Raw genomic sequence first — 55000 nt, forward strand, 5'->3', positions numbered from 1 at the left:
CCGCGACCGAAGGGAGCGGACGAGGTGCGCGATTGGAGCGTACAATGCAGTACAGAGCCACCACGCGCTCCGCGCGTGCGATTAGTCCTCGCTCGGATTAGTTTGGAAAAAAGTTCGGATTTTGTTCAGGAGACACAGCCAGTTTGAAACAGGCTCAGATTTTAATAAGAATATGGCAACACCCCTTATAATTTTAGGAGCAGGAGCGTCTCACGATTTTACCCATCCTTCCCATCTTGGAGTTTCGAGTCACAGGGAACGTGTTACGTTTCCGATCACAAATGATTTGGTTAGTCTGGTAGATACAGAAATAGAAGCTCGTTACAGTGGATTTAAAACGATGCGATCGCTTATTACATCATCTATTCTTTCTGGAAGGAAATCTTTTGAAGAATGTGTTGAAAATTGGGGTGATTATGAACAACGCATTGCGTTATTACTGTATCTGGGAGATTATTTTTATAAAAAATCTAACGACAAGCAAATAGAAGGACTTCCTAATAATTTTTTGGCTCTTATTGATCTTATAAGAAAAAGTACAGCTAAAGAGGTAAATTTTGTGACATTCAATTACGATTTGCTTTTAGAGAAGGCTATTGATCCCACTCTTCAGAAATTTTTTAACCTCCCTGATTATATAAGTGATCAAATTCGTATTATAAAGATCCATGGTTCATGCGATTGGTATTCTTTGATGTCTCAAGTTTCGGATAATATATACTCGGCACTTAAACAGCATTCTGAATTTTTCAGCAAACCGAACAGAGAAATTTTGACAAAGAGATGGTTGAATCAAAAAAATTCTGGGGCAAATCAATATTTTCATGTTCCCGTGATTTCAATACCAACTACATCCACAAAGTCTTATTCTTGCCCCATGGGAGCATATAAAGTTCTTGGAAGATAGTTTGCCAAATACAGAAAAGATTTTAATTATAGGATGGAAAGCGGGCGATTCTTTTATTCTTGAAAAATTAAAAACAGTAAAGAATCCTATAAATTTAACAGTTGTTTCAGGAACTAAAAATGGAACTAAAGAAGTTGCTCGGGTTATTAAAAAGTATGTTGAGGTGAAGAAAGAAGTGGTATTTGAGGGTTTTAGTAATTTTATAGGCAGTGATGAGTGTAATGAATTTTTTAAGTAATTTCTCCTTCCATGGAGAGTGTAATTGGTCATTAATATTCATTGAAATTAATGTTTCAAGTTAAAAACAAAACACGGTGTCCGTGGGTTGGGGAGAATCCCTTATATGTTAAATACCACGACCAAGAATGGGGTGTTCCAGTATGTAAAGATAATAAGATTTTTGAGTTTCTTGTTTTAGAAAGCGCACAGGCGGGTTTAAGTTGGCTAACCATTTTAAAGAAACGCCAAAACTATAAAAAAGCTTTTGCGGGGTTTAATGTAAAAAAAGTTGCCAAATTTAATGCTAAAGATTTTAAGCGTTTGATGGCCGATGCCGGCATTGTTCGCAATAAATTAAAAATTGCGGCTGCTATAAATAATGCTCAAAGGTTTTTAGAAGTTAAAAAAGAATTCGGAACGTTTAGTAAATATATGTGGAGCTTTGTTGAGTCAAAACCGATTAAGCATAAAATAAAAACTTTAAAAGATTATCCTGTTAAAATTAAAGAAGCCGAAGATTGGGCTGGCGATTTAAAAAAGCGTGGTTTTAAGTTTTTGGGTGCTACAATTTGTTATGCACATATGCAGGCGGTGGGTATGGTAAACGACCACGCGGTAAATTGTTTTAAATACGAAAAATGAAAATTCCTAAGCATATAGAAAATATATTAAGCGAACTAGAAAAAAATGGATACCAAGCCTATTTGGTGGGTGGCTGTGTGCGAGACATTTTAATGGATCGCACATCTTTTGATTGGGATATAACCACCAATGCCCAGCCCGAAGAAATTCAAAAAATATTTACAGATAGTGTTTATGAAAACAATTTTGGCACGGTCGGGGTTAAGGTCAGACATTCCGAATCAAATACAGAAATAGTGGAGGTTACGCCGTTTAGAAAAGAAGAATCTTACAGCGATAAAAGACATCCCGACAAGGTTTTGTTTACCTCCGATGTTTCCGAAGATCTTGCTCGCCGCGATTTTACGGTGAATGCAATAGCGTTAAAACTCGACACCAATATACGAATGAACGCGAATGATACGAATAAGAATACAAATATTGTTGATCCATTTGGTGGTGAGAAAGATATTGAAGCTAAATTAATTAGAGCCGTGGGCAAGCCCGAAGATCGTTTTAGCGAAGATGCTTTGCGATTGATGCGGGCAGTGCGTTTTGCATCACAGCTGGGTTTTGATATTGAATCAAACACAAAATCCGCTATCAAGTCGCAGGCCAATAATCTTAAAGCTATTTCGCACGAAAGAATTCGCGATGAACTTACAAAACTTATGGCTTCTGGCGATCCAGAAAAAGGCATAATTTTAATGCAAGAACTTGGCTTACTTAAAATTGTTTTACCGGAGGTTGAGGAAGGCGTGGGTGTGGCTCAAAACAAACATCATATTTATAACGTGTTTGAACATTTGGTAAAATCTTTGGGTTTTGCGGCAAAATATAAATTTAATATTTATGTACGCTTCGCCAGTTTACTGCACGATATGGGCAAGCCTCGCACCAAACAGGGCGAGGGTGCCGAGGCCACTTTTCATGGCCACGAATTTGTGGGCGCTAAAATGACGGCGCGAGCTTTGGAGCGTTTAAAATTTTCTAAAGATTTTATAGAAAAAGTTTATACTTTGGTGCGTTATCATATGTTTTATTACAATGTGGGCGAGGTAACGGAGAGGTCGGTGAGGCGACTAGTTCGAAAAGTAGGGCCAGAAAATATGCAGGAACTTTTGGAGTTGCGTCAGTCGGAACGCAAAGGTTCGGGTGTGCCTAAAGCCGAGCCTTATAGGCTTCGCCATTTAAAGTATATGATAGACAAGGTTTCGCGCGATCCCTTAACTGTGGGCATGTTAAAGGCTAATGGCAATGATGTTATGACCACGCTGGGTATTGCGCCTGGCCCAAAAATAGGGCATATTCTTAATGCTTTGCTGGAGGAAGTTATAGACGATCCAAATCGCAACGAAAAGGAGTATTTAATTGGTCGGATGAGAGAATTAAATAATTTATCTAACGAAGAATTGGTCAAACTGGCTCAAGCAGGGAAAGATAAACTGGAAGAAGAAAGGGAGAAAGAAGACGAGGGGATAAAAGAAAGATACTATGTAAAATAAATATTCGGGCCATCGTATACCGGTAGTACACACGATTCGGGTTCGTGCAGACTGGGTTCGATTCCCAGTGGCCCGACGGGCCCATAGTTAAGTGGTATAACGGCACATTCGCATTGTGCAGGCGTGAGTTCGATTCTCACTGGGTCCACTTTTTAGGTTATAATAACTAGGTAATGTCAAAAAGAAAAAAGATACTTTTAGCCCTGTTAATCGTTTTTATAATAACGGTTATTTTTTATTTTACCCCGCTCTTGCGTGCAAGGGCGGGGTTTAAAGTTATCGGTGATGCTATAGATTCTTGGTCATTTAAGTTGGCTAGAGTAGAAAAACAGATAATGTACTCGGCTCAAACATTTTCACCGGCCAGGCGGGTTTTTGATGTTTCTTTAAAAGTGCCATTCCATAAACAAGAACATTCTCTTTCCTGCGAAGTAGCTACGCTTAAAATGGCTTTAAGTTTTTATAATGTTGCGGTAACCGAAAGCGAGCTTATTCGCGATTTAAAATTTGAAACTACAGAGTCTAGAAATGAATTTAATATTTGGGCCGATCCCGACAAAGGTTTTGTGGGTAACATAGACGGTAAAATTCCTAATGGAGGCTATGGCGTTTATGAACAGCCAATAATAGATTTGGCTTTGCAATACCGTGATGCTAAAAAAATGGAAAACGCCCAACTGGTTGATGTTTTAAAAGAAGTTGAAAGTGGCCACCCCGTTATTGTGTGGGGTTCTATAGGCACAGGTAAAGATATTTCATGGCTAACTCCCGAGGGAAAGTATATCAAAGCCGTTCATGGCGAGCACACTCGTGTGGTTATTGGTTTTAGCGGCACGCCGGAAAATCCAAAATATATTTTACTTATGGATCCAATTTATGGAAAAGTTACGATGTCTAAAGATAGATTTTTAAGCAATTGGGGTTTGTTAGATAACAAAGCAATAGTTATATATTAGCAAGAGTATGGAGTTTTTGAAACGACCTTTAGCCATAACCGATGTAGAAACTACGGGTTTTGACGCCGACATCCACGAAATTATTGAAATCGGTTTAGTTTTAGTAGATCAACAAACTTTAAAAATAAAAGACGAATGGCATATAAAAGTTAAGCCCCGCCGTTTAAGAGTAGCGGCTGAAAAAGCTTTAAAAGTAGCGGGTTATAACAAATTAGATTGGCTAAATGCCGTAACATTAAAAGAAGCAATAGAAATTTATTCTAAAAAAACCAAAAACGCTATTTTCTTGGCGCATAATTCTTTTTTTGATTGGTCGTTTATCTCGCAGGCGTTTAAAGAAACTGGTATAGAAGATAACATCGATTATCACCGTTTGGATTTATTTAGCATAGCTTGGGGACTGTCCCGAAACAAAAAATTAAAAGACCTATCTAAATTTAATCTTTCAGAAATGTGCAAATATTTTGGTATTGACCCCGAACCTTTGCCTCACCGCGCCCTCAACGACGCCAAAAAAGCGTGGGAAGTTTTAAATAAGTTAAAGAATTTATAAATATTAAATTTATAAATGTTTCTGAAATCTTATAAAAAATCTTATAAAATCTTACAGCAATTTTGATAATCTTGTTTTCTAATAAGTAACCATAAAACACGATCGTGTTTTATGGTTACTTATGTGATATTATTTCTTTATATAAATATAATAATCATTTAATAATGGCTAGAGGGCTAGGAGATATTCAAAAAAAGGCTTTGTTACTGCTTTCAGCAGGGCTAGGTTTAAGTTTTTCGCGTTCAGGTAAAGATCATCTCAGAGTTATTAGAGGTACAGTAAAAGAATGGAAAAAAATAAACCAACATTCTTTACGCAAGGCAATTAAAGGTTTGTATGTTTCTAAATTAGTTGGTTGGCGAGAAAAACCCGATGGGGTTGTGGAGCTTGTTATAACAGACAGAGGAAAAAAGAAAATATTAGCCTATGATCCAGATTATCTTAAAATTTCTATACCGAAAAAATGGGATAAAAAATGGAGGATTGTTATATTTGATATCCCCGAGAAACAGCGTGGCGCTAGAGATTCTTTACGTTCTTATCTTAAAAAACTAGATTTTTATGAATTGCAGAAAAGCGTGTTTGTACAGCCGTATCCCTGCGATGACATTTTTGATTTTTTAGTGGAATTTCATAATATTAGAAAATATGTTCGCTTTATATTAGCTGATGATTTAGATAATTCTTTGCACTTAAAAAATATATTCAATTTGTCTTAATTATTTACTAATTGATAAATTGATGATTAGTAACTTTGCTCACGATCGTGTTTTATGGTTACGTTTGACGTGTGTGGGTGTAATGTTATATAGTGGTGAGCAGATCTTTAAATGCTTTTTAAACACTTCTTTTTATGTGTTTTATATAAACCGGCCCGCTGGGGTTCTGCAAAGCGCAGAATAACAAGCGACGCCACAATAACAGGAGGACTTGCTGTATGGCAACCCTTATGACAGGCAAGCAGGGTAAAAAACTGCTTGAGGTTTTTGAGGATACACCCACTGAACAGGTACAAGCTGTTTTGGGGTCTGGATTACTCGCTGTTCTTCGCGATACCAATTTTACCGAGATTGACCGCGACAAGTTTCGGCAGGCGTGTGGTTTAAAACCGCTTGTTTCGCTGACGGTCATAAAAATCGACCGCACCCATCCCTTTAACCCCGCCCAGTTTCTGGGCGAAGGCTGGAGCGTCTGGAAAGGTCCCGCCGACGGCGATGGCCTCTCGGGCAAGGAAGAACAGGATGAGCGTTCTCTGAAGCTTACCGAGCTAGACCTTTCCAATATCCAGCTGATCACCTGTCTCAAAGAAGGCGAGAGTGTCATCAAAGGTGAAGAGAAACTGAATCGTCTCAAAGCCAAAAACCACATCCGCCTGGACGTCAAAGTCTTCCAGACTTTCTGGGAGAACAAGGACATCATTCCCAAGAGCTGGAAAAAGAAAACAAACGGCAACACCACTTTCATCTTCTTTGACGGCACCATCCTTCGCAATCCGCATGGCCTCCGCGGCGTCCTTTGCCTCGGCTGGCGCGGCGGCAAGGAGTGGGACTGGCACTACGGCTGGCTCGAGTATGACTGGGACGACTACGATCCTTCGGCCGTGCTCGCGAGTTAGTCCTTAGAGCTCTAGAACTTTTAGATCCTTTGGATTTTGCACTCTAAATTCCCTACGACATAATGTCGTAGGGAATTTTCTTTTGGAAAATTAAAATCTATATTTCAACAAAGTCCAAATACCTTTGAGTCCGTCGCGGGCGCGGATTTTTTTGCCCTCGTTAAATTTACGCGGGTAGTAGTGAATGGGCACTTCTTTAATTTTATAACCCATTTTTAAGGTTTTAACGGTTAACTCCATTTCTAGTTCAAAGCCCGTACTAGTTATATTTATTTTTTTTATCACTTCTACTGGAAAAAGTTTATAGCAGGTATAAACATCGGTCAGTTTGGTGCCAAAAAATAAATTAACCAAAAAGTCCATAATTTTGGAGCCTATCACATAATGTGAATAACCTCGACGTTCGGGTTTTAAATTGCGCGAACCATATACAACATCTGCGCCCCGATCCAGTTCGTCTAACAGCAACTGGATATCGGCCGGATCGTATTCTAAATCGGCATCTTGGACGATCACGGCATTGCCCGACATAGCCTCAACACCTGTTTTTATAGCCGAACCCTTGCCCATATTGCGGCTATAGGAAATCAGTCGCAAATTTACAATTTTCAATTTACAATTTTCAATGATGTTTTTTGAGTTGTCGGTTGAGCCATCGTCTATTACAATAATCTCCTTATCCCAGCCAAGATAGGTTTGTGCGTTGACCTTATTTATAACTTGCACGATGGTTTTCTCTTCGTTATAAGCTGGAATTAAAATAGATAATTTCATATTTTTAGTTCGCAATTTTTATTTTAAGCGATTGGCCGTATTTTTCAATAATCTTTTTATTAAGCTCGTTATTTTTTAATAAAACCACAACCCGTTTGTCGGCAAACACTATTTTCCATTCGGGATCATTTAATATTCTGGCAAAAAAGGTTTGACCCCACGGGGTATAGTCGCGATACGAAAAAATTATAGCATTAAATTTATAAAGACTATTTTTTTCGTTCCAAACATCCTCGTCTTCTTGCATGGGTATTAATGTTTTTTCAAAAAATTCAGTAGGATAAGCTTCAGGGCGATTATCGGTAAAAACTTTCTTCTTGTCTGGCAAGCCGAAAATTAAATATCCGCCGATGTCGTAATTGTTAAAAATGGGGCCTGTTATGTTATTTTCTTTAAAAAATTCTAAGGCTTGAATATTGCCACTTTCTAAGCCTAAGCCAAGATCTTGGGCTCTGGAGTATATAGTGCGAAATTCTCCCGAAAGAATAATAAGAATAATCAATATTAGTGTGGTAACAGCCGTGTGGCCGAGCCAGCGCACAGTTTCTGGTTTGGGCTTAAATAGGCGGGCTAGGTTACCCGCAATTAAAGGCAAAGCAAAAAGACCGAATATGGCAAAGTTTCTTATGGCCAGCCAGCCGGCCAGGCTAAAACCTAGCGTAAAGATAATATCGGTAGTTAATGTTCGACAGGATCGCAAATGCCATATTCTCGCGATCAGGCTTAAAATTAAAACTAAAAAAACAATTTTAAAAATGAGAAAATTTGGGCTAGGCAGTATGTTTTCTATAAACCAGACTGGCTGGTTTTCGGCTAAACGGTAGCCGAAGTTTTTAAAAATAGTTAGCGGGGCTAAAGTGCTGTTAATGCCAAAAGGGCTTACGGCCGTGGCTATGACGGAAAACAAAAGGGTCAGTGATAACTTTTTTATCAAATGCGACTTTTGAATTAGAGCTTCAATTAAAAAAGTGCCAATTAATATTAATCCCACAAAAAAGTAAATGTGGAGGTTGGTCCAAACAATTTGCAAAACAGGCAAAATGAACAAATATTTTGGGTTTATCTGGCCAGCTTTAATTTTTAAAATAAGCCAAAAAAATATGCCGGCCAGCAAATAGCTAAAAATTTCTGGCCGTATCTCGTTTCGTTCCAAAAGCAGGGGTAATAATGGTATGGCTACCAACGTAGCAATGGCCGGAAAAGATTTTGCGACGGCGATTCTAAAAAATAAAAACAGGGTAGCCAAGCTAGTTAAAATAAAAAATAGGCCTAGCCCTTTAAAACCAACCAGCTGCCACAGGCCGTAAAATATGAGCCCGCTTAACCAGTGATGATTGGTAGCGGGGAAGTCGGGATAAGTATAGGAATAGAAGTTGGTTTTTAAAACTTCAAAATTGCCCTGCCAGATCATCTCGCCGTTTTTAATATGTCGGCCTAAATCGGCGGTAACCAAGTTTATAGGGTGAGCTAGTAACAGGGCGTAGCTAATCAAAAGAGCAAGTAAAGTTATAATTGGCAGGAGTTTTTTCGTCTTTAAGTCTTTAAACATATCTAGATAATAGCAGGTTAGTTTACAGTGTGGAAAACTTTATGTTCTAGTTGGTGTAAAATAAACATATAACTTTATTAAGCATTAAATGTTAAAAGGTCGTTTCTCGATTTGTTTTATTTTATTAGTTTGGTTTGGGTTGCCTGATATTAGGTCGATCAGGTTCTCTTAAAAAAAAGAGATACAAAACCCGCAATAAACAAGAAAAAATAAATGTTTGTACAAACTTGGGGAGATACGATTGTAGCTTCGTTGCAAAATATGTGGGCGTTGATACTTGGTTTTTTGCCAAGCTTATTAGTTGCCCTCGTGGTAGTAATTATTGGCTGGATTGTAGCGTCTGCCGTAGGCAAGGTTATTTGGCAGGTTGTGGCTGCGATTCATGTGGATCAGCTTTTTGAAAGGCTGGGTTTTAAAAAGCCATTGGAACGAGCCGGCTTAAAACTAAATACAGGCAAGTTTTTGGGCGAGTTAGTTAAATGGTTCTTGGTTTTGGTTTTTGTTATGGCTGCTACAGATATTCTTGGTTTGACAGAAGTAACCAGTTTCTTACAGTTGGTTCTTTCTTACATTCCTAATATTATTGTGGCCGTGCTTATTCTTTTGGCGGGCTCGGCTTTCGCTAACTTCTTGCAGAAATTGGTTAAGGCTTCTGCCGAAACAGCCGATTTGTTGCATTCCGGTTTTGTGGGCTCGGTAGCCAAGTGGACTATTTTGATTTTTGCGATGTTTGCTGCTTTGGATCAGTTAGGCGTAGCTAGAACCTTCATAATTACCTTGTTACAAGGTTTTGTGGCGATGTTGGCTATTGCCGGCGGTTTAGCTTTTGGCTTAGGTGGCCAAAACGCAGCCCGTTCGTTCTTAGACAAAGTCCGAGACGAAATGAGCGATCGTTAGCTCGACTTCGCTCGCTACAAGTAGTTTTAGTGACGAAAAAATCCCTCCGTAGTAATACGGTGGGATTTTGATTTTATCGGGCTATTGTTGTATTCTTTCTAAGTATATTTAGGGCAATTAGCTCAGTGGTAGAGCGACTCGTTTACACCGAGTAGGCTGTAGGTTCGAGTCCTGCACCGTCCACATTGTGCAAAATACACCGAGTAGGTCGGAGGTTCAATCCCTTCAGCGCGCACAAAGCATACACTATGTATAAAAATGGCTTAAAAGCTGGGTTTTCTAGCCAGCTATTGACAAAAGACTATTTGATATGATAGTATATAGGCATACAGTAACAGCCAGATCTTTAGGAAACTAACCCCTTTTTAGGAGATATTCCAATGCGTACTATCGCTTGCTTCCTAATCGCAGTTTTTGCCACTTCTGCCTTTGCGGCTGATTCCTGGACGGACAACGTCAACAAGGCCCAGAACGGGAAATGGTGGAAAAAGAATGGAGTTTTCCAGTCCAAGGACAAGACAGTGACGTTCTGTGTCGCCGAGGACAAGTCCCGAATGCTCCAGATGGCCATCGACAAGGCAGTCTGGGAAGCAGCCGATGTGTTGGCCAAGCAGTTCAAGGCCGACATAAAAGAAGTCAAAATAGCGATCGGTCCCGAGATCTCTGAGCGGCACAAGGAAGACGACGGTATCTATACTGCCCGAGTTCTGGTGGCGGTGTATACCGAGACCCTCCAGAATATGGAGAAGAAATAGAAAGGGGAAACGCACAAGGCGCTCCGACCAAAATGGTCGCGAGCGCCTCTTTTTTATATTTTTTAGTGTTGAGGTTGTTTTGTTAGTTCGTATGTTTCAGCTAATAATTCTTTAGCTTTTTCTTCGTCTAACTTGCCCATCCGTGAGAGGTCAATCATCATTTCTTGCAAATCTCGTAGATTTTGTCTTATAAACTGTGTATTATTACGCAAGAAATCAATAGTATCTTTTACCATAACAGGAATTTTTTCTTGAGGTATGACTCCGGATTCAAAGACATCTCTACCGTTTCTAAATGTTAGAAGTTTCATTTGTTCAACTTGTTGACTATAAGGATCTCTTTCTTTGCTTGGTTCAAAAATATCTCTTAATGCTTTGTTTTTTATTTCTACTAACTCTCTTTTCTCTTGAAGTATACTTGTGGAGAGTTCTTGCGACATCCCACGATACTTAAGAGCTTTAACAGCGTAGACAAGTTTACCTTCGTTTAGATCAGGTCTTCTTATCATGCCGTTTAATTCTCTTACAGTTACATTAGCTTGTTCGCTTATTGACCTAGCAAAACTTCGGTCTTGTTTGGCGATTTTATCTAGCAGTTCTTGGGGTATAAATCTCTCATTACTTTTTTTTAACATATCCCAGACCACACCCTTGGCTTTTTCTGTGTCAATTATTTGGGTATCTAGGAGTTTTTCGGTTATTTCAGCGGTTGCCTTAAGATTAGTAAACTCCGGAGTTCCTAAGGTTGATTCTATTGCGGTTTTTTGTTCTGGAGAAAGGTCATTTGGCCCAGTTACTGAACTCAAATCAATTTTTTCGTGGTTAGGTGTATATATAGTATTTTCTCTTTGGTCCGTTTCTTGATTTTTTTGTTGCAAAAACTCTTGAGCGAATTTTTGAGCTTCGCTTTGTTCAGCTTCTATTTTTTGTTCTTCTTGTGGCGGAACATAGCCACCTTCGTGTTCTAGAGACATATTATTTATATATTATTAATAAAATCGGTGGGCGCTCAAGGGATCGAACCCCGAAGTAGAACTAAGGTTCACTACGGGGCAAGCCTTGGACCTATTCGGTTTTCCCGCACATAGTGGACGGTGCAGGACTCGAACCTGCGGCCTACTCGGTGTAAACGAGTCGCTCTGCCGACTGAGCTAACCGTCCACTATGTGCGGGATGCAATTTGACTATTATTTAGAAACAGGACTGATTTCAAAAATATTATGATCCTTCTCAAATTTAATCTTGTGCTTATCAAAAAATCCTGCTTGACCTAACAGTACACCTACATATGGACTGTTTATAAATCCTACGGGAATTTTGATGGGTTTAAGGTGTTTAGGTTTTATTTCGATTTCAACCAAAAACTCTTCACTTTGACCCGTGATTCCAGTTACAACAGATTTCTTACTTTGCGATAGATCAATACCTAAAACCTTCGCTATTTCTATATGGAATAATGATCTATCTGCTCCAGAATCCACCAGCGCCAGTTGTTTGTGGCTACCATTCGGTCCATAAATTTCGACTTCTAACATCGATCTTTTTATGAACTTATTATTTCCCGCTGGAAAATAGGTAGTATATTCGTATTTCATCTGGGACTTAGCGGTGCATAGACTAACGGCATAACCTTGTGAAATATCAGATCTTTTTTGTTGCCCCCAACTTTGGCGACCAGTTCTTGCAGAGTATTGCCGCTTGAAATTATTTTCTTATAATCCGGAGATATAGCTACCCATTTATTTACAAATGGCTTTAGTATTTTAGATAAATTAATAGTTCTTGTTGCATTTTTAGTCATATTTTTATTGAATGCTATGTTAGCATGTTCTCACGTTTGGGTAAAACCGATCAAAACTCCACTCTCTGTTTGCAATTTTTAACTATCTCAAAAGCTTCTTCGGCGGTGTCTACCATTTTGTATAGATTCATATCCTCTTTATCTATAGCTAGGTGTTTTTTAAATACGGTTTTATCTATCCAGGCTAAAAGTTCGGTCCAGTATTCTCGGCCTACAATAACAATGGGAATGTCGGCGCTGACTTTTCTGGTTTGGACCAAAGTGACCAGTTCAAAAAATTCGTCTAGCGTGCCAAAGCCGCCCGGAAAGAAAACATAAGCCCACGAAGAATAAGACAGCATTACTTTTCTGGTAAAGAAATAATGAAAATTTGCGCTGTGCTTTACATAGGGGTTAGTGCGTTGTTCGCTTGGCAACTGAATATTTAAACCCACAGATTCGCCCTTGGCTTCGTAAGCGCCACGGTTGCCAGCTTCCATAATACCAGGCCCGCCACCGGTTATTACGGTAAAACCTTCTTTAGCCAGCAGACCGCCAAGTTTTTGGGCTTCTTTATACCAGTGGTCGGTTTCCTCAAAACGGGCTGAGCCAAAAAAGGTGACTGTTTTTTTGTAATCGTACAGAAATTGAAAACCTTCCACCAGTTCCGCCATTATTCTAAAAACTCGCCAATGAAAACTTTCGCGGAAATCTTTTTTATCGCCGTGTTTGTGTACGGGCAGTTTGGAAGCTGGCAAATTAAATTTAGGTTCTTGAGGGGGCATTTAGTTTTCGCTAATATAGCTAATCAATACAACTGAATTATATCACTAATTAAGTTTATTTTTTACACAATAATAAATGGCGTCGTTTTTGTTCGACGCCATTTAGCCGTTAAGCGGCTTTATTGAGGCAGCAGCTCCCCTTAAAAATTGACTCTGCGCCATTTTCTTTCTCCCCAGAAAGAAGTAGTGATTTTTGAGTTTGTCCAGCCGAAGTTAGTGTGTAAAAGTTGGCTAGACGATGGCCTTCAACTTTGCGCTCGGCTTTGGTGATGAGCCTTTTCGCAGTCAGCTGTTCCAAAGCCGATTGCATATCGGCCCAACTTACGCTTTTGCTTCTAATCTGCGACCAGACCTGTTCGTTTAGATCCATCTCGCGAACACCCAATACCAGCAAGACCTTCTGGCAGGTACACAAAGCTTTCATGTTTATCACCTCCTTTCTTTTGTAGAATTTAAGGAACAAGTTACCACTGGTGCGCGGGAGAGGAGTCGGTCACAACTCTTTTGCTTCGCAAAAGGTCGCGACCCTGCCTCGTCTGTCTCGCTTTGCTCGACATGACTCCGGCTTTCTTATCCTCACGCACGCCAAGTAGTTGGCGTGCTTCCCGTGCTCGCTTACTTCGTTCGCTGTGCGCGGGAGAGGAGTCGAACCTCCATGCCCTTACGGGCGCATCCACCTCAAGGATGTGCGTCTGCCATTTCGCCACCCGCGCATTTGATAAGGGTATTATAGGCAAATCCATGCTTATTTTCAAATCAAAAAGGACCGCCCTTCTTGGAAGGACGGTCCTTAGGTATTTATTCTTTTTCAGATTTAGGAGTTGTATCAAACATCACCCTCTTAGGGGCTCTATGATATTTTTCCCTTAAGTGATAGAGCTTAGCTTTTCTTACCTTTGTTCTAGATACTATTTCTATTTTTTTTAGAGTAGGCGAGTATATAGGATATATTTTTTCTACCGCAATTCCGCCGGATAGTTTTCTTACAGTAAAAGATCCACCCGGTTCGTTGCCGTGTTTTCTGGCAATAACCACACCTTCAAAAACCTGTATTCTCTCTACTGGGCCCTTGTCTCCGCCGCCAGATCTTTCCAAGGCCTTTTTAGCTGTTTTGGAAATATTCTTTTTGGTGGTGGTTATTTCCTTAATAAGCTGGTGGACTTTAATAGTATCGCCAACTTTAAAACCAGCCTTTAAGGCCGCATTTTCCTTTAGACTATCGTATTCCGATTTAATAAATTCTTGGAGTTTATTCATAACCAGCGACACTAATTACGAATGACACACGAATCTACGAATTAGATCTATTCGCGTCATTCGGGTGCATTCGAGTATTGGCGTCAGATTATCTTACCACAAAAGGAATATTGCGCAAGCATTCTTCTAATTCTTGAGGCAAAGGCGTATTAAACGAGAACTTTTCGCCATTTTTTAGCTTAAAGCTTAAGTATTCAGCATGCAGAAACATTCGTCCTAGGTGTTTTGGGTCTTTTTTCTTTTCTCCATATTTTTTGTCTCCAGAAACTGGCAAGCCTATGGCTTTTAGGTGCACCCTTATTTGATGCATTCGGCCTGTTTTTGGTGTGGCTTCAAGTAGAGTGTGGTCTGAGTATCGTTTAACTATGCGCCAGTATGTTAAAGCCGATCTGCCTATATTTTTTGAACTAGAAACATTTTTAGTGGGGTCATGTTTTGAACGGACTATGTTTAGTTCTATTTTGCCTTCTTCTGTTTTGGGTGAGCCGTTAACTAAAACCAAATATCTTTTTGTAACCTGATGCGTTTGAAATTGTTTTTTAAGCCACAAGAAAGTTTGTTGATTTTTAGCTACAACCATTATGCCCGAAGTGTCTTTGTCTAGGCGATGAACAATACCTGGTCTAATATTCCCGTTTTCTAAAAAATCACCCACCGATTTTATATCGGGATGTATAGCCAGTAACCAGTTAACTAAAGTGCCAGCGTGTTCGGTGTGGGATGGATGAGAAGATATGCCCGATGGTTTGTTTATAATAATAAAATCATCGTTGGCAAAAATGATTTTTATTTTTTCGCCTAGGGATTTGTCTGGTTCCAAAGATATTTCTGGCGGTAGTTCTAACTCAAACTCAATTTTATCGGTCGGCTTTAATTTTTTCGCCGATAAGGCTTTTTTATTATTCACTTTAGCATTGCCTTTTTTAATCAGTTTTTGTATCCAGCTTCGCGAGAAATCGGGGTATTTTGAATGCAAAAAAGCGTCTAGTCTTTGGCCGGCATGTTCTTTGGTTACTTTTAATTCCATTATTAAGATTGTCCCAAAAAAGGCGAGAATTGTCACTTTTTTAAAGTAATACACAGCCGATTGTTGCCAAAATGAATTGTGGTGCTATTATGGAGGCAATATTAAAAGTGATTAGGTAGTTAACAAGTTAAACAATAAAAAAAAATGTCAAGAAAAATAGCTTATATCTTAGTTGTATCCGGTTTGATGTTTTCCTTAGCAGGCTTGGCTTTGGCCCAAGATTCAATGCAAGGCAGTGTTCAAAAAGAAAGGTTGCAGGAAAAAAGAAAAGAAATAGAAACAAAAGTCGGCGAAAAGAAAACCGAAGTAAGAAAGAGGTTGGAAACTGCTCGCGCGGGGTTAGTTAGAATGTATGTTAATAGAATGTCTGCGCGTTATGATGCGGCCATTAATCGTTTAGACAATTTGGCGCAGAGAATAGGTACTCGTTTAGAAAAAGTTTCTGCCGATGGTAAAGATATTAAGGCTTACACCAAGGCTTTAACTGAAGCTAAAACAAAAATAGAAACAGCCAAGACAAAGCTGGCCGAAACAAAAACTGCTTTAAATATGGTATCAGATTCCGAACTGCCCAAGACAGATTTTGAAAGTGCTAGAACGAAATTATCCGAAACAAAAGATGCTATAAAAGATGCTCATACAGCTTTGGTGGATGTGGTAAATTCTATTAAAGGTTCTTCAAATAAAAAATAAACAAATAATAAAACACGAAGCACGAAATCCGAAATTCGAAACAAATCTTAAAAATCAAAACCCAAATTCTAAAAGGTTTTAGAAATTAAGGCATTGGGATTTAAATATTGTTTCGGATTTAGATATTCGAATTTCGAATTTAATCAAAATGGACGAAACAACAAACAATTCAAACGGCGAAAATAACCGTTGGGCGTGGATAGTCACAGGTGTGGTGGTTTTGGTAGCCATAATAGGCTTTTATTCCTGGCCTCAAAGCACCAGCGATGAAACAGCCGAAGTTCCAGCTAACAATGTGGTAGAGGAAGATATTTACACAGCCTCTCTTAATAATTTTGGCTCATCGGACGAGCTTGCCGATATCGAAAACGATTTAAACAACACCGACGTTTCTAATTTGGATAAAGAAACTGCCGATGTTGATTCTGCTATAAATAACGAATAGTTTACCGAAAACTGTTGCATAACAGTCCCTACTCGAATTTCGGGTGGGGGTTTTGCTATAATCATTGGAATGAGGATCTTAACCAAAACAGGGGTGATATTCAGCATCGTTTTTGTTGATTTTTTGGGCTTAAGCTTTATATTACCGCTTTATCCGGAATTGGCTAGCCGGTTTGGGTTATCGGCCACTTTAATCACTCTGCTTTCAGCTTCGTATGCCCTGATGCAGTTTATTTTCTCGCCGATCTTGGGCAGACTTTCGGATAGAATTGGCAGAAAACCCGTATTAGTTGTAACTTCGCTGGGTACGGCGGTCTCTTTTTTGCTTTTTGGTTGGGCTAACTCCGTTTGGCTTATTTTTGCTTCTAGAATTTTAAATGGAATTTTTGGCTCCAGCGTGGCGGTGGCTCAAGCCTATATTGCCGATGTTACGGGCAGGCACGAAAGAACAGAGGGTATGGGCACAATTGGCGCGGCTTTGGGGCTGGGTTTAATATTCGGCCCCGCTATGTCGGGTTTCTTGGGACATTTTGGTTTTGGCGCGCCGGCTTATGGCGCGGCAATATTAACATTTTTAAATTCAATTTTTGTTATATTTTTTTTAAAAGAATCTCTCGCCAAAAATTTAAGAGTAAAAAAGAAAATTTTAAATTTAGAAATTCATATTAAAAATATTGCCGAGGTTTTAAAACACCCCTTAATGGGCAGAATAATGCTCACATATTTTTTAGCTATGTTTGCTTTAGCTTCGGTGCAAAATATAGCCACTCTTTTTGCCGAAGAGAGATTTCACTTAACTATAGCTGAAATAGGCATAGTCTTTGCTTTGATTGGGTTGGTTTTGCTTTTAGCTCAAGGATTTTTGGTTGGACGGCTGGTTAAATATACAGGAGAGTCCGTGATTGTTGTTTTGGGAATATTTTTAAGCATGCTCGGTTATTTTATGACTCCTACAATTGAATATATTTGGCTTGTTCTTATTGCTGCTGGATTTATGGCTTTGGGTGTGGGTTTATGTATTCCCGCTTTAAATTCGTTAATTTCTAAAAATGCTTCAGGCAAAGAACAAGGCGAAATTTTTGGCGCGGCTCAATCTTTAATCGGCTTCGCCTTAATTTTTGCGCCAATATTTGGCGGTGGGCTTTATGATCTTTTTGGTAGCGGTTCGCCGTTTTTTGCCGCTGGTTTTATAACTTTAATTGCGCTTTATTTTGCTTTGGTTGTTTTTGGCAAACTTAAAAAAGTTTAATAATCTATTGAAGCCTCACTTCGATAGATTAAGACATATTTTAAAATGAAAGTAAAATCTCAAGAGGTTTATTTGATTTTGCACAATATACGTAGCGCCTACAATGTAGGTGCGATTTTTAGAACGGCCGATGCGGTTGGAGTTTCCAAAATTTACATTGGCGGTTATACGCCCACACCCAAAAATCCAAAAGTTACTAAAACTTCGCTCGGGGCGGAAAAATCAGTGGCTTGGGAAAAATATTTTAATACTTGGAAGCTGGTGGAGGAATTAAAATCAAAACAAATCAAAGTTGTGGCTTTAGAGCAATCAAAAAATAGTCGCGATTATCGCCAATTTAAACCTAAGTTTCCGTTAGCGGTTGTGGTGGGTAACGAAGTTAAAGGTATTTCGCCGAATATTCTTAAACGTTGCGATTCTGTTTGGCACATTCCTATGCGCGGCAAAAAAGAATCGTTAAATGTATCCGTGGCTACCGGTATATTTGTTTACCATTTAGCATGAGTCCTGCTATCGCAGGACTCATGCTAGGCGACTATTGAGGCTTCGCCTCGATAGTCGCCTAGTTACTAATTCCTTACAGGAAACCCCGAACAACTGAAGCGGCGGGTAGAGCCGCCGCGAAGGAAGTTCGGGGATGAATGCGCGTAGCACCGATTAGGTGCTACGCTGTCTTCATGAGAATCCGCAGTTTAAGTCACTGTGTCTATCAACACCAGTATCATATAGTCTGGGGTACCAAGTATCGTAGAAAGTTTCTCAAACATTACACCAAGCACGAATTCATCAAGAGCCTTTATATCACCATCGAGAAATACCCCACACTCTTCCTTCACACGGCTAACGTTTCAGAAGACCATGTTCATATTCAAATAGAAATACCACCAAGCATCTCTGTGGCCGTCGCTGTGCAAAAGTTAAAGCAGGAATCAAGTAGAACTCTAAAGAATAAGTTTAATTTCATCCAAAACATGTATATAGACGGCCACATCTGGAGTGTGGGGTATTTCTCCTCTACCATCGGACTTAACGAGGATACGATAAAGAAATATATAGAATACCAAAACAAGGAAGACCTACCCATACAACCTGAGTGTGGATTCTCATGAGACCAAAGGAAACCCCGCACAGAGTGCGGGGAGGAGGTCATTCAATTGTTAAACATCCAGTGTTTAACAATCTCAATTTGACAGACTTGATAATATGGCGAATACTCTTTAATAAGATGTTCTTTGATTTAAACTTCCACAAAGAGAGAATAGATATGGCAAGCGAGAGAATTCCAGTACCTGTAACTTTGAAAGAAAAACTCCTTCACTATGGAGAGATTCTTGATGACGACGATGAAGACACCATCGAAGCACGCAAATTCATTGAATTGATAAATATACGCAGGGAAAAAGGTTGCACCATCAAAGAAATACAGGATATGAGTTGTTTGATCAGTTCCATAGAAAGGCAAATAAAAGAAGGAGATTTAATCTTTGAATACGCAGAACGACTTAGGCAAAAAGGAATAAGTCCTTTAAGTCGAGAAGCTGATTCCGAGAAAATGTCGATTCTATTGGAGTCTGTTGGGAGTCCAGATCCAGAGATTCTTAGTGACTTCAATAAAACCTTAGATGTGGCCAGACTTTTAATGGAGCTTGGACGAAGGAAAAAACAGGAGGAAGGTAAAAATGAAAAGGCGCAGGGCCAGTCCCGAGGAGATTGACACTAGACTACGTCTCCTTCAAGCAGAGGTTGAAGAAGATAGAGTTGTGGGTGAATTGCTATGCGAGTTTATTGACAGAAGGAATCGGGGCGAGTTTGTTACTTCGGAAGAGATCCTTGCAAAAGCTCCATATCCCGAAGTTAAAAATAAACTTACTGAAGTGATTGCATTCGCCGATATACTTCTTGGCCCGTTTGAAGATGGTGAAGATATATAAAGCTGTCCGGCATTCTGTGTGGCTAGGGTCCCGTTTGGAAACGTAAGTAATGTTTCCAATTCCCCTCTAGCCATGAAATAGCTGGCAGCTAGGCCCGTTCAAAGAAAATCTTGAACGGGTTTTTAATTTCCATCTATATAAATTTTGGAATAAACATTTTGATTGCTATTATATTTAAATGAATCATAGGGTCTATTTAGATTATGCCGCGGCGACGCCATTGGATGTGCGGGTCAAACAATCAATGGATGAGTATCTTAAAAAAGGTGGAGCCCATTCGACATGCTCAGGGCAAGCTAATCCTTCGGGTTTGTATGAAGAAGGCCGAGAATCGCAAAGAGCTTTGAGTGAAGCCAGAAAAACTGTGGCGGGTTTTGTGGTCGCCAAACCGCACGAGATTATTTTTACATCTAGCACCACGGAATCTAACAATATTGCAATTTTGGGTGTGGCTATGGCGAATAAATCCAAGGGTATGCACCTAATTACTACAGAGGTGGAGCATGTTTCGGTTTTAAATCCATTTAAGCGTTTAGAAGAATATGGTTTTGAAGTAACGTATTTGCCGGTAGATGAATTTGGCAGAGTTTCGGCCGATCAAGTCAAAGAAGCTATTAGGCCAGATACTATTTTAGTTTCTGTTATTTTTGCTTCTAATGAGATTGGGACGATAAATCCTATCCGTGAAATTGGTCAAACGATTAAATTAATGAAGTCCTCCTACGCTAAAGCTTCGGAGGATAAAAAAAATGGGCTACCGTATTTTTTTACAGATGCGGCGCAGGCCGTGCCACACATCAAAATCAATACCGATAATTTGGGTATAGATTTAATGTCTTTTAGTTCTAGTAAAATTTATGGTCCGAAAGGTGCTGCGGCTTTATATATAAAATCTGGCACAAAATTAGCACCTATAATGTTGGGTGGTTCGCAAGAAAACAATCTGCGCCCAGGTACGCAAGATGTGGCTGGTATTGTAGGGTTTGCCGAAGCAATTAAAATAACTCAAACAGAAGGGGAAAAGGAAGATGGTCGGTTGGTGAAATGGCGTGATAGAATTATAAAAGAAGTTAAAGATGCTTTGCCCGAGGTTTTGTTAAATGGTTCTCTCCAAGAAAGACTAGCTAATAATATAAGTTTTTCTATTGCAGGTGTTAAAGGAGAAGAACTTGTTATGGCTATGGATGAGGCGGGTTTTGCCTTATCCACCCGCTCGGCTTGCGACACCAAAAATTCTACGCCGCCTCATGTTATTAAAGCTATCGGCCGTACAGATAGCGAAGCCTGGGGTACGGTGCGGATTACGCTCGGACGTTTTACAACAGAAAATGATGTAAACTTGTTTGTAGAGGCTTTTATAAAAGAAGTTAAGAAACTAAAGTCTAGAAGATAGAATGTAGATTCTGGAATGTGGTCCGAAACTACTTTCCACCTTCTATTTTCTAATATCTAAAAAACCATGCATAAACCAACCGAATTTAATTTAGGAGAACTAAATGGCATTTCGGCTAAAACCAATGAGATCCACGAGAAAAAACTGTACGCGGGTTATGTTAATAAAAGAAATGAGGTTGAAGAAAAGTTATCAAAAATAACTTCGGAAGAATTAACTGCGGGTAATCAGACTTATTCTTATTTACGCGGTTTAAAAGAAGGCGAAACATTTGCGGCCAACGGCATGATTTTGCACCAAATGTTTTTTAGTATTTTGGGTGGCAACGGTGATGTCTCAAACACAAAAATTTTAAATGCTATAGAAAAAGAATGGGGCAGTTTTGATAATTTTAAGGCGATGTTTACGGCTTCGGCCATGGCAGCGCGGGGCTGGGCTATTTTATGTTGGGATTTTTCCGATATGAAGCTTCACATCTATACAGCTGATGCCCAAAATCAAGGCGGGGTGTGGAATTGCGCCGTTCTGCTCAACGTAGATGTTTACGAACATGCTTATTTTATAGATCACGGTTTCGACCGCAAAGCTTACTTAGAATCTTTCTTTAAAAATATAAATTGGAGTAAGGTCGATCAGTTGTATGGTCAAGTAGCCAATATAAACCAATGAACATAGAAGTTGGAAAGAAATTACCAAATTTTATTGGCAAAACCCATCTTGGGCAAGATATTAACTTGGCTAAATTTTTTGGGGAAAATAACATTGTTTTATATTTTTATCCCAAAGACGATACGCCGGGTTGTACAGTGGAAGGCATAGAGTTTTCGCAACTTAATAAAGAATTTAAAAAACAAAATACTTTGGTTTTTGGTATGAGCCGCGATAGTTTGGATTCGCATACTAGGTTTTGTAATAAAAACAATATTCACTTGCCATTACTTTCCGATGTTAACGGGGAATATGGCAGAAAGTTGGGGCTATTAAAAGAAAGCGGCAGTTATATCAGAACAACTGCGTTAATAGGCCGCGATGGCAAAATAAAACATATTTGGGAGAATGTTAAAGCGAATGACCATGCTGCCGAAGTTTTAAGCAAGGTAAAGGAACTAGAACACAATGCTCAAAAGAAAATATCTTTAGGTAAAGATCTAGGTTCAACTCGCCGAAGTTATACTAAACCCGCCCAGAAATCTGCTTCGAAATCTAGATTTAAATAAGTTGTGTTATAATATAGTTAATTAAAACTTTTTATAAATATAAATAAAATGACCAAGAATTTCTTTGTTACTCTCACAGCCATCGCTGTTATGGCTACAGTCGGTTACGCCTCTTATACCAACGGCTCAATTACCGACTTAAGCCAAGTCATTAACAGTAAAGTCGAAAATCTAACATCTTCAGGCAGTAATTACTTGAGTGCTCTTGTAACTACTAAAGTAAAAGTGGTTGGCACTGCAGAACGTAAAACTAAGAACGAAGGTCCTAGTTTGAGCGTGTCTGTGGGCTCAACTCCCAAGGCTCAGACTATTCTAGCTGCAAGTAAGAATGTTTTGTTGGCTAATTATGTTTTAGATACGGGTAAATCGAATAAAGATTTGGTTGTGGAGTCAATGAAATTAACTCTTAGCTTTTCCAAAAATGCAAATCCAGATGACTTAATCAATTGTCGTTTGGGTGGGATTTCGGTTGAAGGTTTATTGTTGGGCTCAACTAGTAAGGAATTTGTTGTTCGTAATCTTGTTTTAACAAAAGGAATAAAATCGAGCCTGCCTTTAAATTGTGATATTGTTATAAACCCGAAATCTGTTCCTGGTTCTACTTTTGCTTGGGGCATAAAGGGCAAGGCGGATAGCGTGGTAGTGAAAGACGATTCAGGGACTGTATTTACGGCAAAAGTAGCTAACGCAAAAAATCATAATGCCACTATCCGTAATTCTGGCGAACTTAAAGTAATTTTAAACCCTGTTGCTTCTAAAGCCAGAAACATAAGTTGTGGATCCAGTATGCCTATGTCGGGCCTAAAACTTTCTGCAAAGTACGAAGATATTAACGTAAAGAGTCTTAGCTTTAAATTTAGTGGGTCTACCAGTGTAGATGTTGTTAAAAAAATTACTATTTACGATAACTTGGCCAATATTTTAGGCGAAGGGGTTTTTAGTGGGGGCAGTACAGGGTACGCTAGTACTAGTGCTAATCAAGCAAATATAACTTTAAATCAAGATTTTATTGTGCCTACAGTTGGAACTAAATCTTTGTACATAACAACGGAATTATCTAACGAACTGGTTTGTAAAAATGCTAAAGGAAAAACAGTAGCCATAGATTATAACGGAGTTACTAGTGCGGTGGGCGTGACTAGCGCTAGCACAATTACTTTGGTAGGTAAGGTTTCTGCTCCAAGAAATACCATAAGATAAAAAATTTAATTATTTAATAAAAATATATATGAACAAAAACTTTTTTCTCACGTTAACAGCCTTGGCTGTTATAATCACAATTGGTTATGCCGCCTACACCGACGGCTCAGTTACCGATCTAGGCAAAGTTATTAGTAGCAAAGTTGAAGGATTGACATTGGCTAGCAGTGATTATTTAGGTGCTGTTTTATCTACACGAAGAACGGCTACTTCTACTCCCAGAGGCGCAGGTTTTGCTACTTCAACCACCAAAGCGGCTGGGACAAGAGAAAGAAACTTACCGGGAACATTAAAGATTATTCCGATCAATTCTAAATATTTAAATACAGATGCTTCAGGGGTATCTATTTTAAAGTTTCAAATAACAGCACGGAAAGAAAACGATGATATTATAAAATATATTGACTTTGAAATAAAAGGTAAAGGACCCTACAAAGAAGGATATTATAGTTCGGGAGTGTATCTTGATGGGGCTGTTCGAGTGTTTACTGATAAAAATATGACAATAAGCAGCGGGCCGGGGGGCGGACTTACGCGCTTTGTTTCTATGAAAAAAGACAGGATGGTTATAAGGTTTGATGATAGTAGTAGTAATTATAATGGCGATTTGACAATTCCTGCTGGACAAACTCGTTTCTATATTTTGAGTACAAGAGTTATCCGTGACAATATTAATTCTCCACTCTCGGTTAGAATTCTCAAAATCGCCAGGTAGTTTTGCACAATTTGACTGGTATGTTGATTGCGATAGAATTGGGGCATGAGAGTAACTAAATGTGATTTGTGCAAAAAGAACATTAAAGGAGAACCAATTATAGCTGGTTATGGTTTTTGGCATCGTTCTGAATTGTGTCAACATTGCGGAATACCTGTTTTTGATTTTCTCAAAAATAATAAATTGGTAAAAGAGGATATCCAATTGAAAGTTCCTAAGAAAGGAAAATAATTTTATGCCAAAAAATACTAAAGTTAAAAAATATAAAAACAACCATGCTCGCCATTCTGGAGTTATTCTGGAGCGCATTGAAGGTAAGATTGATCTTCTAATTGATCAGCAAAATGGCATGAAAGAGAGTTTTGATGTTAGATTTGATTCTCAAGACGAACAAATTGATAAAATAGTTATAGATGTTAGTGTGATAAAATTAGATGTCGGTATGTTAAAAGAAGATATGAATGTCGTAAAAGAAGACTTGGGGTTTATAAAAAGCGAACTTAAGAAAAAGGTTGATTCGGAAAAATTTGCGGTGTTGGAGAGGAAGATTACAGCGAAGATTTGACTTTATAATTTATATATAGTATGCTAAAACCACGCTAAATGGCGTGGTTTTTAGATAGATCTTTAAAAAATGAATCAAACCCAAAACCACGTTTGACGTGGTTAACGAAAGGAGCCTGGCCATGTTGTATCGCATTTTTTTCACCCTCATGCTTTTCATCTGTCTGCCAACCAGCAATCTGCTGGCCGAAACGGAAAGTGTCAGTTGGGGCAGTATCAAGGCAGAGTTCTCGGATATACCGGTGGGGAAGTTAGTGGTGACCCAAGAGAAGGTTAGTGGTCAGCGGGAGCAGAATTATTCTCGAGATGCGCGTCTGCTCCCAGTTGTAATAGGTTTTTTGATTGAAGACAATGATTATTCCATTTTTAAGACAAATGTTGATGGAGAGACTACAGAGTGGCTTGATTTTATTCCAAGTATTTCTGGGCGTAAGAGTACAGTTACCATGCGAATTGGTTTCCAAAATGATGGTTGGAATGAAGTCAATCTGATTTCCTCAAAAGACGGATTACCTTCGCTATATTACAAAGTTGTTCTGGTTAGATATAACGTGAAGACTAGGGAAGAGAATATCCTGGAAGAGTGGTATGGTGTGCCTGTAAATAGAGGAAGTACAAATATGTTCTTGTTTGAAATTGGTCATGGTTGGAAGACGGTGACGAAAGATACATGTTGCGGTTGATTTCAACAAAAGCCCCAGCGGAAAAAACCGCTGGGGCTTTTTTATTTGATTTGATGGAAGTGGAACCGAGCTCGGCTCAGTGGAATTTCCATAGGGTTTGTTTTTGTTTAAGTTACTTGCCTGTAAATATTTTTTTGTATATTATAATATATATGACCACAAAAATGTTGTCAAAAATACAAACCAACCTAAGCCGTTATGCTGGCCAGTGGGTTGCTTTTGTAAATGGTGAAGTTGTGGCTAATGGCGAGACGTTGAAGGAACTCATGAAGAAAGTTAAAGACAAAAGTCCGGAGTTAAAGGTTTCCGTTTTTCGTGTTCCCAGAAAAGACGAAGGTCCTTATGTTCTAATTATTTTATGAGGCATGAGTTTCCCTACATAGAAAAAGATGGCCGGTATTTTCCGGTGGTGGAAATTACTTTGAATCATCAAGAAAAAGAAATAACTGTTAAGGCTCTGGTTGATTCCGGAGCTTCTTTTTCTGTTTTTAGTCCGGAAATTGCCGAGTATCTTGGCATTAAATTGGCTAAAGGGAAAAAAGTGTACCTAACCGGCATAGGTGGAAGAATATTAGGTTATATTCATAGCGTTGCGCTCACTTTAGGCAATAAAACTTTTCCCTGCAAAATTGTTTTTTCACCAGAGTTTAAGGTATCCTTTAATCTTTTAGGCCGAGATAACTTCTTTACGCCGTTCGTCATTAGTTTTATAGAAAAAAGAAAGAAGGTTGTTGTAGCCGATGTGATTTGACTTTATAATTTATATATAGTATACTAAAACCACGCTAAATAGCGTGGTTTTAGATAGATCTTTGAAAAATAAATTAAACCCTCAAACCACGTTTGACGTGGTTAATGAAAGGATTGATATGGCGCACTTTATTTTGGCGGTTCTGACGTCTTATTTCTTGGGATGTGGTAAGGAAAAGATTCTGAACTATCAAAGTGATGAAAAAGTTACAGCGGAAAAGTTGGTGGTTTCAAATGTTGCCAAAGGCAGTCGGGACAGACTGAATCAGCAAGAGACTGCCATATATGAATTGGCTAAGAAAAGGGTCGTGAGCTTGGTGTGCTATCGCGGTAGTCTTACAGGCTTTGCTTCAGGGTTTTTTATTAGTTCGAAGGGCCATATTTTGACGACAGCACATGCTGTCTACGACAACATGCTTAACATGGACTCTGATTGTGAGTGCGACGTGAGACAAGGGTCACCGGCGACAGTGATAGGTCGGGCCAAAGCTATTTTTGTCCCAAAAGCGTACAAAGAATTGCTTGGAGTGGGTAATGCTAGAGATGCAATACGTTATGATATGGCGGTTTTGGAAATGATCCCGCAGAGTTTTTCGGGAGAAGAAGTGTCTTTCTATAGTATTGATCCAGATTATAGATCATCCATAGGGCATGAAGTAATGATGTTTGGTTATCCATCAGAATACAAAAGTATAGATAGGAGATTTAATTCCCTGAATATGTTTCATGGCCTATCAAAGATAGAGAATCTAGATTATACATATGTTGTCGTGAACGAAACACAAATAGCTCAAGGGGGTTCTTCGGGGGGGGTGGTATTTGATGTGGTAGACAACAAGTTTGCCGGTCTTATCTTCGGAGTTAGCCATGGTAGTGATCCAATGAGAAGGATGCTCTATTCGCTGATTCCCTGGGCCATAAATTCAGTGATCTTTAACGAGACACAACAATCTCTGGATGAGTTTGTAAGAGATAGGGCAACAACTGTAGAGAATAAACCAAAGTCTGCATCTGAAGAGGGAGAGATATTATCAAACAATTTCTGGGTCGACTATTCCTGGAATTTGTTTCAGATCAGAGAGGGTGTCTCTTATGGACCATCATTATTTACCATCTACTTCATGAAAGACGGTACCGTTACAAGTGAACCTGAAGTAACGGTTATTCGTGAGAATAATCCAGACATGGTTTTTCTGGTAAACGGCAGTAGCAGGATTACCAAAACGGTTGAAAATAGCAGATGGATTCATGAACGATTTGCACTTGATGATTGGGAGGGGTCTGTGTATCTTCAGGCGGGAGATCACACCTTTCTTTTCCGTCTCGACGGAAATAAAGCAATGCCAGAATAAGTTTCTGGTTTCTAAGCACATTTTTACCCCCCAGCGGAAAATCCGCTGGGGCTTTTTTAATTAAGATAATACCGAGATAGCGATCGCTATCTCGGTATATGTTTGAGGGCTTTATATCATTTCTATGTCAATGTCGAATCAATATTGAAAATTCACTAGCGGGTTTTTTTCAAAAAGAATATAATCAAAATAAACCCAGTTCTTTAAAGGAGGCGGTTATGGCTAAAAAAAACAAAAATCCCGAAAGCCCCTGGACCAAAGAAAGTTGGCGAAGGGCCGGCAGGTCTTTCAGGAGACTTTTGCGAGTCCATGGCGAAGAATTTAAAAGACTGGCTAACGCTAGAACCTACAGAGATTTATATTTGGAAGACGGAATCAAGCCGCCTTGTTAATTTACACAGTCTGCGCTAGAATCTTTTCATAGATTTTTACGTTCTGCTTTTAACCCTTAGAAGGGGGATAGAGGATGGAATAGGACTGTGGAGAAATTAAAAGCCGCTGCGAGGTGTTTCTTCTAACATAAAAAAGAGGAACGTAGAAATCTTAAGGAGGGCGAACCTGCCCTCTTTTTTGTTTATTCCGCGCTTGATTTAGGGTGTTAAAATTGCTAGAATTTACCTATAGATTTATTCAAAATACACATGAGTCTTAAGCTTTTAAGAGCCGGTTTGGGTTCTGTTTTTTTCCTGTCTTTGGCTTCTTTAATAGCCGTTATTTTTTTGATAAACCCTTATAATGCCAATAGTTTAAATTTAGCACTTTTTTCGGGCGTGTTTTTTTTGTTATTTTTTAGCCTATTTTCGTGGTTTGGTTTTTATGTTAGAAAGAGGTTTGTTACAGAAAAGAGTTTAAATCGCATATTAAAAATGGCTTTTCGGCAAGGCGCTCTAGTTTCATTTCTAGCTGTAGTCTATTTGTGGTTGAGTCATTTTGGCTTACTAAAAATTTGGACGATTTTATTGGTCTTACTATTGGTATTTGGAATAGAGTATTATTTTTTAAATCTAGAAAATAGAAAGTGGATGGTAGAAGGTAGGGAATAAGAAAAAGATGTCCAAAAATTATGAAAATTTGGATGTATGGAAAAGAAGTATTAAATTAGCTAGCTTAATATACACTATAAGCAAAAAGTTTCCGCGAGCAGAGCTTTACGGATTATCTTCCCAGATTAGAAGAGCGGTTGTATCAGTTTCTTCTAATATTGCTGAAGGGTCAGCTCGAGGATCAAAAAAAGATTTTATTCGCTTTGTATCAATGGCTTTAGGTTCTTTGAGCGAAGTTGAAAGTCAGATTCATATAGCTTATGAATTACGTTATTTATCGGAGAACGATTTTAAAAAGGTTAAAGATGAATTAAAGGAAATTGGTAATTTGCTAGGAGGTTTTAAAAGATATCTACATTCTACTCTCTAATATCTAATAATCTAATCAATGAATATTGTTATAAAATCAGACGATGCTGAAGCTTTAAAAAAGGCACTAAATATAAAAACCGATGCCGAGAGTTTGCGCATAAGGCGTTTTTTAGATATGCCCGATCTGGCGCGCATGCCAGAAAGTCCCTTGGCCGAAATTGTGAAGCGCGTTAAAGAACTTGCTTTTTTTAAAAACTTTGACGATATAAATATTCCCGAAATTGTGCCAGCCAGCGTCTCGTTTGATCTTTTTAATTTCCCGCCCGACCATCCAGCTCGTTTAAAATCCGACACTTATTATGTGGACGACAAAAATATTCTCCGCACCCATGACACTGTTTTTTGGTATTATTATTTGAATCAGCCCGAAATAAAAGAACGAATTCAAAAGGGCGAAGCCTTGGGCGCTTTGTGTTATGGCAAAGTGTATCGTAAGGATGAAATTGACCGCCGTCATATGAATATTTTTCACCAGATGGGCGGTTGGTATATACAACCCGATAGCCAAGGCGTTCTTAAGCTCGATGATCTTAAAAAAGTACTTTCAGAGATTGTGCAAACTGTTTTTGGAGAAGATACCGAGCTTCGTTTTAATGTCGATACTTTTCCTTACACTGATCCCTCGCTTGAAATTGAAGTAAAGGTGGGTGAGGAGTGGGTTGAGGTGCTGGGTGGCGGTATGCCACGCCAAGAAGTGCTCGCCCAGATGGGGCTTACCGGCTACAATGGTTGGGCTTTTGGTTTTGGCTTAGAGCGCTTGGCTATTGTGAGTATGGATCTGCCCGATATTCGTTTGCTTTGGTCTAACGATGAACGGGTTAAGCGCCAACTTAAACTCGGCCATAAATTTAAAGAGGTTTCTAAGTTTCCTGCAATTGTACGCGATATTTCTTTTGTGGTTGATAAAACTTTTATACCCAATAATTATTTTGATTTAATTCGCGATAGGGGCGGCAATCTAGTTGAAGAGGTTAAGCTATTAGATAAATACGAAAACGCCGAAAAGTTTGGTGAGGGTAAGATAAGTTATACTTATAGAATTATTTACAGATCCAACGAACGAACCCTGACGACGGATGAAATTGACCCGATACAGGATAAAATTTACCAAGAAACAGCCGTGCAGTTTGGGGCGGATTTGAGGTAAGTGTTTGTCTGCGAACGTAAGTGAGCAGAAACAAACAGTTACCCCGCCCATAAAAAGAGATTGGAAAAATCATATGGAATTTTGTATAATTAGGAGTCAAAACATCACTGCTTATAGGCAGTTTTATTATGGGCGGGGTGCTCAATTTTGTGGTGAAATTTATTTCGCTACGCTCATAAATTTCAACAAAAATGGCAAATAATAACAACTATACCGCCAAAGACATCTATGTTTTAGAGGGTCTGGAGCCTGTTCGTAAAAGGCCTGGTATGTACATCGGCTCTACCGGTGTAGATGGTTTGCATCACTTAATTTGGGAGATTGTAGATAACTCCATGGATGAAGCTATGGCGGGGCATGCTAAAAATATTAGCGTTGTTATTGAATCCGAAAATAGAGTAAAAATAGATGACGATGGTCGAGGTATTCCAGTGGAGGTTCATAAACAAACAGGAAAATCTGCGCTGGAGACTGTTATGACTACTCTGCACGCTGGTGGAAAATTCGGCGGGGAATCTTACAAAATTTCTGGTGGTTTACACGGCGTAGGTGCTTCGGTGGTTAATGCTTTATCGGCCTATTTTAAAGTCGAAGTTTGCCGCGAAAGCGAACTTTGGGTGCAAGAATATAAACGGGGTGTGCCACTAGCTAAAGTTAAAAAAGTAGGCAAGTGCCGTCAAAACGGAACTACGGTTACTTTTGAACCCGATCCCGAAATTTTTAAAGAAATTAAATTTGATTATCAAAGAATTCTAGATCACTTACGCCAACAAACCTATTTAACTAAGGGTGTAAAAATTACAATTACCGATGCTAGGCTAAAGCCGGCTCAAAGCCATAGTTTTTATTTTGAGGGCGGGATTGTGGCTTATGTGCAATATTTAAACCGCAATAAAGTTAAAAAACAAGAAACAATTTATGCTTGCGATAAAATGGTAGATGGCATAAACGTTGAAGTGGCTTTTCAATATACCGAGGATTTTCAGGGCATAGAACAATCTTTTGCTAATAATATTCATACGCCAGAAGGCGGTATGCATTTAACCGGTTTTAGAACGGCGCTAACTAGAAACCTTAACGATTATGCTAGAAAAAATTCTTTCTTAAAGGATGCTGACGACAATTTAACCGGCGAAGACGTGCGCGAGGGTTTAACAACTGTAATTTCGGTAAAGATTAAAGAGCCTCAATTTGAAGGCCAAACTAAGGCCAAGCTGGGTAACCCTGAAGCCAGAACCTCGGTGGAATCGGCGGTGGCCGAAACCTTAGCGGAATTTTTGGAAAAAAATCCAACAGAGGCTAGAACAATTTTAGAAAAAACAATCATAGCCAAAAAGGCCCGCGAAGCCGCTAAAGCTGCCCGTGAAACCGTAATTAGAAAAGGCTTGTTAGATGGGTTGGCTTTGCCGGGAAAATTGGCGGATTGTTCTAACCGCGATCCTAGTGAATCCGAAATATTTATTGTGGAAGGCGATTCGGCCGGCGGTTCGGCTAAACAGGCTCGTAGCAGAATTTTTCAGGCTATTTTACCCTTGCGCGGAAAAATTTTAAACGTAGAAAAATCTCGTTTAGATAAAATGCTTTTAAATAAAGAAGTCAAAGCTTTGGTTATTGCTTTGGGCGCGGCTATTGCCGATGAATTTGATATAGAAAAAGTTAGGTATCATAAAATAATTTTAATGACCGATGCCGATGTAGACGGCGCGCACATTAGAACTTTGCTTTTAACTTTATTTTATCGTTATTTTCCCAAGATTATAGAACAAGGTTATTTGTATATTGCGCAACCGCCGCTTTTTAGAATTCAAAAAGGCAAAGATGTTAGATATGTTTATTCCGATGCCGAGAAAGAATCAACTGTAGCTCAAATGTTGAGTAGCAAAAGTTCTGTTTTGGCTGGCAAACAAAAATTAAAATTAAAAATAAAAATGCTGGGCGAAGAAGCTGGTGAAGAATCTTTAGAAGTAGAAAACGCAGAAGTCGGTGTTGGAGGTGAGACAGAAAAAATTTCCGGCGTTAATATACAGCGCTATAAAGGTTTAGGCGAGATGAACCCAGAACAATTATGGGAAACAACAATGGATCCGGCGGTAAGAGTATTAAAACAAGTAAGAGTAGCCGATGCTGAAAATGCCGATAAAATTTTTGATATTTTAATGGGTAGCGAAGTTGGTCCTAGAAAGCGATTCATCCAGACACATGCGAAAACAGTAAAGAATTTAGATGTGTAAATAAAATTCCTCCGACGTTATGTCGGAGGAAATGTTTTGCCGAAGTTTTTTAGATTTCAAACCGGTACCAAACTTCCCGGTGGGCGTTCGGGTTTGAATGTATACCCACGCCTCATTCGATCAAATTCCTCACGTACTTGAGGAAATTTTTGGGCAAGACCTTCAATGAACTGATTTTGTTTTTCTATCCGCTCTTTTAGATCTCTGTTTTCTCTGCGAAGTCTAGTGACTTCTTCTCTCATATTAGAGATTAACCACATGATAAGCCTCCTTTTTTGAAGGATTAAACTACATGGTATTGACATACAGTATGCCCTAGGTATATACTTAAAGTCAAGTAAGCCCGTAAGGGCTCTTTTTTTAAGGGCTTTGCCCAGACAATCCAAATAATCCGAATTTATCCCAATGCCCCAAATAAAATGCATTCATTAGGAGCATTAGGATACAATTTGTAGATTGGGATTATATTTTATGAACAAATTAACATCATATTTGAAAGATGTGCGCGTAGAATTGACTAAAGTTAATTGGCCGACCCGCGAACAAACAACCAGATATACCTTGCTGGTTATTGGTGTGTCTTTGGCAGTGGCTGTTTTTTTGGGAGGATTGGATTATGTGTTTTCGTTTATACTTAATAAATTTGTGTTATAAGTATGGTCCTACTTCGCTCCTTCGGAGCTTCGCAGGGCACATATTTGTAGCTAAATTTAAAAAATTTAGACAAATATGGCAAAGCAGACATCAAAATATGGCCGAAATTGGTATGTGCTTCATACTCATTCTGGGTACGAAGATACTGTGGCGCGCAATCTAAAACAAAGAATTGAGTCTTTAGGTATGCAAGACAGGATTTTTAACGTAATTGTGCCTACCGAGAAAAAAATTAAAATAAGAAACGGCAAGCGCCGAGTAGTGGAAGAAAAAATTTATCCAGGATATGTTTTAGTAGAAATGAATGTAACGGATGATTCTTGGTATGTGGCGAGAAACACTCCTAGGGTAACTGGTTTCGTGGGCTCTGGTACCACGCCTATTCCAGTTTCCGATGAAGAAATTCGCGAAATCCAACGGCGTATGGGCATAGATGAACCTAAGTATAAAATTGACGTTGCAATAGGAGATGCGGTAAAAATAACGGACGGTCCCTTCAAAGATTTTGACGGCAAGGTTTCTGCTGTAGACGATGAAAAAGGCAAGATCAAGGTACTGGTTTCAATGTTTGGTCGCGAAACCCCTGTGGAACTTGACTTCTTACAAATAAAGAAGATATAGAGTTAGGGCAGTTATATAAAACATTGAAACATGGAAGGGGTCGGGAAACGATAGTTTCCCGTGGCGGAAATATTAAAACCGAGGGGTTTTAAAGAGGAGCGAAGTTTCTTGAGCGACGACGTTTCAATGTTTGGTCGCGAAACCCCTGTGGAACTTGACTTCTTACAAATAAAGAAGATTTAAGATTATATACAGCACAGCTTCAAGTATGGTCCTACTTCGCTCCTTCGGAGCTTCGCAGGACACATATTTGTAGCTAAATTTAAAAAATTTAGACAAATATGGCAAAGAAAATAAAAACAGTTGTAAAACTTCAGTTGCAGGCGGGCAAAGCCAACCCTGCGCCACCAGTAGGAACCGCATTAGGGCCTCATGGTTTAAACTTGCAAGATTTTTGTTCCAAGTTTAATACCGCTACTGCCGACAAAGGCGATAATGTTATTCCAGTTGAAATTACTATCTACGAAGATAGAACTTTTGATTTGAAATATAAAACACCGCCGGCTTCCGATTTATTAAAAAAAGCGGCTAAAGTAGAAAAGGGAGCTAAAGATCCTTTAAAGGCCAAAGTAGGCAAAGTTACTCGTGAACAAGTTCGCCAAATTGCCGAAATTAAAATGCCTGATCTTAGCGCTGATACGATAGAACAGGCGATGAAGATTATTGAGGGCACAGCAAGAAGTATGGGAATTGAAATCTCCAAATAATTCCCATACTTCTTGGGAAGGGGTCGGGAAACGGTAGTTTCCCGTGGAGGAAATATTAAAACCGAGTGGTTTTAAAGAGGAGCGAAATTTCTTGAGCGACGACAGGAGATGGGGATAGAGGTTACTAAATAATTGAACTAGTTTAAATAAATTGCTAACCTAAACACGAACCAAATCGGTTCGTGTTTTTGCTTGCCACTCCATAGCTTTTAGCGAAGGGTGGGCGAAGGAGGAGTTCTTTAAAACTAAATCAAACAGGAGGATTTTATGGACTCAAGGCCGGGTTGGGATCAGTATTTCCTCAATATTGCCAAGCAGGTTGCTGAACGTTCTACTTGTCTTAGAGCTAAGATTGGGGCAGTAATTGTATGTGATAAAAGAATTTTGGCTACTGGTTATAACGGAGCTCCGTCAGGGATACCTCACTGCCTTGAGGTCGGTTGTTTCGTGCATGAGACTAGGGATCCAGAGGGCCTTGTAGAGCAAAATTGCTTGCGCACAATTCATGCGGAGATAAACGCTATTGTTCAAGCCGCAAGGCATGGCATCAGTATTGAAGGTGCTTCCATATACTTAACCCACTCGCCTTGTGTGAATTGTTTGAAGGTGATCATAAACGCCGGTATAAAAATAGTGCATTACGGAAAAGTCTACAAACCGTATTCTCCTTTTGGAGAAAGTCTGATTAATCTTTCTGGGATAAAGATGGAAACCATCCAGCAAGAATGTTGAGGGTGTAGTAGAGCCCTCCGATTCGTCGGAGGGCTTTTTTAATACGAAAGCAAAATGCTATCATTTCTGTATGCCAAAATACAAGCCGGTTATTGGTTTAGAAATACACGTTGAGCTAAATACCAAAACTAAAATGTTTTGTGATTCGGCTAATAACCCAAACGAAACAAATCCTAATACAAATGTTTGCCCGGTGTGTCTGGCGCACCCAGGCACTCTGCCGGTTATAAATATTGAAGCGGTACATAAAGTGGTTAAAGTCGGTTTAGCCTTGGGATCAAAAATAAACGAATATTCTTGGTTCGAACGTAAAAACTATTTTTATCCCGATTTGCCCAAGGGTTATCAAATTTCTCAATTTGAAAAACCATTTTGTGAAGGTGGTGTTTTAAAATTATCCAGCGGTAAAGAAATTAAAATTAAGCGCATCCACTTAGAAGAAGATACTGGCCGACTCGTGCACGAGTCGGAAGCACGAAATCCTAAATCCGAAATCCGAAAAAGTTTGGTTGATTACAATAGAGCCGGTGTGCCGTTGATGGAATTAGTAACCGAACCCGATATTGAAACTGGTGTAGAAGCTAAAGAATTTGGCGAAGAGTTTCAATTGTTACTTCGCTATTTAAATGTTTCCGATGCCGATATGGAAAAAGGCCAGCTAAGAATAGAAGTTAATATCTCGCTTTCAGCTATCGCGGATTTACGCGGAAAAAATATCAGCGTCAGTCCGCGTATAGATCAGCGTCAATCAGCGTTTTTGGGGACTAAAGTGGAAATTAAAAACCTAAATTCTTTTAGAGCGTGCGAACGTGCTATTGATTACGAAATAAAACGCCAAGCTGAAGTTTTAGATGGTGGAGAAAAAGTTGCACAAGAAACTCGCGGTTGGGACGAAAATAAAAGCGAAACATTTTTACAGCGCAACAAAGAAGAATCACACGATTACCGTTATTTCCCAGAACCAGATTTGCCACCGGTTAGATTGGATAAGTCTCAGATTGAATTTATAAGACAAGAATTACCAGAACTTCCAGTTTCGCGCCGTGAAAGATTTATTAAAGAGTATGGTATTACGTCCAAAGATAGCGAAGTTTTTACTGTGCAAAAAGAACTAGGTGATTATTTCGAGAAAGTTGTTAGCGAACTAAAAGAATGGCTGGTCTCATCAAACAGCGGAAAAGCCGAATCTGGCCTAACAAAATTATCTGCAAACTACTTAATTACGGAATTACAGAAATTGCTTTCGGGATCCGATAATAATGTTTCCGATCTTAAAATTTCAGCCGAAGATTTTGCCGAGCTGATGGTTTTAATAAATCAGGGTAAGATTTCTTCTTCGGCCGCGCAAACAATTTTAGCCGAGATGTTTAAAACAGGCGAAGACCCGCATCAAATTTTGCTAGACAAAAACTTAGGCCAGGTGAGTGACCGCGCTGAATTAATCAAAGCCGCCCAAGAGATCATCGCTCAAAATCCCAAGCCGGTAGAAGACTACAAAAAAGGTAAAATAGAGTCTCTAAAGTTTTTAGTCGGCCAATTGATGCGCGCTACTAAAGGTAAAGCTAACCCACAAGTAGGGGAAGAGATATTAAAGGAGTTGTTGCGGTAAGTTATGGTGTGTGATATTTTATAATTATGCCTACACAGACATTAGTCAAAAAATTCAACAAGGAGTTAGGGAAGATTAAAGAAGAAATGCATGAGATTAAAGAATTTCTTTTTTTATCCCTCAAAGATTCAGAAGGAGAGTATACAGACTCTTTTGTAAAAAAAATGTTAACTCGCTCCGGTAACCGAGGTCCTTTTCGCAATTTTAAGAACAAAGAATCTTTTCTAAAACATGTTCGTTCCGATAAATGAGATTATTTATGATGGTGATTTTGTAAAAGATGTTCACCGATTGCCTGCTGAATTGCAAAACAAGTTAGCCGATCTGCTGTCAATTCTAAAGAAAAATCCATTTGACCCGCTGCTTCACACCAAACCCTTGAGCGCTCCGCTTCAGGGGTTGTTTTCTTTTCGTATCACTAGAGATTATCGGGTGGGGTTTAAATTTCGTTCTTCTCACACTATCCAGCTGCTGGTGGCCGGCAGACGTGACAAAATCTACAAGCGTCTTCGCCGAAAGTTTTAAGTCGCATCTTTAAAACCCCCTATTTTGTTGAGTTTTAGGCGCTGTTGACATGTAATATCTTATTTGCTATAATGGTAAGTCAAAGTAGGAGGTAGTTCCTTCCCAAAATTTTTTTAACAAGGAGATGAGGAGATGACCAGAAATACTTTCTTAGCTCTGATTATTATTATCGGAGCTCTCACAACAGAAGTACGTGGAGAGATGATAGGAGATGATCTGGCAGAAGCTCGCGGTGTGATACTTGCCAAGTGTAATGATTTGGTGATATTGAAAACGGATTCTTTATCCGAGAAAGTCTTTAAGATACCTCAGCACACTATGCTGATGGAGATCATCGGGACAAGAGGCGATTCGGTAACGGTGCTTTATAGCGCTGACCCAAAAGCCGAGTTACTAGAGCGGTTTGTTTATATGGTAGTAAAACCCATTAGTGGTCAGGTCAGAGAGTATCACCGTGACCTTGTGGAAGACTACCATGTGGTGATGATTGATTCAATGAGAAGCATAAAACTCTACTGGGCTGATTCTACGATCCAGAGTATTGGATGGCTTGAAGATTGGATAGGTACAACGGTAAACTACAGAGAGGTACGTATCAGTGCATGGCTGGGAGATGATGGGGAGCATTACCGCCTCGTGGGTTATATTGTGAGGTGAGCCTTCCGTCATTTTCTTAGATTTCAGGACTAAGTCTTGGACTTTCCAAGATAACAGCCGCTCGCGATTTTATAATCGGGGCGGCTTTTTAATTCAAAAAACTTTTTATTTTTCCTTCAGCTTCTTTTTGCGAGGTTATCCAAATAATATCTTTATCTTTTTTAAACCACATCATTTGCCGGCGGGCGAAGTTGAGGTGGTGCTGGTTTATTAAATCTACAGTCTCTGCCAAGGTTTTTTTGCCCTCAAAATATTCTTTAAATTCTTGGTAATCAATGCTCTGCATCGGCACCAACAACCGCGAATATTTTTTGTGGAGTTTTTTAACTTCTGCCACTAAGCCCGTTTTTATCATTTGCTCTGTTCGTTTAGCTATTCTTTGCGGGTATTCTTCTTTAGAAATTTTAATACCAAGTTTTAGGCAATCAAAAAACGGCTGGCCTTTTTTACGCTGTTCCGAAAATTTACGGCCCGTGGCGTAAATAACTTCCAGCGCCCTAATAATGCGCCGTTTGTTTAAGCTTGTCACCACAGCGGCTTCGGGGTCTAATTTTTTTAGTTCGACATGCAGACTTTCTGTTTTTTTGTTTTCCAGTTTATGCCTTAACGCCAGATTAGGTTTTACTTCGGGAATCTCCCAGTTCTCGCACACAGTTTTTAGATACAAGGCTGTGCCACCCACTAAAAAAGGCAGTCTATTTTTATTATTTATTTCCTTTATTTTTTCTAGAGCCAGTTTTTTGTAGTCGGATAAATTAAAATCTTCTTTAGGGTCAATCTTGTCGACTAAATAATGGACCACGCCACTAGCTACAAATTTCCGCTCGCCCTCGGCCAACATCCAATGGCCGGCAGGTTTGGCTGTGCCAATATTAAATTCTTTATATATTTGCCTAGAATCGGCCGAAACTATCTCACCCTTAAATTTTTTGGCTAAATCTATACCTAGCTTGGTTTTTCCCGAAGCCGTTACGCCGAGAATAACCACCACCTTGGGCAACTTGCTATTTGACAAATCCATGCCTAGATTATACGCTGGTGTCTAAACGAATCAAGTTTAATCAACGCAGTTCTTTCAAAGGAGATATTTGATGAATTTTTTATTGTTTGTCCTAGGTTTCTGGGCGGCTTCCGGAGTTTGGCAACTCCGAGATATGCTAGATGAGGATAGGTTTACAAAGATGACTTTGAGGAAACAGTTGGTATTGTTTCTGAAGAGTTTGGTTTTTGGTCCTTTTACGAGGTCAAAACTGATGTCTCGTATTGTCTAGGGTGTAACAAAAACAAACCCGCTCCGGCAAACGCTGGAGCGGTATTTTATTTTAGAGAGTTTTGGATTCAATTTCTTTTTTGAGTCGATCAGTTAAATCAGAGATACTTATTTCGCCAAGATCGCCCTTACTGCGTTGACGCAAGGCTACAGTTTTATTTTCTTCTTCTTTTGCGCCCACAATTACCAAATAAGGAATTTTTTGTGTTTCAGCTTCGCGGATTTTTTTACCAATTGTTTCATTTTTTTCGTAAAGTTCAAAACGTATTCCGGCTTCGGTTAATTCGTTTGCAATTTTGTTGGCATATTCAGCAGTTTTATCGCTTATAGGTAACACAGCTACCTGTACTGGGGCTAGCCATAACGGAAAGGCACCATTAAAATGTTCCAATAAAACTGCAAGCGATCTTTCAATAGAACCTAATATAGCGCTATGAACCATTACGATTCTTTCTTTTTCTCCTTTTTCATTTACACAAGTTAGGTCAAACCTTTCCGGCATATTTATATCCAACTGTATGGTGGCGACTTGCCATTCTCGGCCCAAAGAATCTTTGGCGGTAAAATCTATTTTTGGCCCATAAAAAGCAGCTTCACCCAAAGCTTCCTCGGCATCTACGCCTTTTTCTTTGGCAATTTCTCGTAATTGATTTTCGGCAAAGCTCCACATTTCCGAAGTGCCTAAATATTTTTCTTTTTGTTTAGGGTCGTGGAAAGAAAGCCGAACGGTAAGTCCAAAACCGATTGTTTTATAAAAAGTGTCTATAATATCCCAAACAGTAGCAAATTCTTTTTTGATTTGATTTTGACGGCAGAAAACATGAGCGTCATCTATGGTTATGGCGCGCACACGAGCAAGGCCATTAAGTTCGCCGGTTTGTTCATCGCGGTACATTTTGGTGGTACTGGCGTAGCGTTGAGGCATTTCGCGCCAACTGTGAGGCTTGCGGTCAAAAATTTGAATATGATGCGGACAGTTCATAGGCTTTAAAGCAAATTCATGACCTTCGCGTGTTTTTATATGAAAAAGTTCGTCTTTAAATTTGTCCCAGTGACCGCTTTTTATATATAAATCTTTTTTGGTAATGTGAGGAATATCTACCAGTTGGTAGCCTTGTTTTTTACGAAGTTGCCAAACAAAAGTATCCAGCAAGTTTCTAACGATAGTGCCCTTGGGTGTCCATAAAGGCAAACCGCTACCCACTAGATCGGAGAAACAAAAAAGATCCAATTCCTGGCCGAGCTTTTTATGGTCGGGTTTTTCCATATAAATATAATGCCAATATACGAATGTATGCGAATGATACGAATAGAGAAATATTATCAGAAATAGACTATTTTGCAAGAATATACTGAGATAGCGATCGCTATCTCAGTATATTTGTATGTTATAATTCTTGTTAATGAAAACAGGAGGGAGACTAAATCGATTAGGTCCGGTTCAGCAAAAAATTATTCTTCTGCTTTTGGGCGGAGTGGGTTTAGGTTTTGCCAGAACTCCCAAACAATATTTTCGGGTGTTAAAAGGAATATCCAAAGAATGGAAACGGATCAATAAACAATCTTTGGAGAAGGCTATATTCAATCTTTATAGATCCAAACTAATCCGCGAACAAGAAAACCCTGATGGTTCTTTAACTATGATCTTAACCGACAAAGGTAAACGGAAAGCTATTACCTTTAATGTTGATAATATGGAAATAAATAGGCCTAAGGTTTGGGACAAAAAATGGCGACTGGTGCTGTTTGATATACCCGAGAAACACAAACCTGCCCGAGAAGCCCTGCGTGAAACATTAAAACGATTAGGTTTTTATGAGTATCAAAAGAGTGTGTTAGTTCAGCCTTACGAATGCCAAAGTGAAATTGATTTTGTGGTTGAGTATTTTGAGATTAGACCGTGGGTTAGGTTAATCACTGCTAGTACTTTAGATAACGAACTTCATCTTCGCAAAATATTCGGTTTGATCTAATCAAATTCAGATTAACAACATATACCGAGATAGCGATCGCTATCTCGGTATGACTGGAGAAAAAGAGATTCAAGAAGATTCAAAGAGATTGAAATGATGCATTATTTTTTTCTTATTGATTTTTATTGAAGTGGAACTTCGATAAAAAAACCCGATGGCTAACGCCATCGGGCGGTATCTGATCGAACACCGAGTGTTCGATCAGATAGGTATTAAACAATATTAAACCTTGGCAGGTATTTTACTTGCGGCTACTATATCTTGGATCATACCTAATTCTTTGTTATTCAGCGTTAAAAAGTGCAAAGGGTGCCCGGGATTTTTTATAGCGTCACCCAAATCTTCTTCTGTAAATTTTTTTGCAAATTCAACAATCTGTTGCATAAAATACTTTGCCAATTCCGCTGTTTTGAAAACAGGGTTTGTGCTTATGAGCGGTTTGTAGTTATGGCCGGAGCCTCTTGTTATCCAGCCCGCAAACAATCCATTATCCGTTGATGGGCCACCTGCATCTACTACAATATCGTCAGTATTACCCGCTATTTCAAAAAGAACTAACCTAGTAAGCATAGCCTTTCTCCTTTTTTAGAGGGATTAAAGCATTTTAGGCGTGTTAACTGTTACTTGTCAACTCTTTAGCTTCTCTACAGATTAGTTTCAAAGCGTTGTCGCGGATTTGAACTTGGCCTTTTATTAACATTATTTTATCCATTTCCCAGATCTCTGGTTTTTGGGCGTAGGTGTCGGGAAAAACCACAACTTCAATCTCGCCAGAAAAATCGGCTAGCTGGGCAAAGGCCATAGGCTTACCGGTTTTGGTTATTATTTTTCTATATTTATTTATTATGCCGCCGATAACAACTTGTTTGGAGGAAGCCAATAAATCTTTTATCGGCTTTGTTTTCTTTTCTAAAATTGCTTTATGTTGTTCCAATGGGTGAGAACTAACATACAAACCTAAAAGTTCTTTTTCCCAAGCCAATTTAACGGATTCTGTAGCTGGAATGGCCGGTTTTAATTTTAAAACAGGGGCAGAGTCGGCAATGTTGTCGAAAATGCTGGATTGATTTAGGGAACTGGCTTGTTTTATTTCTTTAGAAAAAGTTAAAAGATAATCCATATTTTCTATAATTTGGTTGCGTTCGCCTAAGCTATCCAACGCGCCGGCTTTGGCCATGGCATCTAAAGATTTTTTATTTAGATCTTTATGTTTAATTCTTTCTATAAAATCGGACAGCGATTTGAACTTTCCATCTTGGACTCGCGCCTCTATTATTGCTCCCACCACATTTACGCCAACATTTTTAATAGATTCCAAACCAAAGCGTATTTTATCCTCCTTCGCTCCTCCTTCGCGCAAGGCTTCGGAAGGACACGGTAAAGCTTCGGAGGACAAGTCTCCCTTACTATCTATACCTTTTATAACTGTAAATTTTCCAACACTTTCATTTACATCCGGCGGTAAAACAGGAATACCCATACGCGTGCACTCATTTATAATTTCGGCAATTTTTTCTATGTCGCCGGATTCAGCGGTTAAAACGGCGGTCATAAATTCGGCAGGGAAGTTAGCTTTAGCATAGGCGGTTTGGTAGGCGACTCGGCCGTAACTAGCGGCGTGGGCTTTGTTAAAACCATAAGCGGCAAAAGGTTCGATAAGTTTCCAAAGTTCGTAAGCTTTAAAATCGGTCATGCCATTTTTAACAGCGCCTGCCATAAATTTGGCTTTCTGGGCTTCCATTTCGGCTGGAATTTTTTTACCCATAGCTTTTCTCAACTTGTCGGCTTCCAGCCAACTGTAGCCGGCTAATTTTATGGCTACCATTAAAACATCGTCTTGGTAAGTTAAAATTCCGTAAGATTGATCCAAAATATCTTTCATTCTTGGGTCGAAATATTCAACCAAACGTGGGTTATGTTTTCTCTCTATATATCTTGGGATAGATTCCAAAGGACCGGGGCGATATAAGGCCACCATAGCGTTAATGTCGTGAATGGTGGTGGGTTTTAAATCCTTTAAATATTTGGTCATGCCGGCGCCATTTAATTGGAAAAGGCCAATTGTTTCGCCTTTAGCCAAAAGTTCGAAAGATTTTTTATCATCCAGAGGAATATTTTCTATATCTAAATCTACATTGCGGTGTTCTTTGGCTAATTTAACTGTGTCTTCCAAAATAGATAAGTTTCTTATGCCCAGAAAATCAAATTTTAAAAGCCCGGCGTCTTCCACGGCGTGCATATCGTACTGTGTAATTATGCGGCCACCTTTAGGATCTAACTGCAATGGCACAAATTCTATAAGTGGGCGCGGGCTAATAACCACACCAGCCGCGTGTACCGAAATATGCCGAGCGCAACCTTCCATTTTTTTAGCTTGGTTAACTACTTCAGCTACCGTTGCATCGGTTTCGTATAGTTGAGAAAGTTCGGGTGTAATTTTTAAGGCTTGGTCTATCGTCATAGGAAAACCCTGCGAACCTATGGGAATAAGTTTGGCTATACTGTCGCCAATAGAATATGGATGGCCCAAAGCGCGAGCCACGTCACGCACAGCTGCGCGTGCCATCATGGTGCCGAACGTGCCAACTTGCGCGACTTTATCTTCCCCATATTTTTTTATGGCGTATTGAATAACTTCATCACGCCTGTTATCGGCAAAGTCCATATCTATATCGGGTGCCGAAGGGCGTTCGGGGTTTAAAAATCTTTCAAATGGAATTTTATAATCTATGGGATTAACTTTTGTAATGCCCGTTAAATATGTTGCCAGCGAACCTGCTACCGAGCCCCTAATGTTTGTTAAAATTCCGTTTTCATGGGCGAACCGCAAAAGATCAGCCACCACTAAAAAGTAAGGAGCATAGCCTTTGGCCTCTATAATTCCAAGTTCGTAATTCATTCTGCTCAAATAAAGTTCTGAACGTTCCAAGTTTCTACGGGCAAAACCGGCTTCGGCTAATCTGCGTAATTCGCTGTCGGCGGTTGTTCCATTTGGCAATTTAAAATCGGGGAATGTCCATTTACCAAGTTCTAATTCTAAATTAATTCTTTCGGCAATTTCATGAGTTCTTTCTAGAGCGTGTTGGTATTGCGGCAAAAGTTTAAACATTTCTTCGGCCGAATGCATTGAAAGATTATATTCGAGCAAGCTTAAGCGGTCTTTGTCTTTGGTGCTGGTGCCGGTGCCTACCGAAATTAAAATATCTTGCGCTTCGGCATCTTCGTGGTTTATATAGTGAACGTCGTTGGTAGCTACCAGTTGGGCACCGGTTTTTTCGGAAAGATATTTATATGTTTGTAGAACGTATACTAATTCTTCTTTGGCGCCGTGCGGCATTATTTCTAAATAAAAATTTTCACGCCCAAAAATTTCTTGGTATTCATAAATAAGTTTTTCGGCCTCATCGGTTTTTTTATGCCTTACGGCTTTGGAAATTTCACTTTGGAAACAGCCCGAAAGAACAATTAAACCCTTAGCATGTTCGCGCAGTAATTCTTTGTCTACGCGCGGTTTGTAATAAAATCCTTCCAAATGAGCTTTGGTTACAAGTTTTATTAAGTTTTTATAGCCGTCTATGTTTTTGGCCAGAACTGTTAGATGGTAGCGTTTGTCGTCTATGCCGGCGCGTTTTAAAAGACGGCTTTCGGTGGCAACATAAAGCTCGCAACCTATGATTGGTTTTATGCCCGCCTCTTTTGCGGTTTTATAAAAATCTATAGCGCCGTACATAGCGCCGTGGTCGGTTAAGGCTAACGAATCCATACCTAATTCGCCGGCGCGCTTTACCAGATCGCCAATTTTTGCCAAGCCATCGAGCAAGGAATAGTGAGAATGCGTGTGGAGGTGGGAAAATTTCATATTTAGATACTAGTGGATAGAAAATAGAATGTAGAACGTGGTCAATGCAATCAAAGTATAGCAGAACAAGTTATGCAATATAACTTGATAAAACTTAGTTAGTATTGTATCCTGTTAGAAGTTCCTTTTAAACAAACTTCTAACAGGAGGGTAGTTAAAATGATTCAGATTATAGGCTTGGTTTTATTAGGGCTTTATTGTTTCTGGGTTTATGGCGCTTATAAGAGAAATGGAAGGCTGGCGTATTCTTTTCTGATCGGGTTCATAGAACTTATTATTTCTGTAATTGCTATAGTCACTATACTCATTTCAAGCGCTGTGAGAGTTGTTTCTGCTCCTACATGTCATTTTGTAGAACAGATGAGACAGTTACCAGAAATAGTTAGGCTTTGGCGAAGTGGAGAAATCGTTAATTGTTAGAATATAAAAATAAAAATCCGCTGCGACTTAGGTCGGAGCGGATTTGTTTTTAGAATGAAGTGATTACTTCAAGGGATAGCGCAGGCCTGCTTGGCATTACTTTCCCTAATTCATACATTGCTACAATTTCGGCTATTTCTGGGTGCAAAGTATTTTTAGGTAAATGCAAACTAATAAAACTGTTTGGCATATAATGGGGCTTAAGCACTAAAGAGGTTTCGTCTACTCGGTAAGAACTTGCTATGGCAAATTTTAAAATCAAATTGCCTTGGTTTTGTAGGTCTTGGCGTATTAACAAAAAAGGTCTTTCTTTTTTGTTGAGCCAAGGTTTTTCGTCTTTGACGTAGTAAATTCCGTCAACCCAATAGAAGTGCAGGATAGCTAAATTTAATAGTGTGCACTTAAAACTATATAACCTCCCTCTAGTTTCAAAATCGTTAGTATATCTTTGTTGTTTTGTTAACTTATTAACCACTAGAGCCAATAATATAAGCTCTACTGTTGAAGATGAGGACAGTTTTTCAATTATGCATTTTGTTACATCGGCTGTTACTTCTTTTGGTTGGTTTTCAAAACATTCTGCCATAAGTGATAATAAATATAGCCAAGTTTTGCCTAGTTCGCCTTCGTGTTTGTTTAACGCATCTCGGTCTGCGTGAGGCTTAATAAAATAATCCACCATTTGCCCTGTCAGCATTTCAATATGGCGCGCCATAAGGCATATCTCCAGTCTAGTTTTTAAAGATCTATGTTTATATAGAGTATAAAATATATTTGCATTATAGTCCAGTTACTTACTTTTACTGGGTTGCCAATATATTCGATTTTTGATAGAGTATTAGGGAATTGATAAGTCATGGTCATCCTTTGCTCTGATTCTCAGAGTTACGGAAGGACACATGTTTTTAGCTATTCACTATCGTTCATAGAAAAACATATGGGTGTACCCAGACACAGGCGTACTAAATCTAAACAAGGTCATAGGCGTAGTCATTTGGCTTTAAAGAAAAGAGTTTTAACCGTTTGCTCTAAATGCGGAGCTAAGGTTTTGTCGCACGTTATTTGTGTTAATTGCGGATCCTATAAGGGCAAGCAGATAATAGATATGGTGGCTAAGGCGGCTAAGAAGAAAGCTAAGAAGAAATCGGGTAAATAATGTCTAATACCTAATTACTAATATCTAATCAATTTCTAATGCTTAAATGTCTAATGTCAAAAAGATTTTTAGTCATTAGTCATTGAGATTTGATTAGAAATTAGATATTAGAAATTAGTAATTTTCCAATGGCAAACCGTCATCTCTCTCGTTCTATCGCTATGCAGAGTCTTTACGAATGGGATTTTCGCGGTGGGAACACTGCCAATTTGGAGGCTTATATTGCACAAAACTCTAAAGAGTTTGGTCCTGGTTTAGAGGATGATTCTTTTATTCGCCAATTAGTAAATGGCGTTATTTCTTATTTAGCAAAAATTGATCAAATAATTGCCAAAGCCGCTCCCGAATGGCCAATTGAGCAAATAGCTATGGTAGATAGAAATGTTTTACGACTTGGTATTTACGAGCTTTTATTTGGTGATTACAAAGAAGTTCCACCTAAGGTGGCCATAAACGAGGCTATAGAATTAGGTAAATCTTTTGGTGGCGAGTCATCTGGAAAATTTGTAAATGGAGTTTTAGGCACAATATATAGGGAAATAGGTGAGCCTTTGAAAGACGATATTTCTAAGACAAAAAATAATACCAATGTTAATAGCGACACCAATATACGAATGCACTCGAATGACACCAATGAAAATTCGTAAATTAGTGTGTATTCGTAATTAGTGTCGCTGGTTTATGAATAATCTTGAAAATTTAGAGCATAAGTTGGGGGTTGTTTTTAAAGACAAGAATCTTTTAAAACAAGCCTTAATTCATCGCTCTTGGCTAAACGAAAACCCAGAATCTGGTTTAGAAAACAACGAACGGTTGGAATTTTTAGGCGATGCCGTTTTGGAACTCGTAGTAACCGAATATCTTTATAAGAATTATAAAAATCCCGAAGGTGAACTAACAAACTGGCGGGCGGCTTTGGTTAACTATGTAAATTTAAGCGAGATAGGCAACGAACTTGGCTTAAACGATTTTTTGTTGCTTTCCAAAGGCGAGGCTAAAGATATTGGCCGAGCCCGCCAAGTTATTTTGGCTAATACTATGGAAGCTCTCATCGGCGCTATGTATTTGGATCAAGGCTATGAAACTGTGGCTAAATTTATTAAACAGAATATTATTTGCGATTTAGAAAAAATAATAAAAAGTAAATCGTATAAAGATTCTAAAAGTTTGTTTCAGGAGCGTTCGCAAGAAAAATTTGGCGTTACTCCAAATTATAAGGTGTTAAACGAAACTGGGCCGGATCACGACAAAATTTTTGAAGTTGGAGTTTATTTAAATGAAGACCTAGTTGGCACAGGTTCGGGACCTTCCAAGCAAGAAGCCGAACAAAAAGCCGCAGAGGCAGCACTGGAAAGATAGCTTTCTAGCTTTTTAGTTATTAGCTTGTTAGTTAAGAAAATTTGATGACATCAAGGTTTAACCTTGATGTGAGTATATTCCTGGGTGTAAAATGCACTCGGGATTTTTATTTATGGTAAAATAATATCTATATTATGTATCTCAAGTCGTTACAAATTTCCGGCTTTAAGTCTTTTGCTAAGAAAACAGTTTTAGATTTTCCCAAAGGCATTACGGTGGTAGCAGGTCCAAATGGTTCGGGTAAATCTAATGTGGTAGATGCTATCCGTTGGGCTTTGGCCGAGCAAAGCTTTAAAAATTTGCGCGGTAAAAAAGGCGAAGATCTTATTTTTTATGGGTCAAATGCTCGCGGTTCTTTAGCGCTGGCCAATGTAGCTATGCATTTTGATATGGCTGATGAACCAAATAGTCACTTAGGCTTAAGCGAAGCTTTGGTAGAACGCGAGATAAATAAGAGTGGAGAAAATTCATATATTTTAAACGGCAGAAAGATTCGTTTAACAGACATGGAAGAATTTTTGGCAAAGTCGCGTGTGGGTGATAGTTCTTTTAGAGTTATTTCGCAAGGCATGTCGGATAAGCTTTTAAATTTATCGCCCAAAGAATTTAAGGGCTTTATAGAAGAAGCGGCTGGTGTAAAAGAATATCAAGATAAGCGTTACCAAGCCGAAGCTAAATTAAGACGCACGCGCGAAAATTTAGAAAAAGTTGGTGCAATTTTAACCGAACTAAAACCCCAGCTTAGAGTTTTAAAAAGAGAAAAAGAAAAGTTAGAAAAAAAGGCAGAATATATAACCGAACTTAAAACCGCGGCGGTTGATTTGTTTGGTAATAGATACAGAGAGATTTTGGCTTGGGAAAATAAAACTGCGGAAAAAGAAAAGCAGATGAAGCAAAGTTTAAAGCCACTTAGCGCAGAAGTTAAAAAATTACGCGAAGAATTATTTTCGTTTGATAAAAAAACAGCATTTAACGCTGAATTGGCCACCAGTATTTCACAGGTAAGAAATTTAGAAGCCGAAGAAAACAAAATTGCGAGGGAAGTAATTTCTACCGAAGGTAAAATAAATTTAGAAGAAGAAAGGGAATGTCAACGCTTGCCGGTGAGCGTAGAATATTTAAAAGGAAAAATAGGAGAATTAGTAAGCAAGTTAAGCGTTGATTTTAAGGGTATGGATGTTGAATCTTTAAGGCGGGTTATGGCAGGCGTGGCTGTAGCTTTGCAAGATTTATTAAAAGCTATAGAAAAAGGCATAGATCCTGCGGTGAACTCAAGCACCTTGCCTTTGCTTAAGGGTGGTTTAGAAAAATTACTTACTTCGCAAAAAGAAATTAGGCAGAAACTAGAAGAAGCTAATTCACTACGTTCCGAAAAAGAGAAAATGCTTATAGACGAACGCAAAGTATCTTTGGCTTCGGAAAGGATTTACAGAGAAAAAGAATCCGAACTTTACCGCTTGGAAAGTGCTTTAAGAGGAATTGAAATAGAGGGCGAAAAGTTAAAATTGCATAAAGACAAATTTAATCAAGATATGTCGGCGGTGGGCGTGGTTACTTTGGCAGAAGTTTTAAGCGTGGAACCGCAAAATAATAAAGTAGTTTTAGTCGCGTCCTACTCCACTAAAGTTTCGCAGGATAAATCAAACGCGGCTGCTGAAGACATGGTCTGGAAGTTAAAAAGAAAATTGGAAGAAGTAGGTACCATAGACGAAAAAACAATCCAAGAATACGAAGGTGCTAACCAGCGTTTTGAATTTTTAAGCAAAGAATTCGAAGATCTTTCTAAAACCTTAACTTCTTTGGAGGGTTTGGTTAAAAATTTAGAAAAGGAAATAAGTATAAAATATAAAACCACACTTTCCGAAATGAGCAGTGTTTTTGGTGGGTATTTTAGGTTGATATTTGGTGGCGGAAAGGCGAGTCTCGCGGAAGCCAAAACCGCAAATCAAAAATTAAATATTAAAGATCAAAAATTGGGAGAAGATTTTAATCAAGAGGATGATGGAGAGAGTGGAGTAGAAATTAAACTAGATTTACCCAATAAAAAAATAAAAAATCTAGGTACGCTTTCGGGCGGGGAAAGAACTTTAACTTCCATTGCGCTTCTGTTTGCTTTAGCCAGTATTCGCAAGCCCCCAGTTATGGTGTTAGATGAAATTGACGCGGCTTTAGACGAAACCAATACACAAAAATTTGTGCGTTTGGTTAAAGAGCTTTCGCGCGATACTCAATTTATAATTATTACGCATAACCGCGAAACCATGCGCGGCGCTGATGCTTTATATGGCGTTTCCATGAAAGACGGCATTTCGCATTTGTTGTCGTTGAAACTATAGAGCGCCTAGATTGACTCTTTGTTAGTTATGATATATATTGTTTTAACAAGTTCATTTAAATAGACATCTTGTAGGGCAGACAAGTCCAAACAGTACTTTTAGAGAAGGGGATATAAAATGGACGAACTCTATAGAAGATTGCAGATACACAGAGCCCATTTAAAAGAACAGCTAGAGCTGTGGGACGAAAAAATTGGAAAGATAATTCAAAGAAGAAAGTTGCTTTCAAAAGCATTACTAGTAGAACGTCGGAGAGGATTGGGTGGTACGCTCTGTGGATGTGGAATTGTTGGAACTTTTTATACCGTCATTCTGATGTTTAGATTAGCTGATCCTGCAGACGTTTTTTTTGAAAATTTACTGTACATTATACTTGCCCTCATATTATTTGTAGGCTTGGTATTTGTAGGGGCGTGGCTTTTTGAACGAAAACCTATAAATATAAGTGAAAAATAAAAGGACCATGTTTCATTTCAACACAGAACGGCCAACACTGCCGTTCTTTTTTATTGTACACCGAGCATACGATCGTATGCTCGGTGTATTTTGTTTGTGCATAATAATATTATTTGACCAACCCAAGTTAAGGAGTAGAATATGTTTATATGGCGGTTAAAAAACTTAAAATCAAGAAAGATTATAATACAATCCTTTTAGAAAAATTGGGGCATGATTTTGGTGTTTTTGGAGAGGTTTTATCTCATGTCAAAGATAAGGTTGATTATGTGGCTGTCAAGGTGGACAGACTCGAGGAAGATACAAAACAAGTAAAAGCAGATATTGTTTTGTTACGGGAAGATACAAATGAACTTAAAAAAGATACAAAACAGTTAAAGGGAGATATGATGGAAGTTAAGGTTGAATTGGGAATAATCAGAAATGATCTAAAGGAAAAGGTTGGGCGTGATGAGTTTAAACTCTTAGAACAAAGAGTATTACGCCTAGAGAAAACTGGCCGTTGACCGAGCTCAGCCAGCTTAGCTGGCCTAGGCTCGGTTGTTGACCAGTGCGGTAAAATCTGATAATATCCCAAAGCTATCACCGTTGGGTGATTTTTTAATGTAAACTACATGCTCGTAATTAGACTACAAAGAATTGGCAAAAAACATCAGGCTTCTTTCAGAATCGTTTTGCAAGAAAGTCAATGGAAACCACAGGGTAAAACCTTGGAACTTTTGGGTTTCTATAATCCTCACAGCAAAGAAAAAAATATCCAAACCGAGAGGGTTAAATATTGGATAGCTAAAGGCGCTCAACCTTCTGCAACTTTACATAATATGTTTATAGATTTGGGTGTTGTTGCTGGTGAAAAAACAAAAGTTTGGAAAGCTAAAAAGGGTTCAGTTAGTGAAGTAAAACCAGAGATTAAATCCGAATCTGCTCCAGTTGTGGAGCCAGTTACAGAATCAAAAGAAGAAATAGCCCCAGTAGAAAATACAGGAGCAACCCCGTCAAACGAGGCGCAGGTTGCAGCTTAATAATTATTTTGTTATCTTAGTATAGATGTTAAATTCGTACCCGAAAACAAGATTCGTATATTCGGTTTTCTGTTTTCGGTAAAAAGGTCGCAGATTTTCAGAATTGAATTAATTATAGAACAACAAGCAATGGCTAAATTCGCAGATCAAGATTTCGTAGAATTTGTGGTTAAGTCTTTGGTAAATGTGCCGGATGAAGTTTCTACCACACGTACCGTCGACGAAATGGGAGTTCTACTTACGTTAAAAGTAAACTCGGCAGATATGGGCGTGGTTATTGGCAAACAAGGCGCTTCGGCTCGCGCTTTAAGAACATTACTTCGCATTGTGGGCGCAAAAAACAATGCCAGAGTAAACTTAAAGATTGAAGAGCCAGCTGGTAGCACCAGGCCCCCAAGGCCAGAAAGATCCCAATCGGTAGATGATGTGGTAGATGACCTAAAGTTGTAGACGTTTTTTTGTTAAAAACATTTACCGTCCGAGTAATATCGGGCGGTTTGTGTTTTATAGCATTTAATGTATATTGTAAATGACTAATTTCTAATATCTAATCAAACCCTAATGTCTAATGATAAATTCTAAATTAGATACTTAGTCATTGGGTATTGATTAGAAATTGGTAATTAGAAATTTTTTTATTATCGTGTCTAAGTTTGTAATAAACGGCGGTAAAACCCTAGAAGGCAGTGTAAAAATAAGTGGCTCTAAAAACGCCGCTTTGCCTTTGATTGCAGCTTCGGTTTTGTTAAAAGAAACAAAGTTAAGCAATGTGCCTAAAATAAATGATGTAGAAATGATGTTGGAAATTGTCTCTTATTTAGGCGGAGAATATAAATGGTTAGGCGAGAATGAGCTTTTAATAAATACAGAAAATTTAAAATCAAAACCCTTACCAGATTCGGCTAGGAAGCTAAGAGCTTCAATTTTATTTGCAGGGCCGATGCTGGCTCGTTTTGGCGAAGCTGTTTTGCCTTATCCCGGTGGCGATATTATTGGCGCGCGTCCCTTAGATACGCACTTAAATGCTTTTAAAGAATTAGGTGTAGACGTAACCGAAAAGGAAAATCTATATTTAAAAGTTAATAAACTAAATAGCGCATCCGCCAGCTGGCGGATAGTTTTACAAGAACCCTCGGTTACAGCTACAGAAAATGTTTTAATGCTGGCGGCGGGTATGGATAATCATAGTGTAGAAATTAGACTGGCCGCGGCCGAACCCCACGTTCAAGATTTGTGTCAGATGCTGGTATCAGCCGGAGTGGAAATAATCGGAATTGGTACAACCGCGCTTAAAATTAAGGGAAAAAAAGTCTTTTTAAATAATGTTCAACACCAAGTTATTTCCGACGATTTAGAAATTAGCGCTTTTGCGGTTTTGGCGGCAGCCACCAAAAGTCAAATTAAATTATTGCCGATTCAGTTTGAATATTTGGATTCTGTTTTAATGCAGTTAGAAAGAATGAATGTTAATTTCGAGAAAGATACAAATTCACTTACCATTTTGCCGCCAACTTCGCCTTATAAATCTTTTAGGATACAGTCGGGTTTGTATCCCAAATTAATTTGCGATCATTTACCGCCATTTGCGGTTTTAGCCACGCAAGCGGAAGGCGCTAGTTTGGTGCATGAATGGATGTATGAAGCGCGCCAGAGCTATTTGCGTGAACTTATGAAGATGGGTGCGAACGCAGTAATAATGGACCCACACAGAGCATTAATTATTGGTCCATCTTCTCTTTTTGGTAAAGAGGTTACCGGTTTCGATATACGGTCTGGTATGACGATGGTTATTGCGGCTTTAGTGGCTAAGGGCCAGACGATAATAAACGGTGTGGAGCATATAGATAGAGGATACGAGAATTTAGAAGGTAGATTAAAGGCAGTGGGAGCAGATATTAATAGAATATAGAGGGTAGAAGGTGGAGGCTAATAAAACTACTTTCTAATATCTACATTCTACCTTCAAATAAATGAAATTTGATATTATAACAATTTTCCCCAATATATTTGATTCATATTTTAATGAATCTATTTTGGCGCGGGCGCAAGAGAAAAAGTTAGTAGAAATTAAAATTCATAATCTCCGAGATTATGCGGAGGACAGGCATAAAACAGTAGATGATTCGCCTTATGGTGGTGGGCCGGGGATGGTAATGCGGGCGGATGTAATCAATAGCGCGATATCAAAAATTAAAACTCCCCACTTCGCTGAAGCTACGCGGGGCAAGCAAAAATCAAAAAGTAGGATAATTCTTTTTAGTCCGGCTGGTAAAAAATTTACACAAAAAGATGCTCAAAGATTATCTAAATACAATCAGCTAGTTTTAGTTTGTGGTAGGTACGAAGGCATAGATAATAGAGTAGAAAAATATTTAGCCGATGAGATTTTTTCTGTAGGAGATTTTGTTTTATCGGGTGGAGAGATTCCAGCTATGGCGTTGGTGGAATCGGTTAGTCGTTTAATAAAGGGAGTGCTTGGAAAAAGCGAATCTATAGAAGATAAACGCTATGGTGTTGGGGTGCCAGCATTTACTCGCCCAGAGGAAGTTGTTATAAAAGGCAAAAAACGTGTTGTGCCTAAAGTTTTGCTTTCGGGGGATCATAAAAAAATAGAGGAATGGAGAAAGGCTCAAGTAAAATAAAGTATACTGAGCATACGATCGTATGCTCAGTATACGAATGAGTTGGGGTAAATTAGATTAAATAAAAAGATATTAAGAGTGAAATAAATCTAAAATAATTTTATCATATAAAAAAGAAAGCCCGAGAGGTCTCGGACTTTCAGGGCACGATTGTGCCTTCCATGGTTGATGGTATTAGTTTAGCATATAACCTCATGTCGTCAGTAGTGTGTCTGTGGAAATAAAATCCCGCACCTTTTATTCTAAAAAAGGTGCGGGATAAAAAAGAGAGTTGCTGGTTAGGCAACCCTCGGGGTTTGTGCAATATCAGATATTGCACGTTAGATAGTTTATTGATCGCTATCTTGACTGACACGATGTTTCATTAACTCATCAATTAACACAGATGACATTGGTTGATCCAAGTCATCTTGAATCCTTGTAAGAAACTCAATGTCCTCCATGGACATTGTTGGGCAGTTGCTATTTGCAATTTCCTTTAGAAGCGGAATAATATTTTGCTGGTTTTCAGAAGTAATGTCAGCCTTCTCCAATAATTCATCCATAGTAATATTAAAAAGTTCAGTTATCTTTTCTCGACGCTTGAGGTCTTTAGGTATACAGCCCATTGTTTCCCATTGATAGTACTGTGACGGGGAAACTCCTATGGCTTCAGCAGCAGCCTTAGAATTTTTGAAAAACTTCTCTCGCTTTTCTTTAAGAAACATAGAAAGAACTTCATTCTTTTTCATTTTCACCCTCTCTTTTTAGGTTAGCGAAGTTTCATGTAATCAATATGCTAAATTATATACGTTTAAAAGTCAAATAGACTTATTGAC

67 protein-coding genes and 5 tRNA genes are annotated in these 55000 nt (G+C 38.8%); 54 read left to right on the plus strand and 18 right to left on the minus strand.

Annotation, left to right across the window (positions count from 1 at the left end; genetic code table 11):
• The first annotated feature begins 172 nt into the window (after positions 1-172).
• The 10 genes from Q8Q95_00720 (at position 173) to Q8Q95_00765 (ending at position 6376) form a co-directional block, all read left to right on the plus strand.
• Positions 173-907, plus strand: a complete 735-nt coding sequence (locus Q8Q95_00720; protein MDP3764129.1) for a hypothetical protein — start codon at positions 173-175, stop codon at positions 905-907.
• A complete protein-coding gene (locus Q8Q95_00725) occupies positions 897-1145 on the plus strand; it encodes a hypothetical protein (GenBank protein MDP3764130.1) in 249 nt (82 codons plus the stop codon). Before Q8Q95_00720 ends, Q8Q95_00725 begins: the two co-directional genes overlap by 11 nt.
• 50 nt (positions 1146-1195) lie before the next feature.
• Positions 1196-1768 carry a DNA-3-methyladenine glycosylase I gene (locus Q8Q95_00730; protein MDP3764131.1) on the plus strand — a complete coding sequence of 191 codons (573 nt, stop codon included), beginning with the start codon at positions 1196-1198 and terminating at the stop codon, positions 1766-1768.
• Positions 1765-3252, plus strand: coding sequence for an HD domain-containing protein (locus tag Q8Q95_00735; GenBank protein MDP3764132.1), 1488 nt, complete (start codon positions 1765-1767; stop codon positions 3250-3252). Before Q8Q95_00730 ends, Q8Q95_00735 begins: the two co-directional genes overlap by 4 nt.
• A 5-nt stretch (positions 3253-3257) precedes the next feature.
• A tRNA-Pro gene (locus Q8Q95_00740) sits at positions 3258-3328 on the plus strand.
• 1 nt (position 3329) lies between these two features.
• Positions 3330-3400, plus strand: a tRNA-Ala gene (locus Q8Q95_00745).
• A gap of 25 nt (positions 3401-3425) precedes the next feature.
• Positions 3426-4208 (plus strand): C39 family peptidase, encoded by a 783-nt coding sequence (locus Q8Q95_00750; protein MDP3764133.1) that lies wholly within the window; start codon positions 3426-3428, stop codon positions 4206-4208.
• A gap of 7 nt (positions 4209-4215) precedes the next feature.
• On the plus strand, positions 4216-4761 hold the full coding sequence (locus tag Q8Q95_00755; GenBank protein ID MDP3764134.1) for a 3'-5' exonuclease: 546 nt from the start codon (positions 4216-4218) through the stop codon (positions 4759-4761).
• Between the two features lie 164 nt (positions 4762-4925).
• A complete protein-coding gene (gene cas2, locus Q8Q95_00760; GenBank protein ID MDP3764135.1) occupies positions 4926-5480 on the plus strand; it encodes a CRISPR-associated endonuclease Cas2 in 555 nt (184 codons plus the stop codon).
• A 218-nt stretch (positions 5481-5698) separates the two neighbouring features.
• On the plus strand, positions 5699-6376 hold the full coding sequence (locus Q8Q95_00765; GenBank protein MDP3764136.1) for a hypothetical protein: 678 nt from the start codon (positions 5699-5701) through the stop codon (positions 6374-6376).
• Between the two features lie 90 nt (positions 6377-6466).
• Here Q8Q95_00765 and Q8Q95_00770 read toward each other — a convergent pair whose 3' ends face one another.
• Together Q8Q95_00770 and Q8Q95_00775 are read right to left on the minus strand one after the other, a co-directional pair.
• Positions 6467-7150, minus strand: coding sequence for a glycosyltransferase family 2 protein (locus tag Q8Q95_00770; protein ID MDP3764137.1), 684 nt, complete (start codon positions 7148-7150; stop codon positions 6467-6469).
• A 4-nt stretch (positions 7151-7154) separates the two neighbouring features.
• Positions 7155-8699: a hypothetical protein gene (locus Q8Q95_00775; protein MDP3764138.1), complete on the minus strand. Its 1545-nt coding sequence runs from the start codon at positions 8697-8699 to the stop codon at positions 7155-7157.
• A 213-nt stretch (positions 8700-8912) separates the two neighbouring features.
• Between Q8Q95_00775 and Q8Q95_00780 the strand changes: the two genes are divergently transcribed.
• From Q8Q95_00780 to Q8Q95_00790, 3 genes are all read left to right on the plus strand, one after another.
• Positions 8913-9596 (plus strand): hypothetical protein, encoded by a 684-nt coding sequence (locus Q8Q95_00780; GenBank protein MDP3764139.1) that lies wholly within the window; start codon positions 8913-8915, stop codon positions 9594-9596.
• A 111-nt stretch (positions 9597-9707) separates the two neighbouring features.
• Positions 9708-9779 (plus strand) — tRNA-Val (locus Q8Q95_00785).
• A gap of 197 nt (positions 9780-9976) precedes the next feature.
• On the plus strand, positions 9977-10351 hold the full coding sequence (locus tag Q8Q95_00790) for a hypothetical protein (protein ID MDP3764140.1): 375 nt from the start codon (positions 9977-9979) through the stop codon (positions 10349-10351).
• Positions 10352-10413: 62 nt separating this feature from the next.
• Here the strand turns inward: Q8Q95_00790 and Q8Q95_00795 are convergent, their stop codons facing one another.
• The 9 genes from Q8Q95_00795 to Q8Q95_00835 all read right to left on the minus strand — a co-directional run bounded on the left by Q8Q95_00795 (position 10414) and on the right by Q8Q95_00835 (position 15236).
• Positions 10414-11325: a hypothetical protein gene (locus Q8Q95_00795; protein ID MDP3764141.1), complete on the minus strand. Its 912-nt coding sequence runs from the start codon at positions 11323-11325 to the stop codon at positions 10414-10416.
• Between the two features lie 114 nt (positions 11326-11439).
• Positions 11440-11512: transfer RNA gene (locus Q8Q95_00800), tRNA-Val, on the minus strand.
• Positions 11513-11538: 26 nt separating this feature from the next.
• The gene (locus tag Q8Q95_00805) at positions 11539-11886 is read right to left on the minus strand and encodes a hypothetical protein (protein MDP3764142.1); all 348 of its coding nucleotides are present in this window, start codon (positions 11884-11886) and stop codon (positions 11539-11541) included.
• A 56-nt stretch (positions 11887-11942) separates the two neighbouring features.
• Positions 11943-12152 carry a DUF5678 domain-containing protein gene (locus Q8Q95_00810; protein MDP3764143.1) on the minus strand — a complete coding sequence of 70 codons (210 nt, stop codon included), beginning with the start codon at positions 12150-12152 and terminating at the stop codon, positions 11943-11945.
• A gap of 50 nt (positions 12153-12202) precedes the next feature.
• Positions 12203-12916, minus strand: a complete 714-nt coding sequence (locus Q8Q95_00815) for a TIGR00730 family Rossman fold protein (GenBank protein MDP3764144.1) — start codon at positions 12914-12916, stop codon at positions 12203-12205.
• Between the two features lie 109 nt (positions 12917-13025).
• A complete protein-coding gene (locus Q8Q95_00820) occupies positions 13026-13340 on the minus strand; it encodes a hypothetical protein (protein MDP3764145.1) in 315 nt (104 codons plus the stop codon).
• A gap of 206 nt (positions 13341-13546) precedes the next feature.
• Positions 13547-13629 (minus strand) — tRNA-Leu (locus tag Q8Q95_00825).
• An 85-nt stretch (positions 13630-13714) separates the two neighbouring features.
• On the minus strand, positions 13715-14173 hold the full coding sequence (locus Q8Q95_00830; GenBank protein MDP3764146.1) for a 50S ribosomal protein L19: 459 nt from the start codon (positions 14171-14173) through the stop codon (positions 13715-13717).
• Positions 14174-14261: 88 nt separating this feature from the next.
• A complete protein-coding gene (locus Q8Q95_00835) occupies positions 14262-15236 on the minus strand; it encodes an RluA family pseudouridine synthase (protein ID MDP3764147.1) in 975 nt (324 codons plus the stop codon).
• 108 nt (positions 15237-15344) lie between these two features.
• Here Q8Q95_00835 and Q8Q95_00840 point away from each other — a divergent pair, with 108 nt between their 5' ends.
• The 22 genes from Q8Q95_00840 (at position 15345) to gyrB (ending at position 32184) form a co-directional block, all read left to right on the plus strand.
• The gene (locus Q8Q95_00840) at positions 15345-15893 is read left to right on the plus strand and encodes a hypothetical protein (protein ID MDP3764148.1); all 549 of its coding nucleotides are present in this window, start codon (positions 15345-15347) and stop codon (positions 15891-15893) included.
• 148 nt (positions 15894-16041) lie between these two features.
• Complete coding sequence (locus tag Q8Q95_00845) at positions 16042-16338, plus strand: hypothetical protein (GenBank protein ID MDP3764149.1); 297 nt, start codon at positions 16042-16044, stop codon at positions 16336-16338.
• Between the two features lie 69 nt (positions 16339-16407).
• Positions 16408-17586, plus strand: coding sequence for an MFS transporter (locus Q8Q95_00850; GenBank protein MDP3764150.1), 1179 nt, complete (start codon positions 16408-16410; stop codon positions 17584-17586).
• A 45-nt stretch (positions 17587-17631) separates the two neighbouring features.
• The gene (locus Q8Q95_00855) at positions 17632-18090 is read left to right on the plus strand and encodes an RNA methyltransferase (protein ID MDP3764151.1); all 459 of its coding nucleotides are present in this window, start codon (positions 17632-17634) and stop codon (positions 18088-18090) included.
• 760 nt (positions 18091-18850) lie between these two features.
• Positions 18851-19300, plus strand: coding sequence for a hypothetical protein (locus Q8Q95_00860; GenBank protein ID MDP3764152.1), 450 nt, complete (start codon positions 18851-18853; stop codon positions 19298-19300).
• The gene (locus tag Q8Q95_00865; protein MDP3764153.1) at positions 19266-19517 is read left to right on the plus strand and encodes a hypothetical protein; all 252 of its coding nucleotides are present in this window, start codon (positions 19266-19268) and stop codon (positions 19515-19517) included. The genes Q8Q95_00860 and Q8Q95_00865 overlap by 35 nt, the downstream gene beginning before the upstream one ends.
• A 178-nt stretch (positions 19518-19695) precedes the next feature.
• A complete protein-coding gene (locus Q8Q95_00870) occupies positions 19696-20910 on the plus strand; it encodes a cysteine desulfurase family protein (GenBank protein ID MDP3764154.1) in 1215 nt (404 codons plus the stop codon).
• 66 nt (positions 20911-20976) lie between these two features.
• Positions 20977-21579, plus strand: a complete 603-nt coding sequence (locus Q8Q95_00875; GenBank protein ID MDP3764155.1) for a superoxide dismutase — start codon at positions 20977-20979, stop codon at positions 21577-21579.
• A complete protein-coding gene (locus Q8Q95_00880; protein ID MDP3764156.1) occupies positions 21576-22127 on the plus strand; it encodes a peroxiredoxin in 552 nt (183 codons plus the stop codon). Before Q8Q95_00875 ends, Q8Q95_00880 begins: the two co-directional genes overlap by 4 nt.
• Before the next feature lie 48 nt (positions 22128-22175).
• Complete coding sequence (locus Q8Q95_00885; GenBank protein MDP3764157.1) at positions 22176-23327, plus strand: hypothetical protein; 1152 nt, start codon at positions 22176-22178, stop codon at positions 23325-23327.
• A gap of 28 nt (positions 23328-23355) precedes the next feature.
• Entirely contained in the window at positions 23356-24042 is a 687-nt protein-coding gene (locus tag Q8Q95_00890; protein ID MDP3764158.1) for a hypothetical protein, read from the plus strand.
• Between the two features lie 45 nt (positions 24043-24087).
• Complete coding sequence (locus Q8Q95_00895) at positions 24088-24273, plus strand: hypothetical protein (protein ID MDP3764159.1); 186 nt, start codon at positions 24088-24090, stop codon at positions 24271-24273.
• Between the two features lie 4 nt (positions 24274-24277).
• A complete protein-coding gene (locus Q8Q95_00900; protein MDP3764160.1) occupies positions 24278-24607 on the plus strand; it encodes a hypothetical protein in 330 nt (109 codons plus the stop codon).
• A 121-nt stretch (positions 24608-24728) separates the two neighbouring features.
• Complete coding sequence (locus Q8Q95_00905) at positions 24729-25289, plus strand: hypothetical protein (GenBank protein MDP3764161.1); 561 nt, start codon at positions 24729-24731, stop codon at positions 25287-25289.
• Positions 25290-25441: 152 nt separating this feature from the next.
• Positions 25442-25651, plus strand: a complete 210-nt coding sequence (locus Q8Q95_00910; protein MDP3764162.1) for a DUF5678 domain-containing protein — start codon at positions 25442-25444, stop codon at positions 25649-25651.
• Entirely contained in the window at positions 25648-26040 is a 393-nt protein-coding gene (locus Q8Q95_00915) for a retropepsin-like aspartic protease (GenBank protein MDP3764163.1), read from the plus strand. The genes Q8Q95_00910 and Q8Q95_00915 overlap by 4 nt, the downstream gene beginning before the upstream one ends.
• A 61-nt stretch (positions 26041-26101) precedes the next feature.
• Entirely contained in the window at positions 26102-27391 is a 1290-nt protein-coding gene (locus Q8Q95_00920) for a serine protease (protein MDP3764164.1), read from the plus strand.
• Between the two features lie 218 nt (positions 27392-27609).
• Entirely contained in the window at positions 27610-27783 is a 174-nt protein-coding gene (locus Q8Q95_00925; protein MDP3764165.1) for a hypothetical protein, read from the plus strand.
• 249 nt (positions 27784-28032) lie between these two features.
• A complete protein-coding gene (locus Q8Q95_00930; GenBank protein ID MDP3764166.1) occupies positions 28033-28434 on the plus strand; it encodes a hypothetical protein in 402 nt (133 codons plus the stop codon).
• A gap of 7 nt (positions 28435-28441) precedes the next feature.
• Positions 28442-28804 (plus strand): four helix bundle protein, encoded by a 363-nt coding sequence (locus tag Q8Q95_00935; protein ID MDP3764167.1) that lies wholly within the window; start codon positions 28442-28444, stop codon positions 28802-28804.
• A gap of 18 nt (positions 28805-28822) precedes the next feature.
• Positions 28823-29953 carry a hypothetical protein gene (locus Q8Q95_00940; GenBank protein ID MDP3764168.1) on the plus strand — a complete coding sequence of 377 codons (1131 nt, stop codon included), beginning with the start codon at positions 28823-28825 and terminating at the stop codon, positions 29951-29953.
• 191 nt (positions 29954-30144) lie between these two features.
• Entirely contained in the window at positions 30145-32184 is a 2040-nt protein-coding gene (gene gyrB / locus Q8Q95_00945; protein ID MDP3764169.1) for a DNA topoisomerase (ATP-hydrolyzing) subunit B, read from the plus strand.
• Positions 32185-32240: 56 nt separating this feature from the next.
• On the opposite strand, the gene Q8Q95_00950 is transcribed toward gyrB, so the two are convergent.
• Positions 32241-32426 carry a hypothetical protein gene (locus Q8Q95_00950; GenBank protein ID MDP3764170.1) on the minus strand — a complete coding sequence of 62 codons (186 nt, stop codon included), beginning with the start codon at positions 32424-32426 and terminating at the stop codon, positions 32241-32243.
• 229 nt (positions 32427-32655) lie between these two features.
• Here Q8Q95_00950 and secE point away from each other — a divergent pair, with 229 nt between their 5' ends.
• From secE to Q8Q95_00990, 8 genes are all read left to right on the plus strand, one after another.
• Complete coding sequence (gene secE / locus Q8Q95_00955; protein ID MDP3764171.1) at positions 32656-32838, plus strand: preprotein translocase subunit SecE; 183 nt, start codon at positions 32656-32658, stop codon at positions 32836-32838.
• Between the two features lie 75 nt (positions 32839-32913).
• Positions 32914-33459 (plus strand): transcription termination/antitermination protein NusG, encoded by a 546-nt coding sequence (gene nusG / locus Q8Q95_00960; protein MDP3764172.1) that lies wholly within the window; start codon positions 32914-32916, stop codon positions 33457-33459.
• Between the two features lie 281 nt (positions 33460-33740).
• A complete protein-coding gene (gene rplK, locus Q8Q95_00965) occupies positions 33741-34166 on the plus strand; it encodes a 50S ribosomal protein L11 (protein ID MDP3764173.1) in 426 nt (141 codons plus the stop codon).
• Between the two features lie 267 nt (positions 34167-34433).
• The gene (locus tag Q8Q95_00970) at positions 34434-34898 is read left to right on the plus strand and encodes a dCMP deaminase family protein (protein ID MDP3764174.1); all 465 of its coding nucleotides are present in this window, start codon (positions 34434-34436) and stop codon (positions 34896-34898) included.
• Positions 34899-34968: 70 nt separating this feature from the next.
• Positions 34969-36507, plus strand: a complete 1539-nt coding sequence (gene gatB, locus Q8Q95_00975) for an Asp-tRNA(Asn)/Glu-tRNA(Gln) amidotransferase subunit GatB (protein MDP3764175.1) — start codon at positions 34969-34971, stop codon at positions 36505-36507.
• Positions 36508-36533: 26 nt separating this feature from the next.
• Positions 36534-36758, plus strand: a complete 225-nt coding sequence (locus Q8Q95_00980; GenBank protein MDP3764176.1) for a hypothetical protein — start codon at positions 36534-36536, stop codon at positions 36756-36758.
• The gene (locus Q8Q95_00985; protein MDP3764177.1) at positions 36739-37032 is read left to right on the plus strand and encodes a hypothetical protein; all 294 of its coding nucleotides are present in this window, start codon (positions 36739-36741) and stop codon (positions 37030-37032) included. The genes Q8Q95_00980 and Q8Q95_00985 overlap by 20 nt, the downstream gene beginning before the upstream one ends.
• A 132-nt stretch (positions 37033-37164) precedes the next feature.
• The gene (locus tag Q8Q95_00990) at positions 37165-37689 is read left to right on the plus strand and encodes a hypothetical protein (GenBank protein MDP3764178.1); all 525 of its coding nucleotides are present in this window, start codon (positions 37165-37167) and stop codon (positions 37687-37689) included.
• Between the two features lie 88 nt (positions 37690-37777).
• Here the strand turns inward: Q8Q95_00990 and miaA are convergent, their stop codons facing one another.
• A complete protein-coding gene (miaA, locus tag Q8Q95_00995; protein MDP3764179.1) occupies positions 37778-38710 on the minus strand; it encodes a tRNA (adenosine(37)-N6)-dimethylallyltransferase MiaA in 933 nt (310 codons plus the stop codon).
• A gap of 301 nt (positions 38711-39011) precedes the next feature.
• The gene (gene thrS, locus Q8Q95_01000; protein MDP3764180.1) at positions 39012-40226 is read right to left on the minus strand and encodes a threonine--tRNA ligase; all 1215 of its coding nucleotides are present in this window, start codon (positions 40224-40226) and stop codon (positions 39012-39014) included.
• 136 nt (positions 40227-40362) lie between these two features.
• Here thrS and Q8Q95_01005 point away from each other — a divergent pair, with 136 nt between their 5' ends.
• Positions 40363-40932: a hypothetical protein gene (locus Q8Q95_01005; protein MDP3764181.1), complete on the plus strand. Its 570-nt coding sequence runs from the start codon at positions 40363-40365 to the stop codon at positions 40930-40932.
• 222 nt (positions 40933-41154) lie between these two features.
• On the opposite strand, the gene Q8Q95_01010 is transcribed toward Q8Q95_01005, so the two are convergent.
• The 3 genes from Q8Q95_01010 to Q8Q95_01020 all read right to left on the minus strand — a co-directional run bounded on the left by Q8Q95_01010 (position 41155) and on the right by Q8Q95_01020 (position 45926).
• Complete coding sequence (locus tag Q8Q95_01010) at positions 41155-41502, minus strand: hypothetical protein (protein MDP3764182.1); 348 nt, start codon at positions 41500-41502, stop codon at positions 41155-41157.
• A 43-nt stretch (positions 41503-41545) separates the two neighbouring features.
• Complete coding sequence (locus Q8Q95_01015) at positions 41546-44791, minus strand: DNA polymerase III subunit alpha (GenBank protein MDP3764183.1); 3246 nt, start codon at positions 44789-44791, stop codon at positions 41546-41548.
• A gap of 469 nt (positions 44792-45260) precedes the next feature.
• A complete protein-coding gene (locus Q8Q95_01020) occupies positions 45261-45926 on the minus strand; it encodes a hypothetical protein (protein MDP3764184.1) in 666 nt (221 codons plus the stop codon).
• Between the two features lie 222 nt (positions 45927-46148).
• On the opposite strand from Q8Q95_01020, the gene rpmF reads away from it, so the two are divergent.
• From rpmF to trmD, 10 genes are all read left to right on the plus strand, one after another.
• Positions 46149-46367 carry a 50S ribosomal protein L32 gene (gene rpmF, locus Q8Q95_01025; protein ID MDP3764185.1) on the plus strand — a complete coding sequence of 73 codons (219 nt, stop codon included), beginning with the start codon at positions 46149-46151 and terminating at the stop codon, positions 46365-46367.
• A 128-nt stretch (positions 46368-46495) separates the two neighbouring features.
• A complete protein-coding gene (gene nusB, locus Q8Q95_01030) occupies positions 46496-47014 on the plus strand; it encodes a transcription antitermination factor NusB (protein MDP3764186.1) in 519 nt (172 codons plus the stop codon).
• A 34-nt stretch (positions 47015-47048) separates the two neighbouring features.
• Complete coding sequence (rnc, locus tag Q8Q95_01035) at positions 47049-47726, plus strand: ribonuclease III (GenBank protein ID MDP3764187.1); 678 nt, start codon at positions 47049-47051, stop codon at positions 47724-47726.
• 134 nt (positions 47727-47860) lie between these two features.
• The gene (locus Q8Q95_01040; GenBank protein MDP3764188.1) at positions 47861-50062 is read left to right on the plus strand and encodes an AAA family ATPase; all 2202 of its coding nucleotides are present in this window, start codon (positions 47861-47863) and stop codon (positions 50060-50062) included.
• 117 nt (positions 50063-50179) lie between these two features.
• Positions 50180-50518: a hypothetical protein gene (locus Q8Q95_01045; GenBank protein ID MDP3764189.1), complete on the plus strand. Its 339-nt coding sequence runs from the start codon at positions 50180-50182 to the stop codon at positions 50516-50518.
• Between the two features lie 149 nt (positions 50519-50667).
• Positions 50668-51024: a hypothetical protein gene (locus tag Q8Q95_01050; GenBank protein MDP3764190.1), complete on the plus strand. Its 357-nt coding sequence runs from the start codon at positions 50668-50670 to the stop codon at positions 51022-51024.
• 108 nt (positions 51025-51132) lie between these two features.
• Entirely contained in the window at positions 51133-51540 is a 408-nt protein-coding gene (rpsP, locus tag Q8Q95_01055) for a 30S ribosomal protein S16 (GenBank protein MDP3764191.1), read from the plus strand.
• A 129-nt stretch (positions 51541-51669) separates the two neighbouring features.
• Entirely contained in the window at positions 51670-51990 is a 321-nt protein-coding gene (locus tag Q8Q95_01060) for a KH domain-containing protein (GenBank protein ID MDP3764192.1), read from the plus strand.
• A gap of 193 nt (positions 51991-52183) precedes the next feature.
• Positions 52184-53449: a UDP-N-acetylglucosamine 1-carboxyvinyltransferase gene (gene murA / locus Q8Q95_01065; GenBank protein ID MDP3764193.1), complete on the plus strand. Its 1266-nt coding sequence runs from the start codon at positions 52184-52186 to the stop codon at positions 53447-53449.
• A gap of 61 nt (positions 53450-53510) precedes the next feature.
• The gene (gene trmD, locus Q8Q95_01070; GenBank protein ID MDP3764194.1) at positions 53511-54182 is read left to right on the plus strand and encodes a tRNA (guanosine(37)-N1)-methyltransferase TrmD; all 672 of its coding nucleotides are present in this window, start codon (positions 53511-53513) and stop codon (positions 54180-54182) included.
• A 329-nt stretch (positions 54183-54511) separates the two neighbouring features.
• Here the strand turns inward: trmD and Q8Q95_01075 are convergent, their stop codons facing one another.
• Positions 54512-54913 (minus strand): helix-turn-helix transcriptional regulator, encoded by a 402-nt coding sequence (locus Q8Q95_01075; protein ID MDP3764195.1) that lies wholly within the window; start codon positions 54911-54913, stop codon positions 54512-54514.
• Between the last annotated feature and the right edge of the window lie 87 nt (positions 54914-55000).

It is taken from the genome of bacterium (assembly GCA_030697795.1).
GTDB lineage: Bacteria > Patescibacteriota > Minisyncoccia > JACQLN01 > JACQLN01 > JACQLN01.

Coding starts and splice junctions, on each gene's coding strand:
- Q8Q95_00720 (MDP3764129.1), top strand. CDS start 173: ATGGCAACACCCCTTATAATTTTAGGAGCAGGAGCGTCTCACGATTTT.
- Q8Q95_00730 (MDP3764131.1), top strand. CDS start 1,196: ATGTTTCAAGTTAAAAACAAAACACGGTGTCCGTGGGTTGGGGAGAAT.
- Q8Q95_00735 (MDP3764132.1), top strand. CDS start 1,765: ATGAAAATTCCTAAGCATATAGAAAATATATTAAGCGAACTAGAAAAA.
- Q8Q95_00750 (MDP3764133.1), top strand. CDS start 3,426: ATGTCAAAAAGAAAAAAGATACTTTTAGCCCTGTTAATCGTTTTTATA.
- Q8Q95_00755 (MDP3764134.1), top strand. CDS start 4,216: ATGGAGTTTTTGAAACGACCTTTAGCCATAACCGATGTAGAAACTACG.
- cas2 (MDP3764135.1), top strand. CDS start 4,926: ATGGCTAGAGGGCTAGGAGATATTCAAAAAAAGGCTTTGTTACTGCTT.
- Q8Q95_00765 (MDP3764136.1), top strand. CDS start 5,699: ATGGCAACCCTTATGACAGGCAAGCAGGGTAAAAAACTGCTTGAGGTT.
- Q8Q95_00770 (MDP3764137.1), bottom strand. CDS start 7,150: ATGAAATTATCTATTTTAATTCCAGCTTATAACGAAGAGAAAACCATC.
- Q8Q95_00775 (MDP3764138.1), bottom strand. CDS start 8,699: ATGTTTAAAGACTTAAAGACGAAAAAACTCCTGCCAATTATAACTTTA.
- Q8Q95_00780 (MDP3764139.1), top strand. CDS start 8,913: ATGTTTGTACAAACTTGGGGAGATACGATTGTAGCTTCGTTGCAAAAT.
- Q8Q95_00790 (MDP3764140.1), top strand. CDS start 9,977: ATGCGTACTATCGCTTGCTTCCTAATCGCAGTTTTTGCCACTTCTGCC.
- Q8Q95_00795 (MDP3764141.1), bottom strand. CDS start 11,325: ATGTCTCTAGAACACGAAGGTGGCTATGTTCCGCCACAAGAAGAACAA.
- Q8Q95_00805 (MDP3764142.1), bottom strand. CDS start 11,886: ATGTTAGAAGTCGAAATTTATGGACCGAATGGTAGCCACAAACAACTG.
- Q8Q95_00810 (MDP3764143.1), bottom strand. CDS start 12,152: ATGACTAAAAATGCAACAAGAACTATTAATTTATCTAAAATACTAAAG.
- Q8Q95_00815 (MDP3764144.1), bottom strand. CDS start 12,916: ATGCCCCCTCAAGAACCTAAATTTAATTTGCCAGCTTCCAAACTGCCC.
- Q8Q95_00820 (MDP3764145.1), bottom strand. CDS start 13,340: ATGAAAGCTTTGTGTACCTGCCAGAAGGTCTTGCTGGTATTGGGTGTT.
- Q8Q95_00830 (MDP3764146.1), bottom strand. CDS start 14,173: ATGAATAAACTCCAAGAATTTATTAAATCGGAATACGATAGTCTAAAG.
- Q8Q95_00840 (MDP3764148.1), top strand. CDS start 15,345: ATGTCAAGAAAAATAGCTTATATCTTAGTTGTATCCGGTTTGATGTTT.
- Q8Q95_00845 (MDP3764149.1), top strand. CDS start 16,042: ATGGACGAAACAACAAACAATTCAAACGGCGAAAATAACCGTTGGGCG.
- Q8Q95_00850 (MDP3764150.1), top strand. CDS start 16,408: ATGAGGATCTTAACCAAAACAGGGGTGATATTCAGCATCGTTTTTGTT.
- Q8Q95_00855 (MDP3764151.1), top strand. CDS start 17,632: ATGAAAGTAAAATCTCAAGAGGTTTATTTGATTTTGCACAATATACGT.
- Q8Q95_00860 (MDP3764152.1), top strand. CDS start 18,851: ATGGCAAGCGAGAGAATTCCAGTACCTGTAACTTTGAAAGAAAAACTC.
- Q8Q95_00865 (MDP3764153.1), top strand. CDS start 19,266: ATGAAAAGGCGCAGGGCCAGTCCCGAGGAGATTGACACTAGACTACGT.
- Q8Q95_00870 (MDP3764154.1), top strand. CDS start 19,696: ATGAATCATAGGGTCTATTTAGATTATGCCGCGGCGACGCCATTGGAT.
- Q8Q95_00875 (MDP3764155.1), top strand. CDS start 20,977: ATGCATAAACCAACCGAATTTAATTTAGGAGAACTAAATGGCATTTCG.
- Q8Q95_00880 (MDP3764156.1), top strand. CDS start 21,576: ATGAACATAGAAGTTGGAAAGAAATTACCAAATTTTATTGGCAAAACC.
- Q8Q95_00885 (MDP3764157.1), top strand. CDS start 22,176: ATGACCAAGAATTTCTTTGTTACTCTCACAGCCATCGCTGTTATGGCT.
- Q8Q95_00890 (MDP3764158.1), top strand. CDS start 23,356: ATGAACAAAAACTTTTTTCTCACGTTAACAGCCTTGGCTGTTATAATC.
- Q8Q95_00895 (MDP3764159.1), top strand. CDS start 24,088: ATGAGAGTAACTAAATGTGATTTGTGCAAAAAGAACATTAAAGGAGAA.
- Q8Q95_00900 (MDP3764160.1), top strand. CDS start 24,278: ATGCCAAAAAATACTAAAGTTAAAAAATATAAAAACAACCATGCTCGC.
- Q8Q95_00905 (MDP3764161.1), top strand. CDS start 24,729: ATGTTGTATCGCATTTTTTTCACCCTCATGCTTTTCATCTGTCTGCCA.
- Q8Q95_00910 (MDP3764162.1), top strand. CDS start 25,442: ATGACCACAAAAATGTTGTCAAAAATACAAACCAACCTAAGCCGTTAT.
- Q8Q95_00915 (MDP3764163.1), top strand. CDS start 25,648: ATGAGGCATGAGTTTCCCTACATAGAAAAAGATGGCCGGTATTTTCCG.
- Q8Q95_00925 (MDP3764165.1), top strand. CDS start 27,610: ATGGCTAAAAAAAACAAAAATCCCGAAAGCCCCTGGACCAAAGAAAGT.
- Q8Q95_00930 (MDP3764166.1), top strand. CDS start 28,033: ATGAGTCTTAAGCTTTTAAGAGCCGGTTTGGGTTCTGTTTTTTTCCTG.
- Q8Q95_00935 (MDP3764167.1), top strand. CDS start 28,442: ATGTCCAAAAATTATGAAAATTTGGATGTATGGAAAAGAAGTATTAAA.
- Q8Q95_00940 (MDP3764168.1), top strand. CDS start 28,823: ATGAATATTGTTATAAAATCAGACGATGCTGAAGCTTTAAAAAAGGCA.
- gyrB (MDP3764169.1), top strand. CDS start 30,145: ATGGCAAATAATAACAACTATACCGCCAAAGACATCTATGTTTTAGAG.
- Q8Q95_00950 (MDP3764170.1), bottom strand. CDS start 32,426: ATGAGAGAAGAAGTCACTAGACTTCGCAGAGAAAACAGAGATCTAAAA.
- secE (MDP3764171.1), top strand. CDS start 32,656: ATGAACAAATTAACATCATATTTGAAAGATGTGCGCGTAGAATTGACT.
- nusG (MDP3764172.1), top strand. CDS start 32,914: ATGGCAAAGCAGACATCAAAATATGGCCGAAATTGGTATGTGCTTCAT.
- rplK (MDP3764173.1), top strand. CDS start 33,741: ATGGCAAAGAAAATAAAAACAGTTGTAAAACTTCAGTTGCAGGCGGGC.
- Q8Q95_00970 (MDP3764174.1), top strand. CDS start 34,434: ATGGACTCAAGGCCGGGTTGGGATCAGTATTTCCTCAATATTGCCAAG.
- gatB (MDP3764175.1), top strand. CDS start 34,969: ATGCCAAAATACAAGCCGGTTATTGGTTTAGAAATACACGTTGAGCTA.
- Q8Q95_00980 (MDP3764176.1), top strand. CDS start 36,534: ATGCCTACACAGACATTAGTCAAAAAATTCAACAAGGAGTTAGGGAAG.
- Q8Q95_00985 (MDP3764177.1), top strand. CDS start 36,739: ATGTTCGTTCCGATAAATGAGATTATTTATGATGGTGATTTTGTAAAA.
- Q8Q95_00990 (MDP3764178.1), top strand. CDS start 37,165: ATGACCAGAAATACTTTCTTAGCTCTGATTATTATTATCGGAGCTCTC.
- miaA (MDP3764179.1), bottom strand. CDS start 38,710: ATGGATTTGTCAAATAGCAAGTTGCCCAAGGTGGTGGTTATTCTCGGC.
- thrS (MDP3764180.1), bottom strand. CDS start 40,226: ATGGAAAAACCCGACCATAAAAAGCTCGGCCAGGAATTGGATCTTTTT.
- Q8Q95_01005 (MDP3764181.1), top strand. CDS start 40,363: ATGAAAACAGGAGGGAGACTAAATCGATTAGGTCCGGTTCAGCAAAAA.
- Q8Q95_01010 (MDP3764182.1), bottom strand. CDS start 41,502: ATGCTTACTAGGTTAGTTCTTTTTGAAATAGCGGGTAATACTGACGAT.
- Q8Q95_01015 (MDP3764183.1), bottom strand. CDS start 44,791: ATGAAATTTTCCCACCTCCACACGCATTCTCACTATTCCTTGCTCGAT.
- Q8Q95_01020 (MDP3764184.1), bottom strand. CDS start 45,926: ATGGCGCGCCATATTGAAATGCTGACAGGGCAAATGGTGGATTATTTT.
- rpmF (MDP3764185.1), top strand. CDS start 46,149: ATGGGTGTACCCAGACACAGGCGTACTAAATCTAAACAAGGTCATAGG.
- nusB (MDP3764186.1), top strand. CDS start 46,496: ATGGCAAACCGTCATCTCTCTCGTTCTATCGCTATGCAGAGTCTTTAC.
- rnc (MDP3764187.1), top strand. CDS start 47,049: ATGAATAATCTTGAAAATTTAGAGCATAAGTTGGGGGTTGTTTTTAAA.
- Q8Q95_01040 (MDP3764188.1), top strand. CDS start 47,861: ATGTATCTCAAGTCGTTACAAATTTCCGGCTTTAAGTCTTTTGCTAAG.
- Q8Q95_01045 (MDP3764189.1), top strand. CDS start 50,180: ATGGACGAACTCTATAGAAGATTGCAGATACACAGAGCCCATTTAAAA.
- Q8Q95_01050 (MDP3764190.1), top strand. CDS start 50,668: ATGGCGGTTAAAAAACTTAAAATCAAGAAAGATTATAATACAATCCTT.
- rpsP (MDP3764191.1), top strand. CDS start 51,133: ATGCTCGTAATTAGACTACAAAGAATTGGCAAAAAACATCAGGCTTCT.
- Q8Q95_01060 (MDP3764192.1), top strand. CDS start 51,670: ATGGCTAAATTCGCAGATCAAGATTTCGTAGAATTTGTGGTTAAGTCT.
- trmD (MDP3764194.1), top strand. CDS start 53,511: ATGAAATTTGATATTATAACAATTTTCCCCAATATATTTGATTCATAT.
- Q8Q95_01075 (MDP3764195.1), bottom strand. CDS start 54,913: ATGAAAAAGAATGAAGTTCTTTCTATGTTTCTTAAAGAAAAGCGAGAG.